A 57,546-nucleotide genomic window follows, 5' to 3' on the forward strand; every position below is an offset into this window, starting at 1 on the left:
GGATTCCAGCGCCCGCACATGCGGCTGACCCTCCGGAACGTGTCCAGCAGCTGCCGGCTCAGATGCGCCTCGTCCAGCACGGCCACGTGGTCGTACCCGAGCAGGCCGGCGGACCTCGGTTGGGCCCGGGAGGTGACGCCGTAGCCGCGGTGGAGCAGACGCGATCCGATCATGTCCGGGGTGCCGCACAGGATCTGCACGGCCGCCGGATGGTGGATCCACTCGTCGCGGCGCCTGCCCAGGGAGCCGTCACCGGTGACGGCGGCTGACCCGCCGCGCAGCAGGTGGACCCGCAGCGCCCTCTTCTCCTCGTTGCGGATGTCGGTGGGGTACCCGCGGCGCACCAGGAGGTCGCGGACCTCGGCGAGGATGCCGCCCTGAGCGCGATCGAGCGCCTCCATGAGGGTGGAGGCTCTGGTCAGGTGGTCATCCACGACGGCCCGCCGGGCCACGATCATGCTCAGCCGCCGCGGAACACGAGGGGCATCTTCCCGACCCTCCTCCGTACGCTGCTGGGCGACGGCGTTGGCGAAGACGTGGATCTCGATGGCGGTGCTCTTGCCGCCGCCGGTCGGGATGTCCAGCTGCTGGGGCCAGCGCCCGGTGGACAGCAGCCGCTCCAGGAGCTCGCGCTGCCAGCGGTAAGGTACGCGGTCCTGCCCGTGCAGGGCCGCGAAGAACTCGTCGAAGCGCTCGATGGTGAGGCTCATCGTCCTCCTCCTTCAGTGGATGGAATATCCTCCGGCAGGAGCAGGCCTCCGCCGAGGTGTCTGCTCTGCCCGAGGGCGACGACGCCGCTCTGCGAGAGCAAGCCGGGAGCGTGCAGCTCGGCGTCATAGGGGCGGATGGGCATCCGACCGTTGGTGCGGTGCACCAGGCGATACGGGGTGGTGGTGATGTGATGCCGGGTGCTCAGGAAGGCGGTGTCCTCGCCGTCGCTCATCACAGCCGCCGTGGCGAGGAGCCGCTCCGCCGGGGTCCGGTCCTCGATCAGGTCCTCGCGGCGCAGATCCCGGAAGACGTTGCCCAGGCTCCACAGCACCGTGACGTCCAGGTCGGACAGCGACCCCAGGCGCTTGGTCCGCCGCTCTGCGACGGCCGGGCTCTGGGTCCTCCACCGTCGGACGGCTCCGTCCGCCGGCTCGGCCCAGAAGGAGGCGCCGTCCAGGATCCGTTCGGACCCTTCCACGATGCTCAGCGCTCCGGCGTCCCGGTCGTAGATCCTGCGCAGCCTGCCCGCGGCGGAGAGCACCTGGTCGATGTCCCCGCCCGCAGCGCCGTGCGGCACCATGATCGCCAAATGGCTGGCACGGACACCGGCCGCGGTGCGGCGGCTCTGCTCCTCGTCGAGCAGATGGATCGCCAGACCGTTCGCCAGCGCCCGCCCGGCCCCGCCCACTCCGGTGAGCAGCGGGCTGATCTCCTCCTGTCCGGCCAGGCGGACGAGGGCGCGGTGAGCCGCCGTCGCCAGTCGGACCCGGTGCGCGGGGGAGAGATCCGGATTCAGCCCCGTCACCTGGAGGAGCAGCACGATCTCCCACGGGGCATCCACGACCTCCCGGTCCACCGGCGAGTACAGCGCTCGGCGGACCCCGTCCCTCGGTGCGGATGGCGGCGGGGGCGGAGCGGTCCAGGCGGACTTCTCCGGTTTGAGGGCCTTCTTTCCCGTGGGATTCAGGGAGTCATGCCAGGCGTCCAGGATGTGCCGCCGCCCCTCGGCAGCCACCGGAAGGACCGTCCCCAGGCGGAGGTCCTGCGGGGTGGGAGCGGGGGTGAGCAGGTGCGTCGGCTCCAGATCGCCCACCACCCCGAGGAAGGCCGGGCTGTCCGTCTCCCCGAGGTGGCCGATATCGGCGCACAGCGCATCCAGGGCCAGGGCCACATCCTCGGGGATGTCCGTGCTCTGCCACCCCCAGGCGATGCGGTCCCCGAGGGTGAAGCCGTCGGAGAGAGGCTTCTTCGACTTCTTGTTGCGGATGCTCTTGGAGGCCGCCTCCTTCTCCAGCCACCCCTCGTCCCGGTAGGCCGCGCGATCCGCCGTGGAGACCGGCAGGACCTCGGGGACCTCCAGACAGTCCGGAGGGTTGGCTTCCACCCAGGCCAGGGCGCGCAGGGCGTCCTCGGACGGGCGCAGCCGGCGGGGGTCCTTCGGATCCGGCACGGCGGTGGCGCCGGTGTAGGCGGCATGGACCAGAGCGGAGTACAGGCGGACCGGGGTGGGCAGGGGCTCGGCGGACCCGCTGGGCCCGTGGCCCCGATAGACCGTATGCGGGAATTCGGCGGCGATGGCGGAGGTCATCGGCTCACGCCTCCGGCTCATCCGTGGATGCCGAAGCGGTGATCGCCGAGTTCCCGGTGATCTCCAGGACCTCCCCGTTCCACTCGACGCCGGCCACCTCCTTCAGGTGAGCCAGGGCCTGCTCCAGCAGGGCGACGCCGTCCTCCACCTCGATGGGCGCCAGCTCGAGCTTCTTCCCCCGACGCTGGTCCAGCACCACGTTCGGCGCGTCGTCCTCCACCAGGTCGCAGTTGGCCCGCAGCACCAGCTCACTCTCGGAGAGCGCGGAGGCGAGCAGACCGTAGGCCGCCAGCACCGCCCGGTGGGCGGCATCAGCCGCCGCGGTGCCGCCGAAACGCAGCTGCCGCAGCGCGGCGAAGGAGAGCACGCGGGTGCGGATGATGCGGGAGCACGCCACACCGCCGAGGTTCTGATCCACGCTCGGCGGAATGCTGCCCAGGCCCAGTGCGGCCAGGGAGATCGGCTTGTCCTTGGCCTTCTTGACCTGGGCCTCGATCTTCCCGAGGTTGGTCGCGGAGAGCTCGTCCTTCTGACCGGCGACGATGCTCTCGAGGGTCTTGGCATCCAGCTTCACGCTGGGGGAGATGACGTCCGTGCGCCCTGCGCCGCGAGTGGGGGAGGCGGTGGCATAGCCCTCTCGCTGCTCAGCGGTGACGCCGATGACCTCACCGGTCAGAGCGGTGCGGAAGCGAGCCTGGTTCGACTTCCGGGTGGCGTCCCAGCCCCCGTAGAGAGCGGTGGTGGGGGAGGTGGTGAACACGGCCGCGGCATTGCTGGGGGAGGCGTTGCGCACCGCCAGGTACTTCTCGTGGTGGGTGGCCGGGGTTCCGTCGATGGTCCCGGCGCGGAAGTGGCCCTCGTAGGCGCGGGCCGGGACCTCGAGGTCCGTGTAGGTCCCCCCTTCGTAGGACACCTGGATGGTCGGCACACGGGAGAGCACCTCGTGGGCGGGGGAGTCCTCATCCTGCCGAGCCTGGAGGACCGCCATCTCGTCTCGGTTGCTGACGGACTGCTTGGCATCCAGGATCACCGTATTCACCGGTGCTCCGTCGATGAAGCGGGTCTCGAAGGCGAAGGTCGGGGTGTTTCCGCCGGAGACGTACCGCGGCGGAGCCACAGTGGCGTGCTCACCGCCGGCGGGGGCCAGGTCCGTCCGGATGGTCAGGGCGGTGGCTCCTCCGGCGGAGCAGGCTGTCAGAAGGTGGTCGAAGGTCAGCTTCTCGGTCATGGGATCTCCTCGGAGTCTCAGCGTGGGTGGTGAGGGCGTCGGGTCGCTGGCCTCGGCGCCTGGTGTGAACGGTAACACCCTTTCCGACTGTGTGCAATAGAATTAGTCCCTAGGAACCAGCAAAACGATACAGTAGATGAAATTAACGGTGGAAGGGTGTGGGAGGCGGGGTCGCCTCCCCCGCGTAGAGTGCCAACCAGGTGGGGCGGCCTTCGTTGGGGGTGGATTGCTTTCCGGGTGCCGATCGGCCCCGCTTCATCGCCGTCCCGCCTCTTTGCTTCCCGCCCACCGTGAGGAGCCTCCGATGCCCTGGTCTCCCGAGCATCCCCACAACGATCTCCCCGGACTGCCGCCCGACGTCGAGCTGGAGACGGCACCGGTGCTGCGCGCCCTCATCGCTGCGCGCGCGGAGCTGGCCGGATTGGAGGAGAGCCTCTCCGCGCTGCCCAACCCCCAGGTCTTCATCCACTCCCTGGCGCTGCTGGAGGCCCAGGCGAGCTCGGAGATCGAAAACATCGTGACCACCACGGACGAGCTCTTCCGGGCCGAGACCCTGGCGGCCGAGGCCAGCCCCGCCACCTGCGAGGCCATGCGCTACCGCCAGGCGCTGTTCGCCGGGTTGGAGCTGATGCGGCGTCGGGAAGGGCTCATCACGGCCTCCACCGCCGCCGCCATCTGCACCCAGATCCGCGGCGTCAGCACCGAGGTGCGCGCGGACCAGGGCACCTTCATCGGCAACCCGAGCACCCAGAAGCGCATCTACACGCCTCCGGAAGGCGAGTCCGTGATCCGGGAGAAGCTCGACGACTGGACGGCCTTCGTCAACGGGGCGGACGGGGTGGACCTCGATCCCCTGGTGCGCATCGCCGTCGCCCACTACCAGTTCGAGGCCATCCATCCGTACCCGGACGGAAACGGTCGCACCGGGCGCATCCTCAACGTCCTCCAGCTGGTGGCCTCCGGGCTGCTGAGCCGGCCGGTCCTGTACGTCTCCCGGGCGATCATCGAACGCAAGGGCAGCTACTACCGGCTGCTCAACCAGGTCACCGAGCAGGGTGCGTGGGAGGAGTGGATCCTGTTCATGATCGAAGCCTTCCGGAGCACGGCGAGCTCCACGCGCGGGAAGATCAAGCGCATCCAGGAGCACCAGCTGCACCTCTCGGACAGCATCCGCGCCCTGTTGGGCGTGCACGTGCCGGCGACCTTCGCGGAGGTGCTCTTCGAGCAGCCCTACTGCCGGATCGCCGATGTCATGACCCGGTGCGAGGTCTCCCGGCCCACAGCCACCAAGTACCTCGCGATACTGCAGGGGGCCGGGCAGCTCGCCGTCGAGCAGGCAGGGCGGGAGAAGCTCTACGTCAACACCGGCTTCCTGGAGATCCTGCGCGGAGTCTGAGGCGGCTCGCACCCGGGGCATATGACAAGCGAGTTGGCACGTTCCCGGGACGTGTAAAAAATCCCCGGAGATCTTTACACGTCCTCGGGTGCCGGGCCGCCCCTGCCCCCTACACCAGCACCCCGTCGAAGTACCGCGCGATCCCGGCGACGTCGTCCAGGGCGAACACCCCGGCCACGTACTGGTCCGGGCGCACCACCACCACGGCACCCTCGCGGGAGATGCCCCGCTCCGAGAACGCATCCTCGCCCGGCAGGCTCGCGTGGACCCGGTCCCAGTACTCCAGGCCCAGCTCACCCACCCGCGGGCGGAAGGCCTCCGGGACGTCGGTGATCTCGAACTCCGTGTGCTCCTGTTGGTACACCACCACCGGCTCGATCTGCGCGGAGAAGTCCTCGCCCTCCCGCCGATGCCGCACGAACGGAGAATCAGGGGACCCCACCAGCCAGTCGGACAGCGCCCGGGCCCCGGAGTCCTCGGCCTCCGGGTGGGCGGCGTCGGCGAACACGTACAGCCGCCAGCGACCGTCGGCCACGGTCTCGTGCCCGATGTGCACAGGGAAGGCATCGCACCGCCGGTTGGCCCGCACGGACTTGAACCGCTTCCCCACGGGGAACCCCTCCGCCAGCTCCTGCCGGGAGCCCGACGCGACCGACGCCGTGACCAGCGAGGGCCGGTACTGGGTCATGAACCCGGCGGGGAACTCGGCGGTCTTCACGTAGAAGTCCTCTAGGTAGGAGGCATCCGGCAGCTGATCCGCCGGGGTGGCCATCAGGGTGGACCACTCGCGGTCGAAGTCGATGAGGTTCTTCGCGATCTCCTGCCGCTCCCCGGAGTAGGTGTCCAGCAGCGCCGCCGGAGACCTCCCGGAGACCACCTGCCCCAGCTTCCAGGCGATGTTGAACCCGTCCTGCATGGACACGTTCATCCCCTGCCCGGCCTTGGCGGAGTGGGTGTGGCAGGCGTCCCCCGTGATGAACACCCGGGGGCAGCGGGTGCCGCGCTCGGCGTCGTCGACGTCGTCGAAGTGGTCCGTGAGCCGGTGGCCCACCTCGTACACCGAATGCCAGGCCACCGAGCGCACGTCCAGGGTGTACGGGGTGAGGATGCGGTTGGCGCGGTCGATGATCTCCTCGATGCTCGTCTGGCGCACCCGGTGCTCGTCATCGGCCGGCACCTCCCCGAGGTCCACGTACATGCGCACCAGGTGCCCGCCCTCCCGCGGGATGTGCAGGATCGAGCCGTGCCGGGAGGAGATCGCGCACTTGGTGCGCAGATCCGGGAAGTCGGTGTTGGCCAGCACGTCTATCACGCCCCACGCGTGGTTGGCCACGTCCCCCTCGAGCTTCCGGCCGATCGCCCGGCGCACCCCGGAGCGGGCGCCGTCGCAGCCGATGACGTACTTCGCACGCACCGTGCGCTCCTCGCCCGCCCGCGGGCCGGCGGTGTGCTTCACCCGCACGACGACGGGCCGCTCGCCCTCCTCCTGCACCTCCAGGCCGAGGAACTGGACCCCGTAGTCCGGGGTGATCCGCCCGGGGGAGCGGCGGGCGAACTCGGCGAAGTAGTCCAGCACCCGCGCCTGGTTGACGATCAGGTGCGGGAACTCGGAGACGCCCGTCGGATCATCCGGGGTGCGGGAGGTGCGGATGATGTGCTCCGGGTTGTCCGGATCCGGCTTCCAGAAGCACATCTCGGTGATGTGGTAGGCCTCGGCGATCACCTCGTCGGCGAAGCCGAAAGCCTGGAAGGTCTCCACGGAGCGGGCCTGGATGCCGTCGGCCTGCCCGATCTCCAGGCGCCCCTCCCGCTGCTCGATGATCCGCACGTCCACCTCCGGGTACTGTGCCAGCTGCGCCGCGGCGATCATCCCGGCCGGCCCGGAGCCGACGATCAGCACGTCCGTCTCCTCCGGCAGCTCGGTCGGGCGGTCCAGCCCGTGCCCGCGCGCCCGCTGGGTGCGGGGGTCCTCGGAGACGTATCCGTGCTGGTGGAAGTGCATGGTGGACCTCTTTCCCTGGACCGACATCATCGTCGCCACGGCGCGCCGACAGTGGCGTGCGTCATAGATGACTCGGATCATATACAATCCACCGGGGAGGGGCAAGGACCCGCCCGCCGGGTCCGTAAGGACCCGCTCGAGGATGAGAACCGAGGAGACCCCGTGCCAGCTTCCGCCGCCCTGCGCCCTTCCGCTCCGGAGGAGCGGCCGGACCAGACCGTCTCCGAGGTCATCGCCCGCGCCCTGATCCCCCACGCGGGGGCCTTCTTCGGGCTGATGGGCAACGGCAACTCCTTCTTCGTCGACGCTCTCGAGCGGCTCGGCCCCGGCGTCATCCCCGTGCGCCACGAGGTCGCGACCGTCGCCTCGGCGGACGCCTACCACCGGGTCACCCGCCGCCTGGCGGTGGCCACCGCGACCTACGGCGCCGGATTCACCAACACCCTCACCGCCCTGGCCGAGGCCGCGCAGTCGCGCACCCCGCTGGTCCTGGTGGCCGGGGACGCCCCCACCTCGGGTCCGCGCCCCTGGGACGTGGACCAGGTGGGAGCGGCCGCCGCCCTCGGCGCCCCCACCCTCATGGTCTCCGCCGACGACGCCGGGGCCACGGCCGTGCGGGCCGTGCACCGGGCGCTGACCGAGCGGACCCCCGTGGTCCTGGCGATCCCCTACGACCTCGTCGCCGCCCCCGTCCAGGGCGACGGCGCCCGGATCCCCGAGCTCGGCCTCCCCGCGCACGCGCTGCCCGCCCCGGAGGAGGCGGCCGTGGAGCGCTTCGCCGACGCTCTGCGCGGGGCCGAGCGACCCCTGATCCTCGCCGGGCGGGGAGCCCGCGGCGCCGAAGCCGACCTGCGGGTCGTGGCCGGCCTCCTGGGCGCCGACGTCGCGACCACCGCCCCCGCCCAGGGCACCTTCACCCCCGCGGCGGGGGAGACCACCGGGTACCGGGACCTGGGGATCTGCGGCGGGTTCGCGGCGGCCGGCTCGGCCGAGCGGATCCGGGCGGCCGACGTCGTGCTGGTGGTGGGCGCGGGGCTGAACCAGTTCACGATGTCCTTCGGCCGCTCCTTCGGCGCCGAGGCGCAGGTGCTGCAGATCGACCTCGCCTCCGCCGCGACCCACCCCCGGGTGGGCGAGCACCTGCGGGCCGAGACCGTCCCGGCCCTGGCCGCCCTGCGCAGCCTGCTGGAGGACGACGACGCCGCCCGCGGTCTGGTCGACTCCAGGTCCGCGCCCGACGCCGATCCCGCCGACCGCGGTGAGGCCGGGCCCGCCGAGGTCGATCAGGCCGTCCGGACCGCGATCGCGGCCGCATCTCCTGCCGATCCCGCCGAATCCGCGGGCCGCCCCGTCGTCGCCGATGCCGACCCGGCCGCCCGCCCGGACGGCGACCCGCTGGCCCCGGACGGCCGCCTGGACCCGCGCAGCCTGATGCGCCGCATCGACGCGGCCCTGCCCGCCGAGCGGATCGTGAGCATCGACGGCGGGCACTTCATCGAATGGGCCGTGACCTACCTGCCGGTCACGGCCCCGGACCGGATGATCATGCTCGGCACCCAGTTCCAGTCCATCGGCCTGGGCTTCCCGGCCGCGGCCGGGGTCAACGCGGGCGCGGGGGAGGCGGTCTCGGTGCTGGTCACCGGCGACGGCGGCGGCCTGATGGGCATCGCGGACGCGGAGACCTTCATCCGCACGGCCCGGCGCGGCGTCATCGTGGTGATGAACGACGGCGCCTACGGGGCCGAGATTCACCAGTACGGCTCCCGGGGCCTGGCGGAGGCGCCGATGCGCATCCCGGAGATCGACTTCGCCGGGATCCTCGGGGCCCTGGGCGCCCGCTCCCGGGTGGTGCGCACCCTCGAGGACCTCGCGGACTTCCAGCGCTGGGCCGAGGCTGGGTGCGACGGCGTCTACGCCCTGGACTGCCGCATCTCCGGGGCGGTCATGGCCCCGCACATGCGGGAGCTCCTGGCCCAGGCGAAGGGCGCCCGCACCCGCCGCCCCTGATCCCGGCCAGGCCAGCGGTAACGGTTTCGGGACGGGTTCGTCGCTTCGGGCCGGGTTATTCCGGTCCCGAAGCGACGAACCCGTCCCGAATCGCTGATGCGGATGGGCGCTGATGCAGTGGGCCTGGGCCGCTAGGAGGCGCGGGTCCGGCGACGCCGCACCAGCGCGGTCAGCAGCGCCCCGGCGAGGATCGTCCCGCCGGCGATCCCGAGGGTCCCGGCCGCATCGACGCCGGTGGAGGCCAGCCCGGTATTACTCGAGCCGTAGGTGCCGGAACCGTAACTCTCAGAGCCGTAGCTCCCGACGCCGCCCGCCGCGGAGCCGCCGGTGCCGCCGCCGTTGCCGGAGGCGCCGGTGAGGGTGAAGCCGGATCCGCTGCCGGTCCCGCCGTCACCGCCGCCCGGCACGGGGGCCGCTGCGGTGCTCGCCGAGGGCTCCGGGCTCGCGGAGGGAGAGGTACTGGGCTCGGTGCTCGGCGAGGCGGTGGGCTCAGCGGTGGGAGCGGCCGTCGGGGTCGCGGTCGGTCCCGCCGTCGGCTGCTGGGTGGGCTCGGCGGTGGGGGAGCCAGTCGGCTCGCTCGTCGGCGTCGCGGTGGGCTCCGCCGTCGGGGACGCGGTGGGCCCGGCGGTGGGTGTGGCCGTCGGCTCGGCGGTCGGCGTCGGGCTCGGGGCGGGGTCGCTGCGGACCACGCTGGCGCGGGCCTGGCCCGGGACCACCGAGGTCACGGTCCCGGCGGCATCGACGGTCACCTCGGAGCTCATCGCGGCGGGCAGGTCGATGCGCTGCCACCCGTCGGAGGAGGAGTCCAGGGCGTAGCCGGAGGGGATCTCCGTGGCGGCCAGGACCTGACGGCGCTGCTCTGCGGTCAGGGTCGGGAAGGCCGTGGCCAGCAGGGACTCCGCGCCGGCGGGCACCCGCGGGGCCTGGCCGGTGGTGCCGACGGCCGGGAAGCCGTAGGTCATCCGGGCCCGGTAGGAGGCGCGATCGGTGACGGGTGCCGTGGAGACGGCGTCGGTGAACACGTTGCGGTACCCGCCGGAGTCGTTCGCGCGGGTCGCGTCGATGCACGCGGTGAGGGTCTGACCCAGTCCGGCCTCCTGGCACCGCTGGGTGAGGTAGTCGGTCAGCTCGGCGCGGGCCGGGGCCAGGGTGGTCTGGGCGTAGTCACCGGAGTACAGGGCCGTGGTGCCCAGGTGGCCCTCGATGCGCCCGCCCATCACATCCAGCGGGTAGTGCACGCCCAGCACGATCCGGTTGTTGCCGGCCTCGGAGGAGCGGGTCAGGATCTCCGGGCCGAGCTCCGGCAGGACCATCGCCAGGCCGATCCCGATGCCGTAGGCGTAGGTGGTGTGCCCGGAGGGGAAGGCCTGGGAGTGCCCGGCGAGCATCGCGTCGTAGCTGGCGGTGTGCAGCTTCCCGGTGGCGGGGTCCAGCCAGTCCGGCACCCGGGTGGTGTGCAGGTCCGGGGCCAGCCCGCGCAGGTCGTTCTTCCCGCCGAGGCTGCGATCGCTCATGTAGGGGCGGGGGTAGTTGTAGTGCTTCTTCGCCGTCCCGGTGCTGATCGCGGAGCCGGAGTCCTTCACGACGGCGGTGGTCAGGGGCAGCTTCCCCTGGGCGACGCCGTCCTCCAGGTACCCGCCGAGCACCGGGCCCAGCGCGTCGGGCAGGGTCTCGGTCCAGTCCATGTCCGCGTCGATCAGCGCCCGGTGGGCCTGGGTGGTGTCGGCCGCGCCGCGGTGGTTGATGGCCGCGTACTGCTCGTCGTTGGTCTTCAGCACGGAGGCCCCGGCCTCGGTGACGCTGCCGCGGAAGGCGGTCCCGGCCGGGTCCGCGGCGTCGTAGGCCACCGGGGTCCACCACTGCTCGAACTCCGCCATGGGGGCGACGCCGTCCGGTCTGGTGGTCGCGGCGGCCGCGAGGGTGGGCGCGGAGGTCGCGGTGACGGCGGTCGGGGTCGCGGTGGTCTGGGTCGTGTCGTCGGCGGGTGCGGCCAGTGCTGGGCCGATCGCGGTGCTCAGGGCGAGGACGGCCAGCGCCCCGGCGGCGCCGAAGCGGCGACCGCGCGGGCAGGAGGCGGCGGTGCGGATGCTGATGGGTTGCATAGCGATGAGATTAAGCGCGGTCGGTGAACCGCATCACCAGCCTCGGTGAAGCCCGGGTGAACACCCCCGCCCGGCGGCCCCCGCCCACCCCCGGGAAGCGTATTCGGGACGGGTTCGTCGCTTCGGGACCGGAATATCCCGTCCCGAAGCGACGAACCCGTCCCGAACCGACGGTGCGAGGAGGAGAGGGTGGGCGCCGGTCAGCGGCCGATCATCAGCGGGCGGGTGGCCTGCTCCTCCTCGTGTCCGGGGCCCAGGGGGATGCCCTGCCGGTCCCGCATCATCAGGGTGGCCAGCGCCCCGGTCGCCGTCATCGCCCCGAGGTAGATCACGATCGCCGTCGTCGTGCCGGTGGCCTGCAGGAGGTACTTGGCGATGGTGGGGGCGAAGGCTCCGCCGAGGATCGCGCCGATCGCGTAGGAGATGGACACCCCGGAGAAGCGCACCGAGGCCGGGAACATCTCTGTGTACGCGGCCGGCTGCTGACCGTAGGTGAACCCCAGGCCCACCGTGAGGATCGCCAGGCCGAGGAACAGCTTCACGGGGTCCCCGGTGTTGACCAGGGGGAACAGCGTGAGCACGCCGATCAGCTGCAGCGCCCACCCCAGCAGGTAGGAGCTGCGCCGCCCCATCCGGTCCGCTGCCCATCCGGCCATCAGGGTGAACGTCAGCCACGTCACGGCCGAGCCGGTCACGGCCAGCAGCACGGGTCCGCGGGCCATCCCCAGCGGGCCGTCGGGGTCCGTGGTGTAGTTCTGGATGAAGCCGCCGGTGGTCATGTAGCCGACGGCGTTGTTGCCGGCGAACATGAGTGCTGCGACCACCACCAGCGCCCCGTGGCGGCGGAACAGCACGCCGATCGGCGCGGAGCGCTTCTGGCGGCGGTCCGCGATCTGCTGGAACACCGGGGATTCGGCGACGCCGTGGCGGATCCAGTATCCGACGCCGATCAGCACCACGGACAGCAGGAACGGCACCCGCCAGCCCCACTGCAGGAAGGCCTCGCCCGGGGCGATCGCGCTCATCAGCGCGAGCATCCCGGAGGCCATGAGCAGACCCAGCGGCACCCCGACCTGGGGGCTGGCGCCGTAGAGCCCGCGCCGGTCCACGGGGGCGTGCTCCACGGACATCAGGGCGGCCCCGCCCCACTCGCCGCCCGCGGAGATGCCCTGCAGGATGCGCAGCGCGAACAGCAGGATCGGAGCGATCACCCCGGCGGTGTGGTAGCTGGGCAGGACGCCGATCAGCGTGGTCGCGGCTCCCATGCCGATCAGGGTGATCATCAGGACCCGCTTGCGCCCGATCCGGTCCCCGAAGTGCCCGGCGAGGAAGGCGCCCAGCGGGCGGAACAGGAAGCTCAGCCCCACGGTGAGGAAAGAGACGAGCACCGCCGCCTGGGGGCCCAGCGGCTGGAAGAACAGCTGCCCGAAGACGAGGCCGGCGGCGGAGGCGTAGAGGAAGAAGTCGTACCACTCGATGCTGGTGCCGATGATGGTCCCGGCGATGACGCGGCGCTGCTCCCGGCGCTGGTCGATGGTGCGCAGGGCGGCGGTCGTGGTGGTGGGGTCGTGGTGGGCGGCCTCGGATGAGACGTCCTCGGGCACGGGTGGGGTGTCGGGGGGTGTGGCGACCATGTCGGTGACTCCTTTGTCAGACGAGCGGCGGAAGCTGCGGATGAGCTGCATCACAGATCGGCAGCTTGCGCCAGATCATATACGGTGTGCGGTTCAAAGGGGACCCTTGTCACACTCCGGCAGGATGATATACGATCCTGACAGATCCATCGGAGCATCCACAGGCAGGACCGCGCATGAGCATCGACCCCCGCAGCGACCGCGACGACGGCGCCCGCGATTCCGCCTCGACCGCCGTCCCCGTCCCCGAAGGCGCCCAGATCATCGCGGTGCACGTGGCCTACGAGTCCCGGGCCGCCCAGCGCGGACGGCGCCCCGAGCAGCCCTCCTACTTCCTCAAGCCCGCCGGCTCCCTGGCCGGTTCCGGCGGCGTCGTCGAGCGGCCCGAGGGCACCGAGCTGCTGGCCTTCGAGGGCGAGATCGCCCTGATCATCGGCGCCACCGCGCACCGCGTCGGCCTTGCGGAGGCCTGGGCGCACGTGGGGGCGGTGACCGCCGCGAACGACCTCGGCCTGTACGACTACCGCGCCGCGGACAAGGGCTCCAACCTGCGCTCCAAGGGCCGAGCCGGGTACACCCCGCTGGGCCCGGAGCTGATCGACGCCCGCGCCGTGGACCCCGCCGCGCTGCGCGTGCGCACCTGGGTCAACGGCGAGCTGCGCCAGGAGGACACCACCGCCGACGAGCACATGATCTTCCCCCTGGCCCGCTTCGTCGCGGACCTCTCCCAGCACCTCGTCCTGCGCCCCGGGGACGTGATCCTCACCGGCACCCCGGCCGGGTCCTCCGTGATCGCCCCGGGCGACGTCGTGGAGGTGGAGGTGGACGCCCCCGACGCCGCGGGGCACCCCACCAGCGGCCGGCTGAGCACCCGCGTGGTCGCCGGGCCCGGCGGCTTCGACGCCGCCCTCGGCTCCCTGCCGACGACGGATGAGAAGCAGCGCGAGGAAGCCTGGGGCTCCCGGGAAGCCGCGGGGCTGGTCCCCGACGACGCCGTCCCCGCCGAGTCCGCGACAGCCGAGTCAGCTCCGGCCGCGACCGCCCCCGCCGCCCCGGCTTCGGCCCGGCACCCCACCACCCCCGCCCCCCTGGACCCCGAGCTGCGCGCCCTGCTGGAGTCCACCCCCACCGCGGGACTCTCCGCCCAGCTGCGCGCCCGCGGCATCCACGGCATCGTCATCGAGGGGGTGCACCCGCTGACCCCGGGCACCCGGATGGTCGGGGTGGCCCGCACCCTGCGCTTCCTGCCCCTGCGGGAGGACCTGTTCGCCGAGCACGGCGGCGGGTACAACGCCCAGAAGCGGGCCTTCGACGCCGTGGGCGAGGGCGAGGTGCTGGTGATCGAGGCCCGCGGGGAGACCGGCTCCGGGACCCTCGGGGACGTGCTGGCCCTGCGCGCCCGCCACCTTGGGGCCGCAGGGGTGGTCACCGACGGCGGCGTCCGGGACTCCGCGGCCGTGGCCGGGATCGGCCTGCCCGTCTTCGCCGGCACCCGCCACCCGGCCGTGCTGGGGGAGCGGCACGTTCCGTGGGAGGCGGACACCGCCGTGGCCTGCGGGAACGCCGCCGTGCTCCCGGGGGACGTGCTCGTGGGTGACGACGACGGCGTCATCGTGATCCCGCGGGCCCTGGCCCGCGAGGTGGCCGAGGCCGCCCGCGAGAAGGAGATCCAGGACGAGTGGGTGGCCGAGCGGGTGGCCCAGGGGCATCCCGTGGACGGGCTGTTCCCGCCCGTCGGGACGTGGAAGGAGGCGTACCGGACATGGCGCAGCGAGCAGGGGTGACCGCCGTCGAGACCCCCGCCCCCACCGAGGCGGAGGCCGGGTTGAGCAAGGCCGAACGGGCCTACCGGTGGATCAAGGACCGCATCCACGGCACCTGCACCGAGCAGGTCTTCCCGCCGGGCCAGCGCCTGGTGCTGAGCACCCTGGCGGATCGGCTGGGCATGTCCGTGGTCCCGGTGCGCGAGGCCATCCGCCAGCTGGAGGCCGAGGGGCTGGTGACCTTCGAGCGCAACGTCGGGGCGCGGGTGGCCATGCGCGACGCCGCCGCGTACAGCGCCTCGATGCAGACCCTGGGCCTGCTGGAGGGCGCGGCCACCGCCGTCGCCGCCGAGCACCTCGCGGCCGAGGACCTGGACCGGGCCCGCGGCATCAACGACCGGATGGCCCGGCTGCTGGAGGACTTCGAGCCCGCCGAGTTCACCCGGCTGAACCACGAGTTCCACCGGGTGCTGTTCGACCGCTGTCCCAATCCGCGGCTGATCGAGCTGGTGGAGGCCGAGTGGGAGCGGCTGGGGCACCTGCGCGAATCCACCTTCTCCTTCGTCCCGGAGCGGGCCCGGGACTCCGTGGCCGAGCACGAGCAGCTGCTGGGCCTGCTGGAGTCCGATGCCGCTCCCGAGCGGATCGAGGCCGCGGCCCGGGCCCACCGAGCCGCGACCCTGGGCAGCTACCTGGCCCGCCAGCACCAACCGTCCAGCACCACCACCTGAGAGCAGGAGCCATGACCGAGAGCATCGAGCAGATCCAGCAGCAGGCCCGACCGGCGGACCTGCCGGAGGTCCTGCGCCACTACATCGGCGGGGAGTTCGTCGACTCCCTCGACGGGGAGACCTTCGACGTCCTCGACCCCGTGACCAACCGGCCCTACATCCGCGCGGCTTCCGGGAAGAAGGCCGACGTCGACGCCGCCGTCGCCGCCGCGAAGGAGGCCTTCGAGCACGGCCCCTGGCCCGGGATGCTGCCGCGGGAGCGCTCCCGGGTGCTGCACCGGATCGCGGACATCGTGGAGTCCCGCGGGGAGGCGCTGGCCGCGATGGAGTCCTACGACTCCGGCCTGCCGATCACCCAGGCCCTGGGCCAGGCGCGCCGGGCCGCGGAGAACTTCCGGTTCTTCGCGGACCTGATCGTCGCCCAGCACGACGACGCCTTCAAGGTCCCCGGCCGCCAGGTCAACTACGTCAACCGCAAGCCCAAGGGCGTGGCCGGGCTGATCACCCCCTGGAACACCCCGTTCATGCTGGAGTCCTGGAAGCTGGCCCCCGCCATCGCCACCGGCAACACCGTGGTGCTCAAGCCCGCCGAGTTCACCCCGCTGTCCGCGTCCCTGTGGCCGGGGATCTTCGAGGAGGCCGGGCTGCCCGTCGGCGTGTTCAACCTGGTCAACGGGTTCGGTGAGGAGGGCTACGCCGGGGACTCGCTCGTGAAGCACCCGGATGTCCCGCTGATCTCCTTCACCGGGGAGTCCCGGACCGGGCAGATCATCTTCGCCAACGCCGCCCCGCATCTGAAGGGCCTGTCCATGGAGCTGGGCGGGAAGTCCCCCGCCGTCGTGTTCGAGGACGCGGACCTGGACACCGCGATCGACGCGACGATCTTCGGGGTGTTCTCCCTCAACGGCGAGCGCTGCACCGCCGGCTCCCGGATCCTCGTGCAGCGCGGGATCTACGACGAGTTCGTCTCCCGCTACGCCGCCCAGGCCGAGCGGGTGAGGGTGGGCCTGCCCTCGGAGAAGACCACCGAGGTCGGGGCGCTGGTGCACCCGGAGCACTTCGAGAAGGTCATGTCCTATGTTCAGATCGGCAGGACCGAGGCCCGGCTGGTGGCCGGCGGCGGACGCCCGGAGCAGTTCCCGGAGGGCAACTTCATCCGGCCCACGGTCTTCGCCGACGTCGCCCCCGAGGCCCGGATCTTCCAGGAGGAGATCTTCGGGCCGGTCGTGGCCATCACCCCCTTCGACACCGAGGAGGAGGCGCTGGCCCTGGCCAATGACACGAAGTACGGGCTGGCCGCCTACATCTGGACCAACGATCTGAAGCGCGCCCACACCTTCGCCCAGGCCACCCAGGCCGGGATGGTGTGGCTGAACTCCAACAACGTCCGGGACCTGCGCACCCCGTTCGGCGGGGTCAAGGCCTCCGGGCTGGGGCACGAGGGCGGCTACCGCTCCATCGACTTCTACACGGACCAGCAGGCCGTGCACATCAACCTGGGCGAGGTGCACAACCCCGTCTTCGGCCGGCAGGCCTGAGCCGCCCGGCATCCCTGCGGTCCGACGCCGCCCCGCCCGGGCGGCGTCGGGCCCGCCATCCTTCCCGACCCACCGACCATCACGAGCAAAGGCGCCGCAGATGAGCACCCAGGACACCGCCCCCATCCCCACTCCCTCCGTGCAGCCGCCGGACATCCTGCGCTGCGCGTACATGGAGCTGATCGTCACCGACCTGGCCAGGTCCCGGGAGTTCTACGTGGACCTGCTCGGCCTGGTGGTCACCGAGGAGGACGACGAGGCGATCTACCTGCGCTCCATGGAGGAGTTCATCCACCACAACCTCGTGCTGCGCCGGGGCCCGGTGGCCGCGGTGCGCGCCTTCTCCTACCGGGTGCGCACCCCGGAGGACGTCGACGCCGCCGAGGCCTACTACCGGGAGCTTGGCTGCCGGGTCGAACGCCGCCGGGAGGGCTTCGTCACGGGCATCGGGGACTCGGTGCGGGTGGAGGACCCGCTGGGCTTCCCCTACGAGTTCTTCCACGAGGTCGCCCACGTGGAGCGCCTGGCCTGGCGCTACGACCTCTACGGCGCGGGCGCGCTGGTGCGCCTGGACCACTTCAACCAGGTGACCCCGGACGTGCCGCGGGCCTGCCGGTACATGGAGGGCCTGGGGTTCCGGATCACCGAGGACATCTCCGATGACCGGGGCACCGAGTACGCCGCGTGGATGCGCCGCAAGCCCACCGTGCACGACACCGCGATGACCGGCGGGAACGGGCCGCGGATGCACCACGTGGCCTTCGCGACCCACGAGAAGCACAACATCCTCTACATCTGCGACAAGATGGGCGCGCTGCGGATCTCGGACCGGATCGAACGCGGCCCGGGCCGCCACGGCGTCTCCAACGCGTTCTACCTGTACATCCTGGATCCGGACGGGCACCGCATCGAGATCTACACCCAGGACTACTACACCGGCGACCCGGACAACCCCGTGGTGCACTGGGATGTGCACGACAACCAGCGGCGGGACTGGTGGGGCAATCCCGTGGTCCCCTCCTGGTACACCGAAGCCTCCCCGGTGCTGGACCTGGACGGGAACCCGCAGCCGGTGGTGGACCGCGAGGCTGCCTCGGAGCTGGAGGTGACCATCGGCGCGGACGGGTTCTCCTACACCCGGGCCGACGACGAGGCCGGCACCTACCGGGGCGAGGCCGCCAAGGGCTTCAAAATCGGGAACCAGCTGTAGGGGGGCGTCATGCTGGATGAGAGGACCCGCGAGCAGATCGCGCAGCAGCTGCACCGGGCCGGCGAGGATCGGCGGCCGGTGCCGCTGCTGACCGCCCGCTACCCGGAGATGACCGTCGAGGACTCCTACGCCGTGCAGCGGATCTGGGCCCGGCGGCAGGAGGAGGCCGGGCGGCGCAGGGCTGGGCACAAGATCGGCCTGACCTCCAAGGCCATGCAGGAGGCCACCGGCATCGACGAACCCGACTACGGGGTGATCTTCGATGACCAGGTCCGCGACTCCGGGCACGTGTTCGCCTGGGAGCGGTACACGCACCCGCGCATCGAGATGGAGCTGGCCTTCGTCCTGAAGGACGACCTCGTCGGTCCCGGGGTGAGCATCTTCGACGTCCTGCGCGCCACCGAGTACGTCGTCCCCGCCCTCGAGGTCTTGGACTCCCGCATCGCGATGGAAGGCCGCACCATCGTGGACACCATCGCGGACAACGCCGCCCTCGGGGCGATGGTCCTCGGCGGGAGCCCCGTCGCCCCCGAAGCCGTCGACCTGCGATGGGTCGCCGGGACCCTCTCCCGCAACCAGGAGATCATCGAGACCGGGGTGGCCGCCGGCGTCCTGAACCACCCCGCCAATGGGGTGCGCTGGCTGGCCGATCGCCTCGCGGGGCACGGGGACCGGCTCGAGGCCGGGCAGATCATCCTCGCCGGCTCCTTCGCCCGACCCCTGTGGGTCCATCAGGGCGACACCGTGTACGCCGACTACCGAGAGCTGGGGACCATCACATGCCGTTTCGAGTAGAGCTCCCGCCGACCCTCGCCGAGCGGCTTGCGGCCCGACCCGGACAGAGTGCGGCGGACGGCGTCGAGCCCGGCCCGGGCGGCGTCGCACCGGAGGCTCCCGCGCCCCTGGCCGGGATGTGGGTGTGCTCCGGGTCCCCGACGGTCGCGGAGATCGCCGGGGCCGCCGGGATGGACTGGGTGCTGATCGACGGCGAGCACTCGCCCATCGGCCTGGAGACCATCACCGGGCTGCTGCGCGCGCTTGCGGCCTATCCCGCGACCCCGGTGGTGCGGGTCCCGGCCCTGGATGCGGTGGTGATCAAGCAGGTGCTGGACGCCGGGGCGCAGAACCTCCTGGTGCCGATGGTGGACACCGCCGAGCAGGCCGCCGACGCCGTGCGGGCGGTGCGCTACCCGCCGGCCGGGGTGCGCGGGGTGGGCTCCGCCCTGGCGCGGGCCTCCCGGTGGAACGCGGTGCCGGAGTACCTGGCCCGCGCCGCGGGGCTGGTGTCCCTGACGGTGCAGATCGAATCCGCCGCGGCGGTGGAGCAGGCGGCGGCGATCGCGGCCGTCGAGGGCGTGGACGCACTGTTCGTGGGTCCGGCGGACCTGGCCGCGTCGATGGGGCTGCTGGGTCAGCAGGGCCACCCGGAGGTGGTGGCCGCGGTGCACCGGGTCTTCGACGCCGCCCATGCCGCGGGCAAGCCCGTGGGGGTGAACTGCTTCGACCCGGAGCGGGCGCGGGAGTACGCGCGGGCCGGAGCGGACTTCCTCTCCGTCACCGCCGACGTCACCCTGATGATGCGCGGCGCCCAGGAGGCCGCGGCCTCGCTGCGCTGACCCGGTGACCCGGCTCTCTCGTTCCCACCCTTCCCGTGGGAGACCCCCGACCCGGCGCTTTCGTTCCCTCTCACCCCCTCCGCCCACGCGATCCGGCGCATCTGTTCCCGAAATCGTCGTTTTCGGGAACGGATGCGCCGTCTCGCGTGGGCGGAGGGGGTGAGAGGGAACGAGAGCGCCGTCTCGCGGGTGCAGCCGGGGCCGGGAGGGCATGAGAGCGCCGGGTCGGTGGGCTCAGGGGAGCGGCTGGGAGCGGGAGCGCCGTCTCGGTCGCGGGGAAGTGGGCTCCGGCAGCTCCCGCGCGTCCACCAGCTCCGCTCCGGCCAGGGCATAGGAGAGGCCCCGGTGGTTCCGGGTGGGGATGACGGCGATCAGGGCGGCCAGGATCCACAGTCCCAGCGCCAGCGTGAGCACCGCGGTGCCGATGCCTTCCGCGGCCGCCGCGGCCTCGGCGCGCACCGCCACGTACACCCCGGCCACGCTCAGCGCCCGCACCAGGGACCGCCACAGCGGCAGTCGGCGCGACCCCGAACCCTCCACCGCCGCGTGCGGGGTCCGGCGCACCGGGGCCAGCCACACGGCCTTCTGCCCCGCCGAGGCTCGCGTGCCGGTCACGGCGGGGACCAGGACCCACAGCAGACCGGGCAGCAGCACCGTCGTCGTCCCCTGGATCCCGGCGGAGGGTCGCTGCCATCCGGTGACGTGGAAGAGCATCGCCGCGGCCGTGGAGGCGGCCAGCGTCACGACGCCGATGCCCAGCCAGTCCAGCAGCATCGCGAACCACCGGCGCCACACGGTCACCGGGCGGGGCACGCGGCGGGTCGCGGCCAGCTCCGCGGAGGACGGCATCCACGCCAGGAACAGCGGGGCCACCACCGCGCCGATGAGGGCGCCGGTGGTATTGGCGATGAGGTCATCGACGTCGGCCAGCCGGTAGGCGCACGGGTAGAGGAACCACAGGCCCGTGTACTGCGAGGACTCGATGAGCAGGGAGCCGAGGAACCCGGTGACGGTGGCGGTGAGCCAGCTGCGCTTGAAGAAGCCGCGCACCAGCATCCCCCACGGCAGGAACAGCACCACGTTGAACACCACCTGCAGGGTCACCCGCGAGGTCAGCATCCCGGTCGTGGACAGCCCCGCCGTCTGGGTGCGGATGTCCTGCAGGAAGTGGAAGGGGACCAACTGGATCGCCGAGCCGCCCTAGCAGTCCAGGCTGCCCGGCTCCGGCAGCGGCAGCATGGTGTACGCGAACAGCCCGGCCGCGTAGAGGCTGACCGCGAGGCTGCCGATGATCCGGCGCAGCGGCGGGTGCCCGTAGCGGCGGTACTGCCACACGAGCAGGGGGATGAGGACCGCGAGGAACAGCAGGGTCCCCGCACCCAGGCCGATCCACAGCGGCCAGATCCATTCCTCCACGCGCGCATCTCCTCGGGGTCTCGACGTCGGCCGGTGCGGACCCCCACGCTACACGCGGGTTCGGCCCCTTCCGACGCCGACCTGCCCCCTTCCCAGCACCTGCCGATGCCGAGACGGCGCTGTCGTCCCCGAATCCCGCCGGAAGGGGAACGGAAGCGCCGGCTCGCGGGGAGGGGCCACGGGTGATCGGGTTCACGGATCGACGCCGCCGGGGGTAGGGTGGCATCCAACAAAACGAAAGGCGTTCGTTATCTGGTGGCCGCTGCCGGATTCCGCACCCTGATCGTCCGCGACCCTGACAAGGAGCGCCCGTGAGTTCACGACCCCGTCGCGAGGTCCCCATCCACACCTCCACCTCCCCGGCGGTCTCCCGGCGCCTCCGCTCGAGGAGGGAGGCCCCCGTCAGCATCCCGGGTGAAGGGACGGGCCGCGCCGGCGATGCCGAATCGCAGGTCTCGGGCAAGGGTCTCAGCGTCGGGAAGGTCGGACTGCTCGGGGCCGCCGTCGTCGGCATCTCCGTGATCGCTCCCGCCTACACCCTGGCCGGGGCGCTGGGGCCCACGGTCTCCGTCGTCGGGGTGCACCTTCCGGCGATCTTCCTGCTCGGCTTCGTGCCCATGCTGCTCGTGGCCGCGGGCTACCGGGAGCTGAACAGCGCGATGCCGGACTCCGGAACCACCTTCACCTGGGTGACCAAGGCCTTCGGGCCCCGGATCGGATGGATCGGCGGGTGGGGGCTGCTGGCCGCGACCGTGCTGGTGCTGTCCAATCTCGCGGGGATCGCCGTGGACTTCTTCTATCTGCTGCTCGGGCAGATCTTCCGCAGCGACGCCATCACCGGCCTCTCCGGCAACGTGGCCGTCAATGTCCTGACCTGCCTGGTGTTCATGGCCGTCACCTGCGCGATCTCCTACCGCGGCGTGGAGGAGACCCAGCGCTTCCAGTACGTGCTGGTCGGCTTCCAGCTGCTGATCCTCGTCGTCTTCGCCACTGCCGCCCTGGTGCACGTGGCCCACGGCACTGCCTTCGACGGGCACACCCCCTCCATCGAATGGTTCAACCCCTTCGGCGTCGGCTCCTTCTCCGCCTTCTCCGCGGGCATCTCCCTGTCGGTGTTCATCTACTGGGGCTGGGACACCGCGCTGACCCTGAACGAGGAGGCCAAGGATCCGCAGAAGACGCCGGGTCGGGCCGCGCTGCTGGGGATCAGCGTCGTCGTCATCCTCTACCTCCTGGTGGCCTGCGCGACCCTGGCCTACTCCGGCACCGGCGACGGCGCCCTCGGCCTGTCCAACCCGGAGATCCAGGAGAACGTGTTCGCGGCGCTGGCGACGCCGGTGCTCGGGCCGCTGGGGGTGCTGATGTCCCTCGGTGTCCTGATGTCCTCGATCGCCTCGCTGCAGTCCACCATGGTCTCCCCGGCACGCACCATGCTCGCGATGGGCTTCTACGGCGCCCTGCCGCGTCGGTTCTCCCGCATCCACCCCCGCTTCCAGACCCCCAGCTACGCGACCGTCACCTCCACGGCCATCGCCGCCGGGTTCTACACCGTGATGCGCGTGGTCTCCGAGAACGTCCTGTGGGACACCATCTCCGCGCTGAGCCTCATGGTCTGCTTCTACTACGGCCTCACCGCTCTGGCCTGCGTCTGGTACTTCCGCCGCCAGGCCTTCCGCTCCGTCGGGGCGTTCCTGCGGATGCTCCTGGGGCCGCTGCTGGGCGGGGTGCTGCTGCTGATCTTCTTCGTGCGCACCACCGCGGACTCCTTCGACCCGGCCAACGGCTCCGGATCCGAGCTGTTCGGGGTGGGCCTGGTGTTCATCCTCGGCGCGGGGATCCTGCTGATCGGGGTGGTGACCATGCTGGTGCTGTCTCGGACGATGCCGGCCTTCTTTCGCGGGGAGATCGAGGTCGCCCCGGGCGCGGTGGACCGCCCCGAGTGACCCGCGCCGCCTCAGCCGAGGATGCGAGTCAGGCGCCGTTCCAGGCCGGTGAGGATGCCGTCCAACCCGATCTCGAAGGCCTCGGTCGCCGCCGCGGGGCCTCCCGTGGTCTCGTACAGGCCGTGCACCCGCGCCATCACGGGAAAGCGAGAGCTCAGGGCGCCGGGGGCGAAGATGTCCTGCGGTGCGGCGGCATCCAGTGCGCTGCCCAGCAGGAACGCCTCCAGGGTCTCCACCACGCGCAGCACCAGCGGCTCCGGCCACCCGGCGGCGAGGAAGCCGCGGATCACGGTCTCGTACATCTGCAGAGTCTGCGGGGCCTGGGCCACGGGGGTCAGGGCCAGGGCCGCCACCATGGAGGGCTGGGCGGAGAACGCCCGGAAGTAGGAGCGGGCCCAGGCTTCCGCGGCATCGCGCCAGGCTGCGGCCCGCGCGGCGGGATCTGCGAGCGGGGAGGCGGCGGTCTCCACCTCCGGTGCCTCGGGGCCCGCCCCCGCGGCCAGGCCCGCCAGGGCGGAGGCGTCGATGCCGCGGGCGACGTCGTCGGAGATGCGCGCGAGCACCTCGTCCTTGGAGCCCACGTGGTTGTACAGGGAGGAGGGGGCCACCCCGAGCCTGCGCGCCAGCATCGTCATGGTGAAGCCCTCGCCCACGGATTCCAACAGGTCCCGGGCGGCGGCGACGATGCGCTGCGGGTCCAGGACGGTGCGGGTGGGGCGGCCACGGCGGCGCGGGGGCTTCTGGGTCACGGCCTCGACCTTACCGCCGTCACTGTGCTGGGCCGGGGTGACGCGGGGCGCGTCCGCAGGTACACTGCAAAACGAACACCATTCGTTTTTCTCTCTCCCGCGAAAGGCCCCCGCCATGACGTCCAGCACCCCCACCGCCCATCCGGACTGGCCCACCCGCGAGGTCGACGTCGTCGTCATCGGCGCCGGTCCCTCCGGCCTGAACGCCGCCCGGGACCTGAAGAGCGCCGGGAAGAGCGTGGCCGTGCTCGAGGCGCGCCAGCGCGTGGGGGGCCGCACCTGGTCCAAGGAGGTGGACGGGCACTTCCTGGAGATCGGCGGCCAGTGGATCTCCCCGGATCAGACCGCCCTCCTGGAGCTCGTGCGGGAGCTGGGCCTGCGGACCTACTCCCGCTACCGCGACGGCGAGTCCGTCTACCGAGCCCCGGACGGCACCGTCACCCGCTACACCGGCGAGATGTTCCCCGCGTCGGAGCAGACCCAGGCGGAGATGGCCCGGCTCATCGGAATCCTGGATGACCTCGCCGCGCAGATCGGGCCGCACGAGCCCTGGGCCCATCCCCTGGCCCGCGAGCTGGACACCATCAGCTTCCACCACTGGCTGCGCGAGCAGTCCGCGGACGAGGAGGCCTGCCAGAACATCGGCCTGTTCATCGCCGGGGGGATGCTCACCAAACCCGCGCATGCCTTCTCCGCGCTGCAGGCCGTGCTCATGGCCGCCTCCGCCGGCTCCTTCTCGAACCTCGTGGATGAGGACTTCATCCTCGATGAGCGCGTGCTGGGCGGCATGCAGTCCGTGTCCACCACCATCGCCGAGCAGCTCGGGGAGGATGTGATCCTGGAGCACCCCGTGCGCGTGCTGCGCTGGCAGGAGGAGGGCACCCACCCCGTCCTGGTGGAGGCGGAGCACTTCACCGAGGACGGCGAGGCCGACGGCGGCGGGGTGCTCGTGCGGGCCCGTCGCGCCGTCGTCGCCGTGCCGCCGAATCTCTACGAGCGCATCTCCTTCGTCCCGGCGCTGCCGCGGCGCCAGCAGCAGATGCACCAGCACCAGTCCCTCGGCCTGGTGATCAAGGTCCACGCCGTGTACGAGACCCCGTTCTGGCGGGACAAGGGCCTGTCCGGCACCGCCTTCGCCGCGGACCACCTGGTGCAGGAGGTCTACGACAACACCCACTGGGATCCCGCCACCGGGCAGGAGCACGCCCGGGGCACCCTGGTCGGCTTCGTCTCCGACGAGAAGGCGGACGCCATGTTCGAGCTCACCGCGGAGCAGCGCCAGGCCGCGATCCTCGATGCCATCGCCGAGCTGCTCGGCGAGGAGGCCAAGTACCCGGTGGTCTACTACGAGTCCGACTGGGGCGCGGAGGAATGGACCCGCGGGGCCTACGCCGCCAGCTACGACCTCGGCGGACTGCACCGCTACGGAGCGGACCAGAACGCCCCCGTGGGCCCGATCCACTGGTCCTGCTCGGACATCGCCGCGGAGGGCTACCAGCACGTGGACGGCGCGGTGCGCATGGGCCGGAAGACCGCCCGAGAGATCCTCGAGCAGCTGTGAGGTACGTCGTCGGGTACACCCCGAATGTGCGGGGACGCGATGCCCTGAACCTCGCCGTGGCGATGGCCCGCTCCCTGGACGTGGGCCTGGACATCGCCTACGTGGTGAAGGTCGAGGAGACCTTCTCCCGCGCGCTGAAGGGCGGCGGGAACTACACCCAGATGGTCGAGGCGCAGGCCAAGCGCTGGCTGACCGAGGCCGCCCAGCTCATCCCGGACGACGTCGACGCCTCCTTCCACCTGCACCGTGCGGCCAGCTCCGCCACCGGTCTGCTGGAGCTGGCCGAGATCCGCGGCGCCGGGGCCGTCCTGGTCGGCGGAGCCAAGGTCAGCACCTGGCGCCGCCACGGCATCGGTTCCGTCTCCAACGCCCTGCTGCACCGGGCCACCCTCCCGGTGATCCTGGCCCCGCGTGAGGCGGATCCGCAGGAGCGCCTGACCCGGATCGACTGCGCGGTCAGTCCGGAGGAGGACGGCATGGGGCTGGTCGCCGAAGCCGTGGCGACCATGAACCGCACGGGTCTGCCGCTGCGGCTGGTCACCCTGGTGGACGAGACCAAGGAGACCAGCCGCGGGGCGCGGGCCACCGTGGAGGACATGCTGCGCCGCAGCCCGGTGCAGCCAGAGGATGCGGATCTGCTGAGCGTGGAGGTGGGGGTGGGCCGGTCCATCCCGGAGGCCGTGGACTCGGTGCACTGGGGGACCGGCTCCCTGCTGCTGGCCGGATCCTCCAAGCTCGCGGAGGCGGGGCGGCTGTTCCTCTCCTCCACCACCTCGAAGATCCTCACGGCCCTGCCCATCCCCCTCGTGGTGGTCCCCCGGGATTATCAGCCCGGCCGCAACGGCTCCACCGCCCTGCCCTGGACGGGCGCCCTGCCCGCCATCCGGCGCGACTAGAATCACACCCGGGGGCGGCGCTGCCGCCACCCGCCCACCGACCCCTCGGACCTCCGAGAGAAAGAAGTGCGTTCCTTGTCTGAGATCACCTACCGCCTGCCGCAGGAGATCCGCCTGACCGGGGAGTTCCCCGGGCCCAAGTCCCGGGAGCTCACCGAGCGCCGCGCCCGGGTGGTGCCCGCCGGTGTGGCCTCCTCCACCCCGGTGTACGCGGCCGACGCCGACGGCGGCGTCGTCGTGGACGTGGACGGCAACTCCCTGGTGGACCTGGGCTCCGGCATCGCCGTGACCTCGGTGGGCGCCTCCGCCCCGGCCGTGGTGGACGGGGTGCGCGAGGCCGCAGCGCACTTCACCCACACCTGCTTCATGGTCACCCCCTACGAGGGGTACGTGGCCGTCGCGGAGCAGCTGAACGAGCTGACCCCCGGGGACCACGAGAAGCGCACCGTGCTGTTCAACTCCGGTGCCGAGGCCGTGGAGAACGCGGTGAAGATCGCCCGGGCCGCGACCTCCCGCAACGCCGTCGTCGTGTTCGACCACGCCTACCACGGGCGCACCAACCTCACGATGGCCCTGACCGCGAAGGCCGCCCCGTACAAGGCCGGCTTCGGGCCCTTCGCCCCGGAGATCTACCGGGTGCCGATGAACTACCCGTACCGGGAGGCCGCCCCGATCGGCGGGAAGGAGGCCGCGGAGCGGGCCATCCAGCAGATCGAGAAGCAGATCGGCGCGGAGAACGTGGCCGCGGTGCTGATCGAGCCGATCCAGGGCGAGGGCGGGTTCATCGTCCCCGCGGATGGCTTCCTGCCGCGCCTGTCCGAGTGGACCCGGGACAACGGCGTCGTGTTCATCGCCGACGAGGTGCAGGCGGGGTTCTGCCGCACGGGGAAGTGGTTCGCCGTGGATCACGAGGGCGTGGTCCCGGACCTGGTGACCACGGCCAAGGGCATCGCCGGCGGGATGCCGCTGTCCGCGGTGACCGGGCGGGCCGAGCTGTTCGACGCCGTGAAGCCCGGCGGGCTCGGCGGCACCTACGGCGGCAACCCCGTCTCCTGCGCCGCGGCCCTGGGCGCGATCCAGACCATGCGGGACTGGGACCTCAGCGCCCGCGCCCAGGCCATCGAGGCGCAGGTGCGCTCCGTCCTTGAGCCGCTGGTGGAGGAGCTGGACATCGTCGGCGAGTTCCGCGGGCGCGGGGCCATGCTCGCGCTGGAGCTGGTCTCCGACTCCGCCTCCAAGACCCCGCACCCCACGGCCGCCAAGGAGATCGCGTCCTACTGCATGGACCGCGGGGTGATCGTGCTGACCGCCGGCACCTACGGCAACGTGATCCGGCTGCTGCCGCCGCTGGTGATCGGGGAGGAGCTGCTGGGCCGGGCCCTGGAGATCCTGGCCGACGCCATCCGCGCGGCGGCCTGATCGGCGTTCCCGTTCCGTAACAGGACAGGAGGAAGCTGGGAGGATCACCTCCCGCCGACCTGAGGAGCACCGCTATGGCCGATTCGCCGCGCACCAATCCCTACGACGATCCGGTCTCCCCGCAGACCTCGATGGGCTCCACGGTCCACCGCCCGCGCGGCTCCCGGCGCGCCCCCGGCGGGCAGGCCCCCGGCGACGGCGCCCCCGAGAGCGGCGCCCCTTCGGCCCCGCGCAAGCTGCGCTCGCGCCACGTCACCATGATCACCCTGGGCGGGATCATCGGGGCGAGCCTGTTCGTGGGCTCCGGCAACGTCATCCGCTCCGTGGGTCCCGCCGCCGTGCTGTCCTACCTGCTCGGCGGGCTGCTGGTGTTCCTGGCGATGCGGATGCTGGGGGAGATGGCCGCGGCCCGGCCCGCCATCGGCTCCTTCATGGAGTACGCCCGGGTGGGGTTGGGCGACTGGGCCGCGTACCTGGTGGGCTGGCTGTACTGGTACTTCTGGGTCGGGGTGCTGGCCTACGAGTCCGTGCTCGGCGGGGAGACGCTGCACGGCTGGTTCCCCGTGCTGCCCGCCTGGGCGGGGTCCTTCCTGCTGCTGGCGCTGTTCGTCGGCACCAACATGATCTCGGTGCGCACCTTCGGGGAGGTGGAGTTCTGGCTGGCCAGCATCAAGGTCATCGCGATCGTCGTGTTCCTGGTGGCCGGGCTGCTCTTCGCCCTCGGGCTGTGGCCGGACACCTCGATGAGCGTGTCCAACCTGTGGGCCCACGGCGGCTTCGCCCCGCACGGGTACAGCGTGGCCCTGACCGGGGTGGCGCTGGTGATCTTCTCCTACTTCGGCACGGAGATCGCCGTGATGGCCGCCGCGGAGTCCGAGGACCCGGCCAAGGGGGTCCGGCAGGCCACCTCCACGGTGATCTGGCGGATCCTGCTGTTCTTCGTCGGCGCCGTCCTGGTGATCACCATGGTCATCCCGTGGGACGAGCTGCCCGCGCCCACCGACGTCGCCCACGCGCCGTTCACCCTGGTCTTCGCCCGGCTGGGCCTGCCCGGGGCCGACGTCGTGATGCAGCTGATCATCTTCACCGCGGTGCTCTCGGTGCTCAACTCGGGGCTGTACTCCGCCTCCCGGATGTTCGCGGCCCTGGCCCAGCAGGGCTTCGCCCCGCGGATCGTCGCCCGCCGCTCCCGCACCGGGGTGCCCGTGTTCGCGCTGCTGGCCTCGACCATCGGCGGGGTCATCGCCACGATCGTGAACTTCGCGGCCCCGGACTCCGGTGTCTTCGACTTCATCATGAACTCCGCGGGTCTGGTGGCGCTGTTCGTGTACGTGTTCATCGCGCTGACCCAGATGAACCTGCGCCGCCGGATGACGCCGCAGGAGCGGGACGGGCTGCAGCTGAAGGTGTGGTTCCATCCGTGGCTGAACATCCTGCTGATCGGCGGCGTCGCCTTCGTCCTGATCGTGATGCTGTTCAGTCCGGACGGACGCACCCAGGTGTGGACCAGCCTGATCGCTACGGGTGTGCTGGTGGCCTGCTGGCCGCTGGTGCGCCGTTCGCTCACCCGCCGTCGGGCCTGATGAGGCGGGCGAGGCGGGTGCTCAGGCGGCGATGCCCTCCTCGTCCTCATCCACCGGGATCTCCTCGTCCACCACGCGGGTGCGGTGGATGGAGAACCAGTGGGTCAGGCCCATCAGCCCTCCGACCACCACGAGCCACAGCCCCAGGCGCAGGATGTCCCACCAGAAGGGCTGGCCGGGGAAGTACACGAGGGTCTGCACCGCGCGCAGCCAGGCCGCGCCGTTCCAGAAGGTGCTCAGCCCCTGGAAGAAGGCCGGGGCGGTGTGGGCGCTGAAGATCCCCGTGGAGCTGGTGAAGTTCAGCATCACGAAGCACATCACCAGGAACGGCGTGGTCCAGCGGTGCAGGATCGGGTGCAGGGCCACCCCGAGCAGGGAGATGGTGCTCACGTACAGCCAGGACAGCATCAGCACACCCCAGCGGTGCCCGGGGATGGCCTGCATGATGTCCGCGACGACGATGGTCACCAGCGCCGCGATCACGAAGGACACGGCCACGCTGATCAGCAGGCGCCCGAGGTAGCTGACCTTGGCGGTGGCCGCCGCGATCGCGACGGCGGAGGAGTACCCGCCCACGCTCAGGGCCACGAGCATGAAGAAGATGCTCTGCCCGCTGGTGTCCTGCCCGCTGGTGGGCACCACGTCCACGGTCTGCAGGGGCAGGTGCTGCCGGAAGGCGATCGGCCCGAGGACCTGCTGGGCCACCTCCTTGTCCGAGGCGGAGGCGGCGGTGGCCACGTAGAGGGCGGCCTGGTCCTCCCCGGGGGCGTAGGCGGCGACGACGTCGCGATCCCGGACCAGCTGCTGGGCCTGATCGGCGGTGCCCACGGTGCGTACCTGCAGGTCCCCGTCCGCGGCGTCGTTCAGGGACTGGGCGAAGGCCGCGGTCTGCTCGCCCTGCCCGACCACCGCGACGGGCAGGTGGTGGGGGCTGGGGGCGTGGAAGGCGCCGAGGTAGGCCAGGGCCATGCCGGTGCCCAGGAACAGCGGGGTGATCAGGTGCGTCAGGAGGGTCCTCCAGAACTCCCCGGAGCGGAAGGGCCCGCGGATCCGCCGGCGGGAGCGGCCATGGGCGGCCGCGGAGCCGGTGCGTCGGGCGGAGGCGGGGGAGGAGCCGGGGGTCTGGGGGGAGCGCTCCGGCAGGGGCCGGGGTGCCGGGCTCTGGGGTGCGGCGGGGGCGTGCAGGTCGGTGGCTGCGGACATGCGGGTGCTTTCGACGGTGCGAGCGGGACGAAAATACATCGTGCCACTATATAAATGGTCGAGCAACCCCCTCGCCCCCTCCTCCGCACAACTGGAGATGCCTCTCATCTCGGGACGCCACGCGTCCCGTGATGAGAGGCATCTCCAGTTCTGCGGTGAGGAGGGAGGGTAGGGGGTCAGTGGGACCCGCAGCCGCAGGAGCCGCCGCAGCAGCCTCCGCCCTGCTGGGCGTCCGCCTCCGCATCCGCCTCCGGGAGACCATCCCCGACGTCCCCGCCCATGAGGTTGCGTCGGTTCCCGATGTCGGGTCCGCCCCGCGGGGTCTCCCGCACCCCGGCCAGGGTCGCGGCGAATCCCGCGGGTCCCTGGGTGCCGGCGGCACCCGCACCACCCGCGGCGATCCCGGCGCCGGCGATCCGCGCCCCGGCCGCGGGGCCGCCCGCCCCGGGCATCCCGACGGCGCCCCCGCCGGGTCCGCAGGCGGCGCCCGTGGAGGAGAAGCGGGGGTCCTTGCGCTTCGGGACCCGGGCGCGGGCGAAGCGGCGCATCTGCTCGGCGGTCGGATACGTCCAGGAGGCCACGATCTGCGGGCCCAGCAGCGTGATCGGCAGGACCTGCTCGCCGGAGGCCGCGACCATGTCCGCCACGTGCTCGCATTCCTCGAAGGCCCAGTCGTGCGTGCCGCGGCTGTACACCGTGATCGGCAGCCCCTCCTCCAGCAGCTCCTCCGCGGCGTCCAGGAACGCCTCCCGCTCGGCGTCCTCGGGCCCGCCGTCCGGGATGAACACCTCCACCTCGGTCAGATCCATGCTCGTCTCCACATCTCAGTCCCGCGCGGCGGCCTCGTCGAGGAGCACATCCGCGGCCAGCTTGCCCAGGGCGTGGGAGGCCAGCGGCGAGTCCCCGGTCAGCAGGTTGCGGTCCCGGTGCACGGCGCCGGTCATGTCCTCGTTGAGCACCTTCAGCCCCTGCTTGCCCAGCTCCTCGGCCACCAGCCAGCGCAGGTGTCCCGGCAGGTAGCCGATCTCCACGTTGGGGCCCTCATCCAGGGCATCCGGGAACACGGTGATCTCGTACCCGGCGAAGCGGGACTCCTCCCGCCCCAGCCCCGAGGCCAGCAGCGCGGCGGGCCCGTGGCACAGGGTGATCAGGGTGCGCTGGCGGTCCTGCACGAAGTCCAGGACCTGCTGCACCAGCTCGGACTCGGGCAGGTCGTTGACCGCGCCGTGCCCGCCGGGGATGAACACACCCAGGTAGTCCGAGTTCTCGCCGAGCTCGCTCTCCACGAGGTCGGAGAGCTTGCGCGGGTTCTTCAGCTGCTGCTTGAACCGCTCGAAGGTGTCCTTCACGGCCTCGTCCTCGGCGGGCATGGCCCACAGCTCCAGCTTCACCGGGGCGCCGGTGATGGTCGCGATCTCCACCTCGAAGCCGGCGTCGGCGAGGTGCTTGAGCGGCAGCAGCATCTCCACGGGGTGGTTGCCGGTGGAGAAGAACCTCCCCTCCTCGGTCATCAGGTACCGCTCCTCGGTGCCGATCATCAGCACCTTCCAGCGGCCCCCGGTGTACTCGCCCTCGTGCTCGACGCCGTCGAAGTCGGTCCTCGGCGGGACGTACTGGGACAGGGAGTAGGGGGAGGGGAAGAAGGCGTCGTCCTCGGCCGGGTCGGCCTGCGGGGTGCGGTCCTGATCCTGCTCGCTCACGGGAGCCTCCTGTCGGTCATCGTGTGCTTCGCACCCTGGTCAACCCGCGATCCCGCGCCGGTATTCCCCCGGAGACGACGCCGCCCGGCCTCCCCGGGGAGGCGGGGAGCCGGGCGGCGTCGATGAAGGGGAGAGGGCCTCACCCGCGGCGGGCGCGGGCCCGCTTCGCGGCGTCCTGGTCGATCCAGAACTGGCGGGTGGTCACCTCGTCCTCCCCGTCCCAGACCTCCAGGTTCTTCAGCCACGGCTCATCCGATGCCCGGAAGATCGGCTCCTGGCCGCTGCGCCGCTGCCGCTCGTAGTTGCGCAGCACCCGCGCGGCCACCCCGGACAGCGCGCAGATCGCGATGAGGTTCAGCAGCGCCATGACGGCCATGAACACATCCGCCAGGGACCACACCAGGTCCAGGGCCACCACGGTCCCGGTGAACACGCACACCAGCACCAGGAGGCGGAAGACCTGCAGGACCCACCGCTTCTCGGTGAGGAACTCGATGTTGGACTCGCCGTAGTAGTAGTTGCCGATCACCGAGGAGTACGCGAACAGGAAGATCGCCACGGTCAGGAAGTGCACGGCCCATCCGCCCAGCTGCGCGGCCAGGGCGTTCTGGGTCAGGGAGGCGCCCTCCGCGGAGTCCCCGAAGGCGGGTTCGGACAGCAGAACGATGAACGCGGTGATGGAGCAGACCACCAGGGTGTCGAAGTACACGCCGAGGGACTGCACCAAGCCCTGCTTGGCCGGGTGGGACACGGCCGCCGTCGCCCCGGCGTTCGGCGCCGAGCCCATGCCGGCCTCGTTGGAGAACAGCCCGCGGCGCACCCCCTGCATGATCACGCCGATCACGCCGCCGGTCACGAACTCCCGGATCCCGAAGGCCCCCGCGAAGATCTGCGCGATCACGTGCGGGACCTCCCCGAGGTTCATGACCACCACGATCAGCCCCAGCAGGATGTACAGGATCGCCATGACGGGCACGAGGATCTGGGTGACCGCGGAGATGGAGCGGACCCCGCCGAAGATGATCAGCGCGGTGATCGCGGTCAGGATGATCCCGAGGATGACCTTCAGGGCGGTGGAGGAGGCGAACTCCGGGGCCACCCCGTTCAGGGATTCGGACACGGCGTCGGCGATGGAGTTGGACTGGACCATGTTGAACACGAAGCCGTAGGTCACGCAGATGATCACCGCGAACAGCACGCCCATCCACCGGGCGTTCAGCCCGCGCGTCATGTAGTACGCCGGCCCGCCGATGTAGGAGTCCTTCCCGTGGTGCTTGTACAGCTGCGCGAGCAGCGACTCCACGAAGGCGCTCGCGGCGCCGATCGTGGCGATCAGCCACATCCAGAACACCGCGCCGGGCCCGCCCACGGTGATGGCGATGGCCACGCCGGCGATGTTGGCGGTGCCCACCCGGGAGGCGGCGGAGATGGTGAAGGCGCGGAAGGAGGAGATCTGCTTGCGTCCGTCCGCGCGGGTGCCGCTGGGCTCCCCGATGACGCGGAACATCTCGCCGATGCTGCGCACCTGCACCGCGCGGGTGCGGGCGGTGAGGAACAGTCCGGCGGCGATGAGCACGGCGAACATCACGTACCAGATGTACTCGCCGACGGTCGCGACGACGCTCTGCAGGGAGTCCATGGCGGGCCCCTTTCGAAAGGTGCGGTGGGTGTGCGGCGCCGACCGCGGAGCCGCAGGGGGCTCCACCGGGTGCGATGCCGCGGGGGTGGCCCCGGACCGGCGCGCGCATGAGGTATGGGCAACAGGGTACCGGCTCCCGGTCCGTTGGGTGACCCTCGGGGGTCGGCCTCCGGCGCCTCAGGTCTCCTCGTCGGGAGCCCGACGGGCCGCGGCGATCAGCCGGGTCATGCTGCGGTGCAGCTGCCGGACGTCTGCCAGGGACAGGTCCAGCCGGCGCATCATCCGCTCCGGGATCTCCTCGGCCTGCTCGCGCAGCTTCCGTCCCGCGTCGGTGAGGCCCAGCAGCACGGAGCGCTCGTCCTCCGGGTCCCGCTGCCGGTGCACGTAGCCGATCTGCTCCAGGCGGCGCACCAGCGGGGAGAGGGTGCCCGGATCCATCCCCAACATCCCCGCCAGCGTCTTCTGGTTCATCCGCTCGTGCTCCCACAGGGCCAGCATCACCAGGTACTGCGGGTGGGTGAGGTTCAGCGGCGCCAGCACGGGGCGGTAGGCGGCGATGACGCTGCGGGAGGCCAGGGCCAGGGCGAAGCAGACCTGGCTCTCCAGGGCGAGCGGATCCCCCGGCGTCATCTCCTGCTCGCTGTCCACGGCGCTCCTCCCGCTCTTCCGGTCGCGGCACCCATGCTAGACCAGCGCACCCCGCACCAATGATTGGGGCACCAATGATTGGTGTACCCTGGGTGGGAATCGATGCGCGAGGGCATCGAGACGCGAGACGAGGAGGACCTCATGGACAAGCCCACCGGCAACGACTCCTTCGGCTGGGGATTCCGGCTGGGCAACCGCATCCTCTGGCTGCTGCTGCACGTGGTGGGCCCGGCCCAGGGCAGCTCCAGCAGCGACCCCCAGCTGCGCACCCAGCGCGAGTATGAGCGCCGCCGGGAGCTGCACCGGCGGTGGAAGGAGACCCGCGAGGCCGGCGGGAGCTGAAGCGGACCGAGCGAGCCCTGAGGGGAAGGCCGGAGCGGAAGGCCGCGTCCGAGCCCCGAGGCTGCTCCCACCCGCACGGGCGATCCTTCCTCTAGAGTCATAGCGTCCCGCGCGCCAGGCGCGGGCTCGCACACCGATCGTGGGGAGGCCGCCGTGCTGGGAGTGGAGATCGTCATCGCCTTGGGAGTGGCGATCCTGCTGGGGCAGATGACGGCCACGCGCGTGCGCCTGGCCCCACCCATCGTGCTCATGGTGTTCGGGGTGGCCATGAACCTCATCCCATCGCTGCGCCAGGTGGGGCTGCCCGCGGAGATCGTGCTGGTGGTGTTCCTGCCGATCCTGCTGTACTGGGACTCCCTGAACACCTCGGTGCGCGAGATCCGACGGGTCCTGCGGGGGGTGATCCTCAACGGGACCCTGCTCGTGGTGTTCACCGCCGCCGCGGTCGCGCTCGTCGCTCGCGCCTGCGGACTCAGCTGGGGCACCGCCTGGCTGATCGGCGCCGCGGTGGCCCCGACGGACGCCACCGCCGTGTCCGTGCTGGGTCGCGGCCTGTCCCGCCGGGCCACCACCGTGCTCAAGGCCGAATCGCTGATCAACGACGGCACCGCCCTGGTGGTCTTCGCCCTGGCCGTGGAGGTGGCCAGCGGGGAGGGTCACATCACCTGGGGTCACGCCAGCGGGATGTTCGCCGTCTCCTTCCTCGGCGGAACCGCGATCGGACTGGCCGTGGGCTGGCTGATCGGGCAGGTGGCCCGGCGCATGACGGTGCCCGTGTACATCAACGTGCTCATGCTGCTGACCCCGTTCCTCGCCTACCTCGCGGCCGAAGCTGTGGAGGCCTCCGGGGTGCTCGCCGTCGTGGTGTGCGGGCTCTACTTCTCCCAGATCGCCCCGCGACACTTCTCCGCCCGGTCCCGCCAGATCGCCAATCCGTTCTGGTCGATGATCACCTTCCTCATCAACGGCGCCCTGTTCGTGCTCGTCGGCGCGCAGCTGCCCTCCGCGGTGGGCGGCCTGCGCTCGGATGGGCTGTGGCATGCGCTGGGGGTGATCTTCGCCGTGTACGCGACCACCGTGGCGGCTCGCTTCGTCTTCCTGCACGTGTCCATCGGGCTGATCCGGCTGCTGGACCGCCGCCCCATCCAGCGGACCATGCGCACCACCTTCCCGGAGCGGGTGGTCAACGTGCTGGCGGGGTTCCGCGGGGCCGTGTCTCTGGCGGTGGGTCTGTCCGTGCCCCTGACCCTCGCCGACGGCTCCGCCTTCCCCTCTCGGGATCTGATCGTGCTGGTGGTGGCCGGCGTCGTCGTGCTGTCCCTGGTGGTGCAGGGGGTGGTGTTCCCGGTGGCGGTGCGCTGGGCCGTGCGGGACCAGCCGGAGGACGACGACGCCGGGGGCGCGACCGAGCGGGCCTGGATCCGCACGCACCGGGAGCTGCTCGCGGTGCTGCCGGAGCTGGCCCGTCAGAATGGGATCTCCGATGAGGTGCTCGGGGAGTTCCAGCGTCGTTACGAGCAGATCCGCCGCCCATGGGAGGAATCCGCGGGGGACCCGGAGGCGCGGGAGGTGCTGGAGGAACGGCGCCGGCAGCAGCGGCGCATGCAGCTGGGCGTGCTGCGGCACAAACGGGCCGCGATGGTGCGCCAGCGCGACGAGGGCCTGCTGGATGACGAGGCCCTGTCCGAGATCATGCAGCGCCTGGACATGGAGGAGCTGCGCCTGACCGGCCCCGCCGAGATCGAGTAGGGGCCGACGGGGCCGGCGGGAGCGGGCCGCCCGGACGGGAGTGGGCCGGGCCGGCGTCGTCGGCTACAGCACCCCGCGGGGGTCGATGAGGAAGCGACCCAGGGCGAAGTACTCCGCGGCGTCGGAGATCAGCACCAGACCCAGCAGCCCGACCCCCAGGGGCAGGAGCACGTTGAGCACCGGGCGGAAGCGCTCCCACCAGCCGCCCACCGTGCGGGCGACGGCGCGGTGCCGGTTGGCCAGCACCGCCAGGCACAGCACGAACAGCGGCGCCTGGGAGACCACCGCCCAGATGATCTGCCCCGCGATCACGGCCCACAGCGGCTGATCCCCGGACAGCCCCACGGCCACGATGAACGGGGGGTCCGTGGTCACGATCGCCACGAAGCCCACGGCCACCGCCAGCAGCCCCCAGGAGCTGCGGTTGCGCTCCGGGCGCGGTGGGCGGTTCCGGCGCCGCCACGCCCAGCCAGCCCAGCCCAGGGCCACCAGGCCCAGGAGCAGCTCGACGCCGGCGGCCCCCGCCCCGGCGCGCAGCCAGTGCCCCCACGGGATGTCCGCCAGGGACTTCCCGAACACCAGGGACAGCGCGATCCCCCAGGCGATGGTCCCGCCGATGAGCACCGCGCCGAAGCCGAACACGGACCGGCGCACGGCCCGGGCGGCGTCGGGGGCCGTGCGGGCGGCCATGAACACCGCGGCGATCAGCAGGGGCCCCGGATCGAAGCCGCCCAGGGCCAGGCCCGCGCAGGCGGCGAGGTACGCCGGGATGCTCATGCCGAGCTGACGGACTCGGCGCCGGCGGTGCGCCCGGCGGGGCGGGCCCCGGGGGCCGGGCGCACGAACGGGAAGGCCAGCACCCCGCGGATCGGGGCGTCGGTGAGCATCATGATCAGCCGGTCGATGCCGATGCCCAGCCCGCCCGTGGGCGGCAGGCCCGTCTCCAGGGCGGCCAGGAAGTCCTCGTCGATCTGCATCGCCTCCGGATCCCCGGCGGCGGCCTTCAGGGACTGCTCGGTCAGGCGGCGCCGCTGCTCCAGGGCGTCGGCCATCTCCGAGTAGGCCGTGCCCATCTCGGTGCCGTTGATCACCAGGTCCCACCGCTCGGCCAGCCCGGGGATGCTGCGGTGCGGGCCGGCCAGCGGGGAGGTCTCCACGGGGAAGTCCCGGTAGAAGGTCGGGCGCACGGTCCTGGCCTCCACCAGCTCCCCGTACAGCTCCTCGATCACCGCGCCCGGGCCCATGTCGTCCCGGACGTGGATCTCGTGCTCGGCGGCCAGGCGCATCAGCACCTCGAAGTCCGTGTCCAGGTCGATGCGCCGGCCCACAGCCGCGGAGACCGCATCCAGCACGCTGACCACGGGCCACTGGCCGGAGACGTCGGTGAGCACGGCCGGGGTGCTCGGATCCTTGGGGTGCTCCCCGTGGCGCAGCGGCAGCTGCTCGGCGTCGAACACCGCGCGCGCGGCGCTCTTGATGATCCGCTCGGTCAGCAGGCGCATCGCGTCGTAGTCGGCGTAGGGCTGGTAGGCCTCCAGCACCGTGAACTCGGGGTTGTGGGTGGCATCCGCCCCCTCGTTGCGGAAGTCCCGGCCCAGCTCGTACACCGGGCCCATGTCCCCGACCACCAGACGCTTCAGGTACAGCTCCGGGGCGATGCGCAGGGTCAGATCCACCCCGTAGGCGTTGATGAAGGTCGTGAAGGGCCGGGCGGAGGCGCCGCCGTGCACGGTGTTGAGCATCGGCGTCTCCACCTCCAGGAAGCCGTCCGCATCCAGGGTGCGTCGGATCGCCCGGATGGTCTGCGCTCGCACGCGCAGGCGCCGGGACTCCTCCGGGTTGACGATCAGGTCCACCGAGCGGCGGCGCAGCCGGGCCTCCGGGTCCGTGAAGGAGTCGAAGGGGATGGGGTGCAGGCACTTGGACAGGATCCGCCAGGACTCGGCCAGCAGGGACGGGGTGCCGGTGCGGGAGGCGCCCAGCCTGCCGCGGATCAGCACGTGGTCCCCGGTGTCCGCCCAGCGCACCCGGCGCAGGGACTCGGCGCCGAGCACGTCGCGCTCCAGCACCACCTGCAACGTCGTCCCGTGTTCCACCAGCTCCAGGAAGGCCACCCCGCCGTGGCGCCGGATGGACCGGATCCGCCCGACGACCGCCGCCGGCGTCCCGGCGGGCTCGTGCGCGAGCATCCGGGCCAGCGCGGACACGCTCACGCCCTGACCGTCGCCCTTCGGGTAGGGCTCCAACCCGGCCGCGCGCATCTGCTCCAGGTGCGCGATGCGGTGGCGAGTCTGGTCGCTCCACTCCGGGGTGAGGTCATCGGCGCCCACGCGCTGACGCTCCAGCTCCCGCAGGGCGGCGAGGTTCTCCGGGGACAGCCCGGGGTGCGCGGGGGTCTTGGGCAGCAGCCACTGCGGCAGGAAGCCCTCCGCCAGCCCGGAGGCCAGGGCCACGTTGACGGCGGACAGCTTGGAGTCCAGGCACAGGTAGCGCGGCACCCACTCGGGGTGGAAGCGCTGGTTGAACTGGTACAGCCGCTCCAGCTGCAGGAACCGGTCCAGCACCCCCAGCACGGAGGAGTTGAAGCGGGTCCAGGCGCTGGCGCCGAACTCGTGGGAGCGGGCGAAGGTCTCCCGGAACATCGCGAAGTTCAGGGACACGCGGGTGATGCCCAGCTCAGGGCACTGCCCGAGCAGGGTCGCGATCATGAACTCGGTGGTGCCGTTGGGGGAGTCCGGGGAGCGGCGCATCACGTCCAGGGAGATCCCGGAGGCCCCCCAGGGGACGAAGGAGAGCAGGCCGACGGCGGCGCCGTCGGCGGTGTGCGCGGTGACCAGCAGGCAGCGGGCATCGGCGGGGTCCCCGAGGCGGCTCAGCGCCATGGAGAAGCCCCGCTCGGTGTCCCCGTGGCGCCAGGAGTCCGTGTGCTCGATGACGGCCTGCAGCTCCTCGGGGCTGAGCTCCCCGTGGCGGCGGATGCGCAGGGTCATCCCGGCCTTCTGCAGGCGGGCGACGGTGTGGCGCATCTCCGTCATGGAGGTGTTGTTCAGGGAGAACCGCTCCGGGTGGATGATCGCCTCGTCGCCCAGCGGGATCACGGACATCCCCGTGTGTACGTAGGCCGGGGCGCCGACCTTGGAGGCGCTGATCACGGCGGGGATCCAGCCGTAGGTGCGCGCCTCCTTCTTCCACTCGCGGATCGCCGCGTCCCAGGAGGCCGGATCCCCGATGGGGTCTCCGGCGGCCAGGGACACCGACCGGATCACCCGGTAGGCCACGGCGGCCCGCCCGTCCGGGGAGAAGATCACGGACTTCTCCCGCCGAGTGGCGAAGTAGGACAGGGAGTCCTGCCCGCCGTATTCGTGCAGCAGCCGGCGCAGGTGCATCTCCCGCTCCTCGGTCCAGGAGTGCACGGGCTTGCCGGAGCGCAGGAACACCCAGATCGCCGCGATCGCGACGACGCCGTAGATGGTGGTGATGGTCTGGACCTGCCAGCGCTGCACGTGCGGCAGGCTGTGGATGGCCCACCCGGTGTTCACCCCGAGGGCCCGCAGCATCAGGGTGCCGAAGTGCGTCCAGGAGCTCACCGGCAGCACCAGCCAGGAGGCCACCAGGGCGAGGAGGAAGCCGCCGCCGAGCACGGCCAGGGCCATCCCGTAGGAGGAGCGCAGGGTGCGGGCGGGGAAGGCCCGCCGGGCCCGCACCAGGAGCACGGTGAGCACCACGCCGATGATCACGCTGATCGCGTTCGCCCCGATGGCCACCCACAGCCCGGAGGGCGGCTCCTCCTCGAGGGTCCAGGGCAGGGGCAGGGAGATCGTGGAGACCAGGGCCAGCGCGGAGCCGGCGACCTGGAAGAACAGGGCCGCCCACAGCCCGGCCCGCTTGCGCCGCATCAGCGCCCAGAAGATGACGATCGAGGCGACCGTGGCGATCAGGCTGCGCTCCACGGGCAGGTTCAGCACGTAGGCCGCGAACTCGATGAAGCTGAAGCCGCCGCGCAGCGGGGTGCCGATCAGCAGGGCGATGTTGACGATGACGGCCCCCGCATACATCCACGTCAGGCAGCGGGCCGTGCGCTCCCCGGGTGCTGTCTTCACGGTGCGGGTCTTCATGGCGGTGCGGCTCCTCGGTGGCGGGTGCGGATCGGCCGCGGTGAGCGGTGCGGCGGTGCGGTGGGTGAGCGGGGGCGTTCGGCTCAGGTGGCAGTGGGGGCGAAGTACGGGCTGGTCCGGCCCAGCCACTGCAGCCCCTGCTCCATCCCGGGCAGCCACACATCCAGCCGGTGCCCGCCCACGGGCACGGTGTTCACGGACAGGGAGGTGGGTGCGCGCACGGAGCGGCGGAAGGCCTCGGCGGCCGGCCAGGAGAGGGCGTCGTCGGTGGAGGAGTAGTAGTACAGCGCGACGTCGGGGGCCTCGTCGCGGGCGATGCGGGCCAGGTCGTACTTGGGGTCCCGGGCCTCGGTCCACTGCTGCGCGCCGGTGTAGATGGGGCTGAAGTACCCGGACTGGATCATGGCGGTGCCGAACAGGTCCGGGTGGTGCAGGGTGAGCATGGCCGAGCACCAGCCGCCCGCGCTGTAGCCCTCCGTGGACCAGGCGCGGGGGTCGTCGATGGTGCGCAGGTTCTGGCGCAGCCACGGCACCACGTCCCGGGTCACGTAGCTCTCCGCCTTGGGGGTGCTCATCCCGTGCACGGAGCGGTCCCCGTCCACGCATTCGCTGTCGTAGCTGCCGGGGGAGACGTTGGGGACCACGAAGATCGCCTCGCGCATGCTGCGCTGCTGCGCGGCGTCGGCGATCATCTGCCCGTAGTCCACGGACTGGGAGTAGGTGGCGGGGGAGCCGGGGAAGCCGGTGAAGCCCAGGATCACGGGGTAGAAGCGGTCCGGGTGGCTGAGGTAGGAGGCGGGCAGCCAGATCATGAGGTCGTTGGACTGGCCGGTGACGGGGCCCTTGAAGCGGAAGGTGAGGTACTGCCCGCCCTCGGCGTCCCGGTCCAGCAGGTGCCCGAGCTGCGGGTTGTCCTCCGGGTGGGCCTGCAGCGCGGTGGGGGTCTGGCGGGTGGCCGCGGGGGTGGTCACGGCGGCCGGCTCCGCCCCGTAGTGGGTGGTGGTGGGCGCCGGGGCCGGTCCGGCGGTGAGCTCGTCCCAGCTGGTGTACCAGTTGTTGTCCCGGTTCAGCAGCGCGGCCACGGAGGCCAGGGCCAGCACGGCCACCAGCATCAGGCTCACGGCCTGCACGAGGTAGCGCAGCCAGCCGGTCCGGCGCATCCGCGGCGGCAGGAACACGGCCAGGAGGAAGACGATGCCGGTCACGGCCAGCAGCGTGCCGATGAAGCCCATCCCGGTGATCTCGAAGGCCTTCACCCGTGTCCTCTCCTCGTGGTGCGCGAGCCGGCTGGAGGGGCGGCCCGAGGGGCAGGATACGAGAGATTCATGGGAGTTTCCCGCACGAGACGCCCCCGCGACCCCCTCTCTCCGCTCGCCCCTTCCGCGCCGAGTCATCGATTCCGACGGATTTTCGGCCGAAAACCCGTCGGAATCGATGACTCGGCGCGGGTGGTGAGGGTGGTGGGGGCGGGGAAGCATGCTGTTAGAATTCTCGGCATGTCTGCCTCCCTGCCCGATCCCGTGCTGCCCGCGCGGCGTCAGCGGTGCGCCTTCGCGCACCCGGGCACCAACGGATACCTCTCCACGTGGGGGGCAGCCGCAGGCCGGAGTCGAGCCGCCGCGCTGAGCAGCGACGGCGGACGTCCGCCGTCTGCGTCGGCTGGCGGCCCTTCGCGGCCGCTGCGCCCACCCTACGGACCCTGATCTGCTACAGACCGAGGATGGACCTTGCTGCTCTGCTCCCTGGCCCTGGTGGGCCTCGCCTGTCTGCTCGCCTCACCGCTGTCCCGCCCCCTCGGCGGGAACGCCGGGTGGGTGCTGAGCCTGCCGCTGCTGGGTGCCGCGGCCCTGCTGATCCTGGCCTTCACCGGCTCCGACGGCGTCCCCGTCCAGCACCTGGACTGGATCCCCAGCCTCGGCGTCGGCCTGGACCTGCGCCTGGACGGGCTGGCGATGCTCTTCTCGATGCTCGTGCTGCTCATCGGCGCCGGGGTGATGTGCTACTCCCCGGGGTATCTGGGCCGGGCCCGGCAGGACTCCTTCTACGTGTGGATGACGCTGTTCGCGGCGTCCATGCTGCTGCTGGTGCTCGCCGATGACCTCGTCGTCATGTTCGTGGCGTGGGAGGGCACCACTCTGTGCTCCTTCTTCCTGATCTCCCGCTCCGGGCCGGCCGCCCGGCAGCCGGCGGTGCGCACCCTGCTGGTCACCGTGCTGGGCGGGCTGGCGCTGCTGAGCGCGGTGTGCGTGATGATCGCCGGCACCGGGACCTCGAGCCTGTCCCGGGTGCTGGACTCCCCGGTGTGGCGGGAGGACCCCGCCTTCACCGTCACCGTGGCCGTCCTGCTGGCCGTCGCCGCCTTCACCAAGTCCGCGCAGTTCCCCTTCCAGTCCTGGCTTCCGGACTCGATGGTGGCGATCACCCCCGTGTCCACGTACCTGCACGCGGCCACCATGGTCAAGGCCGGCATCTACGTGCTGCTGCGCTTCTCCCCGGTGCTGGCCGGGGTCCCGGTGTGGAGCGTCCTGCTGATCACCGCGGGGCTGATCACCGCGCTGCTCGGGGCCTTCTCCGCCGTGCGCCGCTACGACCTCAAGGAGCTGCTGGCGTACTCCACGATGTCCCAGCTCGGTCTGCTGGTGGCGATGGTCGGCGTCGGCACCCCGGAGGCGCTGACCGCCGCGACCGTGCACACCGCGGCCCACGCGCTGTTCAAGTCCTCCCTGTTCATGGTGGTCGGCGTGGTGGACCACCAGGCCGGCACCCGGGACATGCGGCGCCTGGCGGTCATGGACGTGCGGATGCCGGTGCTGCGGGTCATCGCGGTGCTCGCCGCGGCGTCGATGGCCGGCATCCCCCTGCTGTTCGGGTTCATCTCCAAGGAGGAGATGTTCACCGCGTACATCGAGTACCCGCATCTGGCGGCCGTGGTGGTGCTGGGCACCGCGGGCCTGGCCCTGACCTCGGTGTTCACCTTCGCCTACTCGGCGCGCCTGGTGCTCGGGGCGTTCACCCGGGACGGGGCGGCCTTCGCCGAGCACAGCCGCGGCGGCGCCTTCCGCCCGGAGGACGACGACGCCGCCCGTCCGGTGCGCGAGGCCTCGCCCCTGTTCTGGGCGGTTCCGGGCCTCGCAGCGGCGGCCGGGCTGGTGCTGGGCATCCGCCCGGGCCTGCTGGACGGGCTGTTCACCGAGGCCTCGGCGTCGGTGGTCGGCCACGCGGAGGAGGTCCACCTGCACCTGTGGCACGGGATCAACGCCCCGCTGCTGGTCTCCTCCCTGGTCATCGCGACCGGCCTGGTGCTGGTGTGGAAGCGCCGCGCCCTGGAGCCGATCCTCCAGCCCCTGGCCAGCCCCGTCTCCGGTCTGGCCGCGGTGGAGGGCCTGCGCACCGGGATCATCCGGTGCGGCGAGTGGGTCTCCCAGGCCACGGCCACCAACGCCCCGCGCCGGCACCTGCTGCCCCCGGTGCTGTTCCTCGTGGTGATCGCGGTGGCCGGGCTGTTCGGCCTGGCCGGGCTGGATCAGCTGCCGGCGACGGTCGGGGACCGCTCCCGGCCCTGGGACTGGGCCCTGCTGGTCCTGCTGGGCGCCGGGGTGGCGGCCACGGTGGTCGCCCGCACCCGCATCGCGGCGGTGGTGGTCACCGGCGTCGTCGGCTTCTCGATGATGCTGTGGTTCTTCGTCCTCGGGGCGGCCGACGTGGCGATCACCCAGCTGCTGGTGGAGATCCTGACGGTGGTCGTCATGGTGCTGCTGCTGCACCGCCTGCCCAAGCGCTTCGCGCGGGAGCGGGGCCGGGATGCGCTGGCGCCGGTGGTGGCCGTGCTGGCCGGGCTGGCCGCGTTCTTCGGCGTGTGGGCCCTGACCGGGCGCCGCGAGCACTCCGCGGCGGCCGAGTACTTCCTGACCCGGGGCGAGGAGCAGACCGGGGCGCTGAACCTGGTGGCCGCGATCCTCGTGGACTTCCGTGCCCTGGACACCCTCGGGGAGCTGACCGTGCTGGGGGTGGCCGGCCTGGCGATGATGGCCCTGCTGAAGGCCCGCCCGCCGGTGCGCGTGCGCCGGGCCAGCTACCGGGAGCGGACCCCGCTGGTCGACGCCGAGGCGAACGGGGTGCTCCTGCGGGTGGCCGCGCACCTGCTGCTGCCGGTGATCGTGCTGCTGTCCGTGTACCTGCTGCTGCGCGGGCACTACGAGCCCGGCGGCGGGTTCATCGCGGCCCTGGTCGGCGGGGCGGGCTTCGCCCTGCTGTACCTGGCCGCCCCGTCGGATGCGGCCGCGAAGATCCGCTGGCCCTATCAGCTGCTGATCGGCTCGGGCATCCTGCTGGGCACCGTGACCGGTCTGGTCGGCTTCCTCAAGGGCTCCTTCCTGACGCCGATCAAATTCGAGGTCTTCGGGCTGAAGCTGTCCACCCCGCTGATCTTCGACCTCGGCGTGTACTTCGGGGTGCTCGGGGTGATCCTGGTGGCCCTGAACAAGCTGGGCCGGGCCGATGAGCACGGGCAGGCCAGCCCGGACGAGATCCAGGACTCCGATCCGCCCGCCGACGCCGCCGAGGACGGCTTCGACGACGCCCACCCGGCCGAGACCCGCGGCGAGCCCGTGGGGGCCGCGCGCGGGGCAGCCGGACCCGGCGGGTCGACCTCCGAAGGGATCGGGGGCGCGGGCGGCGTCGAGAACCAGGAGAGCACCGAGGAAGGAGGATCCCGATGACCGTGGCGATCGCCGTGGGCCTGCTGACCGCGGGTGCCGTGTACCTGCTCATGAAGCGGGAGATGCTGCGCGTGGTGCTGGGTTTCATCCTGCTGGGCCACGCCGGGAACCTCGTGCTGATCAGCGCGGGCGGGACCCACCAGCGCACCGAGCCCTTCGGCACCGCCGCGGACGCCTCCGCGGTCGCCGACCCGCTGCCGCAGGCCTTCGTGCTGACGGCCATCGTGATCGCCTTCGCGATCACCATCTTCATGCTCGTGCTCGCCGTGACCGGCGGGGAGAACGACGACACCCGGGGCGAGGGCGAGGTTCCGCCGGATCCGCTGCCCGAGGAGCCGAACGACGCGGAGCCGAAGGACGAGAAGCCGATCGACGAGGAGCCGATCGAGGAGGTGCGCCGATGAGCCCGTCCCTGCTGAGCCCGGCGATGCTGCCGCTCATGGTCGCGGTGCCGCTGGTGGCCGCGGGCCTGCTGGTGGTCCTCGGACGCAGGATCGTCCTGCACGCCGTCGTGGTGAACCTGGTGACGGCCGCCTCCGTGGCCGTCGGCGGGTGGATGGTGTGGCTGTTCTCCGCGGCCGGGGACCTGCCCGGCGGGGCCGTGGCCCACGGGGTGGGCAGCTGGCCGGTGGGCATCGCCATCCCCTTCGTCGCGGATATGCTCTCCGCGCTGATGATCGTGGTCACCGGGATCCTGACCCTCGCCTGCACGGCCTTCGCCTACGCCTCCGGGCGGGCGGACTCGCCGTACTTCGCGCCGCTGCTGCTGGTGCTGCTGGCCGGGGTCAACGGGGCCCTGCTGACCGGGGACCTGTTCAACCTGTTCGTGTTCATCGAGGTCATGCTGCTGCCCTCCTACGGCCTGTACGTGCTGGCCGGGCCGGGCCGCGGGGCCTTCCGGCAGGTCTCCGGGGCCCGGCTGTACGTGACCGTGAACCTGCTGACCTCCACGATCTTCCTGGCCGGCGTCGGGTTCATCTACGCCAGCGCCGGCACCGTGAACATCGCGGAGCTGGCCGGTGCCGCCCGCCGCGACGGGATGGTCGCGGTCTCCGCGTCGATCTGCCTGCTGGCCCTGGGCATCAAGGCCGCGGTGGTCCCGGTGCACGGGTGGCTGGCCCGGGCCTACCCGTCCACCTCCCCGGCGATCACGGCGCTGTTCTCCGGGCTGCACACCAAGGTCGCGATCTACGGGATCTACCGGATCTACGCCCTGCTGTTCGGCGGGGACGCCCGGTACCTGTGGGTCGGCGTCCTGCTGTTCTGCCTGACGATGGCGCTGGGCGTGCTCGGGGCCGTGGGGCAGCAGGGCTCCCGCTCCATCCTGGCCTTCCACATGATCAGCCAGATCGGGTACATCCTGCTGGGCGTGGCCCTGTTCACCGAGCTGGGCCTGGCCGCGGGGATCTTCTACCTGCTGCATCACATGATCGTGAAGGCTTCCCTGTTCCTGTCCACCGGGGCCATCGAGGTCACCTACGGTACGGATCGGCTGGACCGCTTCGCCCTGGTGGCCAAGCGGGAGCCGCTGATCGCCGCCGCCTTCTTCGCCGCGGCCCTGTCCCTGGCCGGCATCCCCCCGTTCTCCGGGTTCGTCGCCAAGTTCAGCCTGATCCTGGCCGCGGTGCAGGACCACCAGATCGCCGCGGTGGTGGTGATGGTGGTGGTCTCCCTGGTCACGCTGCTGTCCATGCTGAAGATCTGGTCCGGGATGTTCTGGGGGCGGGACCCGCAGAGCCTGCCCGAGGTCCCGGATCGGGATCCCGACTCCGGTGCGTCCGGAGGCCTGCTGATCACCGAGCAGGGGTCCGGCACCCGGGTGCGCGCTATGCCGCGGGTTCCGCTGAAGCTGGCGCTGCCCGGCGTCGTGCTGGCGGTGGTGACCCTGGGCCTGGGCGTGGGCGGGCAGCTGCTCATGGGGCTGTCCGAGACCGCCGCCCAGGGATTGATGCACGTGTCCGCATATGTTGAGGCGGTGAGCACTTCGTGAGCTGGCTGAGCTGGCCCTTCCGCATGCTGTTCTTCCTGCTGTGGTTCGCCAAGGAGATCGTGGTCTCCTCCGCGGCGGTGATGCGGGACAACCTCACCCCGGGGCAGTCCAGCACCCCCGGCATCGTGCGCCTGCGCACCCGCTGCCGCACCGACGTCGAGGTGACCCTGCTGGCCGCGACGATCACGCTGACCCCCGGGACCCTGACCCTCGGCATCCAGCGGGATCCCGACGACGGCGCCCGCCTGCTGTACGTGCACGGGCTGTACGCGACGGATGCGCGGGAGCAGCGGGAGGCGCTGCGGCAGATGGAGGACCGGCTGCTCGCGGGGCTGCGCAGGAAGCCGGCGGACGCATCCCGGGGGGCCGCCCGGGGAGAGGAGGAGCGGTGATGCTCGCGGTGGATATCGCCATCGGCATCCTGGTGCTGGCCTGCCTGGCCTCCACCGTGCGGATGCTCAAGGGACCGGACGACGCCAACCGGGCCAATGCCGCGGACCTGCTGACCTTCGGGATCATCGGGCTGCTGGCCCTGCTGGGGGTGCGCACCGCGAACCCCTACACCTTCGACATCGTGCTGATCGCGGCCCTGCTGGGCTTCCTCAGCGCGATCTCGCTGGCCCGGGCGCTGACGAGGGGGAAGCGATGAGTGAGATCTGGATGTGGCTCGGCGGGATCCTGACCGTGGTGGGAGCGCTGGTCTTCGCCACGGCGGCCCTGGGGCTGCTGAAGTTCCCGGATGCGTACAGCAGGGTCTCCGCGGTGGGGACCGCCGGGGGCCTGGGGATCGTGCTGGTGGTCCTCGGGGCCCTGGTGCTGCAGCCGGGGATCGGCGATGCGGTGAAGGCCGTCATCATCATCGTGCTGCAGCTGATGACCTCGGCCGTGGGCACGATGGCGATCGCCCGCTCCGCGGTGCTGGTCCGCACGCCCTTCGCCCGTTTGCGCTACGACGAGCTCCACGAGGAACATGAGCACCATGACGAGTGATCGAGCAGGCGCAACGGCGGACGGGGCGGAGGAGCCCCGGTGGCTCAGCCCCGAGGAGCGCGACGCCTGGCTGTGCCTGTCCGCGATCATGTTCCAGCTGCCCGGGCAGCTGGAGAACCAGCTGCAGCGGGACTCCGGGCTGGGCTTCGTGGAGTACATGGTCCTGGCGATGCTCTCCGAGGCCCCGGATCAGCGGCTGTCCATGTCCGACCTGTCCGCGCAGACCTCCACCCGCCTGGCTCGGCTCTCCCGGGTGGTCAAGCGCCTGGAGGAGCAGGGCTTCGTGCGCCGCTCCACCTCCACCGTGGACCGTCGGGTGACCCTGTGCCACCTGCTGCCGGTCGGGCACGAGGTCCTGGAGGCCGCGGCCCCCGGCCACGTCGAGCAGGTGCGCCGCTCGGTGTTCAACCACCTGACCCGCCGCCAGGTGACCCAGCTGGCCGGCATCGGCGAGGCACTGCTGGGCGGGAAGCCCTCCGCGGTGATCAACGCGCAGCTGGAGCGCGGGCAGCATCCGCGCCTGGGGGAGGCCTGCCCGGGGGGCGACGCCGAGAGGTGACGCCCCGACGTCGCCTTCTGTGACGAACCCCTAGCGGAAATTTCATTGATCGGTAAAGTAGCCGACTATGAGCTACCGCAACGAGACCTCGACTTTCCGCGCCTCCTTCGGGCTGCTCCTGCTGCGTGTGGTGCTCGGCATCGTCTTCCTGATGCACGGCTGGCAGAAGATCCACACGTGGACGGTGGACGGCACCGCCGCGAACTTCGCGCAGATGGGCGTGCCTGCCGCCGAGCTGTCCGCGGCCTTCGCCGCCTACCTGGAGTTCATCGGCGGCATCGCCCTGATCGTGGGGCTGCTCAGCCGCCTGGCCGGGCTGCTGCTGGGCCTGGAGATGCTCGGCGCGATCTACTTCGCCCACGCCTCCGCCGGGTTCTTCGCCAGCGACGGCGGCTACGAGTTCGTGCTGGTCCTGGCCCTGAGTGCGCTGGCGCTGGCCTTCACCGGGCCGGGCCGCCTGGCGATCTCCGGGGCCTTCGAAGGCCGTCCTGGGGCGAGCCTGCTGGCCTGAACGGACCCTCCCCGGCGGGGCAGCGAATCCGCCGCATCCGACCGCCGCTTCCGACCGACGCTTCCGTCCGCCGCGCAGGGCGGCACCCTGATCCTCGCATCGGGGTGCCGCCCTGCGGTGCGTCTGGGGTCAGAACGGTCCGCCGTCATCGGCGTCATCGACGCTGCGCTCCCGACATCGGATATCGAGCATCGGGCGGCGGCGCGGTGCACACCGGTGGAGAAGGTTATCCACAGGTGTGTACAACATTGTGAACAACTCGAAGACGTCTGCGAGTGCCGATGCGCGCATGTCTTCCGCGCCCGCCGCGCCCCGCCCGCTGCGGGCCCTCGGCCCCGGCGAGGGTGTTCGAACGGTGACCCACCTCGCACGAAACACACCGCTGTCATTTCACAGCGCCTGTGGATGGGACGGTGGAGAATCGGATACCCGCACCCCCGCGTCCGCGGTGCGCGCCCGGTGCGGGCCCGGTGCTCGGCCGGCGGGGTTCTCCGGGTCTCTCTGGGGGATCTCGGTGCTCCGAGGGCGTCTGGCTACCGGGGGCATCCCCCGGAATTCCGCGGAAGATCGGGGATCCGGGGGCACGTCTGGGGGCGAGGAGGGTTCCGTGGCTCGGGGGCCGCGCCCTCGGTGACGCCCCGATCCCCGGCCGCGCGCCTCCCGCTGATCGGATGCCGCGCTGCGTCGCCGTTATCCACAGCCGTCCACACCCCCGACGTCGGAGGCGGCCCGCGGTCGACCCGTTGTGCACGGAGTTTTCCACAGGTGGGGATATGTCGGGGGATGAGGGGACCGGATCGGTGTGGAACGGGCCCGCAGGGGCGCGTCGTCGGGAACCACATCGGTGTGAGTTCTCCACGGGTGTGGACAGCCACTGTGGACAACCCGGTGGACACCCCATCCCCACCCATCCCACTCATCCCGCCCGCCCCCGCTCATCCCAGCGTTTCGTCCCGGCCGGAGGCGGGCCCATCCCCCTCACCCCCGATGTCGCACGGCGGCGCTTCCGCGGTGATGCGTACTACAGTGAGGCCTGAGTCGGTCGCGAGGATGCGGCCTGACCTCCCCTGCGGCCGTCGCACCGGCGCCGCGCGGGGAGCCCGTGACGAGGGGTGCCGCCCGTGGGCGGCTGAGAGCAGACCCTTGGAACCTGATCTAGCCAGCACTAGCGAAGGGACGTCACCATGACGCACTTCACCACGTCCGGAGACCCCCGGGAATCCCGGAACCTCCCGAACTCCCAAGCCCCCGACGCCGCATCGCACCGCGGCCCCGATACCCCCGGCTCCGCCCCCGCCGGGGAGGCGTCGGCCTCCGACCTTCCCGCGCGCGTGGCCGCGGCCGTGGATGCCGTGCGCGCTCGCGGCCCCCTGGTCCACGCCATGACCAACTCCGTCGTCCGGGAGATCAGCGCGGACGTGCTCCTGGCCGTCGGCGCGTCCCCGGCGATGGTGGACCACCCGGAGGAGGCCGGCGTCTTCGCGGGCCTGGCCGACGGCGTCCTGGTCAACGTGGGCAACCCCTCCGACGAGAACCTGCTGGCCTACCGCCGCGGCATCGCCGGCGCCCGGGATCACGGGGTGCCGTGGGTGCTGGATCCGGTGGCGGTCGGCGTGCTCGAACCGCGCACCGGCTTCGCCCGGGAGGTCCTCGAGCTGTCTCCGGCGGCGATCCGCGGCAACGCCAGCGAGGTTTCCGCTCTCGCCGGGAGGGGCGCGGGCGGCCGCGGGGTGGACGCCACGGACACCGTGGAGTCCGCCCTGGAGGCGGCCCGCGCCCTGGCCGAGCGCACCGGCGCGGTGGTGGCCGTGTCCGGGGAGCGAGACCTGATCGTCTCCGCGCACCGGGTCACCCGCCTGGTCAGCGGGCACCCGCTGATGCCCCTGGTGATCGGCACCGGCTGCGCGCTGGGCGCGGTGGTCGCCGCGTACCTGGGAGCCGTTCGGGAGGTGACCGGCACGGGCGGCGGGCAGGCGAAGTCCGCCTCCGACGGCCAGGACGCCGGATCCTCGCCAGAGGTCGGGCCGGAGATGGGCGCTGGACCTCGGTCGGAGGCAGGATCCTCGGCGGGGACCGGCTCTTCTCAGGGCTCACAGTCCCCGGATGCCGCCGCGCCGGGCCGGGAGACGCCCGTTCGCCTCGATGCCCACGACGCCGTGCTGGCCGCCCATGCCCACCTGGGGGCGGCCGGGATCCTGGCCGGTCGCGAGGCCAGGGGGCCGGGCTCCTTCCGCGTCGCGTGGCTGGACGCGCTGCACGCACTGGACGGCGCCGGCGTCGTCGAGCTGGTGGGGATGGAGGAGCTGGCATGATCCCGGAGGGCGTGGACCCCGCGCTGTACTTCATCACGGACACGGCCCTGTGCGGCGGGCCGGAGCGGGTGCCGCACGTGGTGTACGAGGCCGTGGCCGGGGGTGCGGGGATCGTGCAGGTGCGGGATAAGCACGCCGACGACGCCGCATTCCTCGCCCTGGCCCGCGCCTGCCGGGACGCGGTGCGCCGGGCGGAGGACGCGCTGGGGCGCACCGCCGCGCTGGTGGTCAACGACCGCGTCGGGGTGGCCGAGCGCTTGGGGTTGCACGTGCACGTGGGGCAGTCCGACGCCTCCCTGGCGGTGGCCCGCCGGGCCGTGGGCCCGGAGCGGATGGTGGGCGTGTCCGCCTCCACCGCGGAGGAGGTGCGCGCCGCGGCGGAGTCCGGGGTGGCGGACCTGGTGGGGATCGGCCCCGTGTGGGCGACCCCCACCAAGACCGACGCCGCAGCGCCCCTGGGTCCGGAGGGCCTGGCCGCGCTGGCCGGTCCGGCGCGGGCCGCGGGGCTGGTCGCGGTGGGCATCGGGGGGATCCGGGCGGATCGCCTGCCGTTGCTGCGAGGGGCCGGGGTGGACGGGATCTGCGTGGTCTCGGCGATCGCGGCGTCGGAGAACCCCCGGGCTGCGGCTCGAGAGCTGCGGGCCGCCGCGGTGGACGAGGGCGTGCTGGCCGCGGCGGGCAGCGCCGCCCCGGCCGCGCGGAGCGAGGGGGCGGCGTCGTGAGGCGCCCGGCGGTGGCCCTGAGCGTGGCCGGCTCCGATCCCTCCGGCGGGGCCGGGATCCAGGCGGATCTGAAGACCTTCCACGCGCTCGGGGTGTACGGCACGGCGGCGATGACGGCCCTGACCAGCCAGAACACGACGGGGGTGCGCGGGGTCCACCCGGTGCCGGCGGACTTCGCGGTCAGCCAGGTCGAGGCCGTGCTGGATGACCTCCCGGTGGATGCCGTGAAGACCGGGATGCTGGGGCAGGCCGAGGTGGTGGAGGCGCTGGCGCAGCTGTTCCGGCGGCGTCGGACGCAGCTGGGGACGCTGGTGGTGGATCCGGTGATGGTCGCCACCAGCGGCGATCCCCTGCTGGCCGAGGAGGCCGAGGCGGCGCTGCGGGAGCTGCTGGTGCCGCTGGCGGACGTGATCACCCCCAACCTCCCGGAGGCCGCGCGCCTGCTGGGCGGCGGGGCGGGGGAGGCCCCCGCGGCCGATGATCTCGCGGGGATGCGGGAGCAGGCGCTGGCCCTGCTGGAGCTGGGGCCGCGGATGGTGCTGCTCAAGGGCGGGCATCTGGACGACGACGCGGCGTCGGAGGGTCGGGCCGTGGACGTGCTGGCGGTGCGCGGCGAGTCCGGGGCCCCGGCGTGGGCCGTGGAGCTGTCGGCCCCGCGCGTGCCGACGCGCAACACCCACGGGACGGGCTGCACGCTGTCCTCCGCGATCGCGGCCCACGCGGCCCGGGCGGCAGCGGGTCGGCCGGCCCTGGGGGACGCCCAGCTGGTGGAGGCCGTGCGGGAGGGGAAGCGGTTCCTCTCCCGGGCCCTGCACGACGGCGCCGCCTGGCGGCTCTCCCGCACACCCCAGGCGGGGCACGGGCCGGTGGACCACCTCTCGCAGGTGCTGCGCTGAGCGCGGCGCGGCTCACCGGGGGGCGTCGCTGGTGGACCGCTTCGTGCGTTCGGAGCTGGATCATCCGGTCCCGGATGCACGAAACGGTCCCGGAGCTGGGGTCGGAGGAGCGGAGATGACGAGGAGACGAGGAGAAGATGGGGACGCGATGGAGCTGAGCGTGCTGGACGAAGACCGCTGGGGCGCGGGGGAGCACACCGGGCACTGGTGGGCGCAGGCCCGGACCATCCGGGAGCGGGTGCTGCGCCTGCCGTTCCTGCGGCAGCTGGCCGACGGGAGCCTGGATCCCGGGGCGTTCGCGGAGTACCTGCAGCAGGACGCCTTCTACCTCGCCGAGTACTCCCGGGCCCTGGCCCTGCTGGCCGCGAAGGCGCCGTCGGCCGGGGCGGGAGCGTTCTGGGCGGGCAGCGCGCACACGGCCGTCGAGGCCGAGCAGGCGCTGCACGGGCAGCTGCTGTCCGACCCGCTGCTGGCGGATCTGCCGCGCCCGCAGGCCCCGAGCCCGACGACGCGCGGGTATATGCACTCCCTGGTGGCGGCCTGCGCGGTGCGCCCCTACGCGGTGGGGGCCGCGGCGGTGCTGCCCTGCTTCTGGATCTACGCGGAGGTGGGCCTGGCCTTATCCGGCGGGGCGCAGGAGGTGGCGGAGCATCCGTTCCGCCGGTGGGTGGCCGAGTACGGCGACCCGGAGTTCGCGGCGTCGGCCCGGGGCGCGGTGGCCCTGGTGGAGGAGGCGGCCCGCGAGGCCTCAGCCCCGATGCGCGAGCAGATGCGGGAGGCCTTCCTGGATGCCTGCCGGTGGGAGGAGCTGTTCTGGGACGCCGCCCACCGCCGGGAGGTCTGGACCCGCTGACCGGTCCTGTCGCTCATCCGGTTTCGGGACGGGTTCGTCGTTTCGGGACCGGAATATCCCGTCCCGAAACGACGAACCCGGCCCGAAATCCCAGACGCGGGCGGCGGGCGGGGCGCTCAGGGGTGGGTGAGGGCGGCCCGGATTCGCCGGATGTCCGAAGGGGTGGTCCGGCAGCAGCCGCCGATCAGTCGGGCGCCCGACGCCGCCCACCCGGCCGCGGCATCGGCCGGGGAGGCCGGACCGGGGGCGGGCTCCCAGGATTTGGTGACCGGGTCGTAGCGCTCCCCCGAATTGGGGTAGGCCACCAGGGGCTTGGCCGTGCCCCGACGCAGCGCCCGCAGGGCCGGGGCCACGCGGGGGATCGGCAGGCAGTTGACCCCCACGGCCACCACCTGCGGGGACTCCTCGAGCAGGGCGGCGACCTCCGGCAGGGCGGTGCCGTCGCACAGCACGGGCGCGGCGTCGTCATCAGCCCCGGTCCCGCCGTCGCCCGGCACGGACGCGGGCCCGCCGTCGGAACCGGTCTCGTCGGCCCCGCACCCGTCGTCGGCCTCAGCCTCGACGCCGGACGCCTGCCGCACGGACAGGCTCACCCACGCCCGGGCGTCCGGGAACTCCTGCGCCAGCTGCCGCACCAGGGCGCGCACCTCGCCGACGTGCGGCATGGTCTCCAGGGCCAGCGCCTCCGCACCCGCCCCCAGCAGGGCCCGCAGCCGCGGTCGGTGGAAGTCCCGGAACTCCTCCTCGCTCAGCTGGTACCGCCCCGTGTACTCGGAGCCGTCCGCCAGGTACGCCCCGTACGGTCCCACGGACCCGGCCACCCACCCGTCCGACGCCGCCGCATCCCGTGCTTCGCGTGTGAGTGTGACGGCGCGTTGCAGCAGCGCGTCAGCTTCCGACGCAGACCATCCCGCCGCGGTGAAGGCCGGTATGTTCGCCTGGTACGTGTTCGTTGTCGCCACCTGGGCACCGGCCCGGTAGTACGCCTCGTGCACGGCTCGCACCGCTTCCGGATGCTCAGCCAGCGCCGTCGCGGACCACAGGGGCGTGGAGGTGTCCACCCCCAGGCCCTCCAGCTCCGTGGCCATCGCGCCGTCCAGGATCAGGGGCGCGGAGGCCTGGGCCAGGGCGGTGGGGAAGGGCTGGCGGGGCATCGCGGCTTCCTTTCGGGGACGGTGCGCAGGTGCTCCCGACGCGGCGCGGGAGGGTTCTGCACGCACCCTACGCCGATGCCGCTCGGATCGTCCCGCCGCGAGTCCGCGGTGCGTTCGCCGTGAGTCCGCCGTGAGTCCGCAGCGCGTCGGCGGCAGGCAGCCGAGCCGGAGATCGGCGCGGCGGAGGGACAGGCAGGTTCGGAGAACGGAGAGCAGGATGAGCTCAGAGCGGGCCCCCGAGGGGGCCGGGTCGTCGGGAGTCAGCGCCCCAGAGATCGCGGGCGCGACGCCGATGTCCGATCCGGTCGGGCCGGGGGAGGCGGCCCCTGAGGCGGCGGCCCCGGGGGAGGGGACGGCCCTGCACCGCGGGATGACCCAGCGGCACCTGCTGATGACCTCCCTGGGCGGGGTGGTCGGCACGGGCCTGTTCCTCAGCTCCGGGTACACCATCTCCCAGGCCGGCCCGGCCGGCACCATCCTGGCCTACGGGGTGGGTGCGGTGCTGGTCTACCTCGTGATGATGTGCCTCGGGGAGCTGTCCACCGCGATGCCGTGGACCGGCTCCTTCCACGTCTACGCCACCCGATTCCTCGGCCCGGGCACGGGATTCACCGTCGCCGTGCTGTACTGGCTGACCTGGACGGTGGCCCTGGGCAGCGAGTTCACGGCCTCCGGGCTGATCATGCAGCGGTGGCTGCCGCAGGTTCCGGTGTGGGTGTTCTCCGCGGCGTCGATCCTGCTGATCGTCGGGATCAACCTGTGCTCGGTGCGCATCTTCGGGCGCACGGAATCCTGGCTGGCCGGGGTCAAGGTGGTGGCGATCGTCGCATTCATCCTGCTCGGGGCGGCGGCGATGGTCGGCCTGCTGCCGCTGCACGACGGCTCTGCGGCGCCGTTCTTTTCCGAGCTCACCGCCGACGGCTGGTTCCCCCACGGCCTGCCCATCGTGTTCACGACGATGCTCGCCGTGAACTTCGCGTACTCCGGGACCGAGCTGATCGGCGTCACCGCGGGGGAGGCGCAGAATCCACGGCAGGCGGTGCCGCGGGCGATCCGCGCGGCCCTCTGGCGGCTCGTGGTCTTCTTCCTCGGGGCGATCACTGTGATCGCCGCGCTGATCCCGTACCGGGAGGCCGGGGTCGTGGAGAGCCCGTTCGTCACCGTGCTGCAGCGGATCGGCGTCCCGTATGCGGCGGACGTCATGAACCTGGTGATCCTCACCGCCATCCTCTCCGCCGCCAACTCCGGGCTGTATGCCTCAACCCGCATGCTCTGGTCGCTGGCCCAGCAGGGCATGGTGCCGCGCTTCCTCGGCGTCACCACCGGCCGCGGGGTGCCGGTGCGGGCGACCCTCGTGAGCCTGGTGGGAGGACTGCTGGCCCTGCTCTCCTCCGTGCTCGCTCCCGGCAGCGTGTACCTGGTGCTGGTCTCCATCTCCGGGTTGGCGGTCATGCTGGTGTGGGTGGCGATCTGCGCCTGCCAGCTGGTCTTCCGACGCCGCTACCTCGCCGCGGGCGGGCGCCTGGAGGACCTGCCCTACCGCACCCCGGGCTACCCGGTGGTCCCGGTGCTGGCGCTGGTCCTGACCGCCGCCTCCTGCGTGCTGATCGTGTTGGACCCGGAGCAGCGGCCCGCCCTGTTCTGGACGGTCCCCTTCGTCGCGATCTGCTACCTCACCTGGTTCCTGGTGGGCAGGGCCCGACGCCGCGCGGAGACGGGGAGCGGAGAAGCGGGGGAGGCGGCGGTCGGCTGACCCGCGCCGTCGGCTCCCGGGCTCACGCCACTCCCAGCGCTCGCAGGCCCGCGCAGACGGCCATCGCCAGGACCACGCAGGCCAGCATCGGGGCCTTGAGCAGGGCCGCCAGGATCCCCGTGCCCGCCCCGATGATCCGCGCCGAACCCACGACCTCCTGGCCCTCGAAGAGCATGGTCGTGGCCGCCACCGCCACGATCAGCACCACCGTCGCCCGGTCCATCCACAGCCGCGCCGGTGACTGGCTCAGCTCGTGCGGGGACACCGCGGTCGCGGTCTCCCGGGCGGGTTCGGCCTCGTCCTCCTGCGCCGTCGTGCGGGCGGACAGCGCGCCGATCTTCACCCCCAGGATCCGCATCAGGTAGGTGCCGCCGGCCAGGCCCGCCAGGGCCGCCAGGAACGCCGCCGGGCTCATGCCGCACCTCCCGCCGTCGCGCGGCCGTCCCCGGCGTCGGGCCGCCGACGACGCCGGGCGCGCACCTTCAGGAAGGCGGCCGCCGGGATCAGCGCGAGCAGGGAGGCCACGGCCCCCAGCCCCAGCGGCAGCACGGGGGTGGCCGCGACCGCCAGCAGCGCGCCGCCGGCCGCCGTCACCCCCA

The 57,546-nt window shown here is 72.1% G+C and carries 48 protein-coding genes and 1 riboswitch (2 of these 49 cut by a window edge); of the genes, 28 read left to right on the top strand and 20 right to left on the bottom strand.

Annotated elements, in window-relative coordinates:
• The 3 genes in view from cas3g to cas7g are tightly spaced (at most 4 nt apart) and all read right to left on the bottom strand, a layout consistent with a single transcriptional unit that may run on beyond the window.
• A protein-coding gene (cas3g, locus tag I6G21_RS04620; protein ID WP_129358097.1) for a type I-G CRISPR-associated helicase/endonuclease Cas3g crosses the window boundary here: on the bottom strand, positions 1–710 show its beginning. 2,227 nt of this gene lie to the left of the window's left edge; only the first 710 of its 2,937 coding nucleotides appear in the window; its start codon is at positions 708–710; its stop codon lies beyond the left edge, outside the window.
• A complete protein-coding gene (gene csb2 / locus I6G21_RS04625; RefSeq protein ID WP_165870012.1) occupies positions 707–2,299 on the bottom strand; it encodes a type I-G CRISPR-associated protein Csb2 in 1,593 nt (530 codons plus the stop codon). The genes cas3g and csb2 overlap by 4 nt, the downstream gene beginning before the upstream one ends.
• Positions 2,300–2,303: 4 nt before the next feature.
• Positions 2,304–3,527, bottom strand: a complete 1,224-nt coding sequence (gene cas7g, locus I6G21_RS04630; protein ID WP_064725550.1) for a type I-G CRISPR-associated RAMP protein Csb1/Cas7g — start codon at positions 3,525–3,527, stop codon at positions 2,304–2,306.
• A 304-nt stretch (positions 3,528–3,831) separates the two neighbouring features.
• Between cas7g and I6G21_RS04635 the strand changes: the two genes are divergently transcribed.
• Complete coding sequence (locus tag I6G21_RS04635; protein ID WP_129358095.1) at positions 3,832–4,923, top strand: Fic family protein; 1,092 nt, start codon at positions 3,832–3,834, stop codon at positions 4,921–4,923.
• Positions 4,924–5,032: 109 nt separating this feature from the next.
• Here the strand turns inward: I6G21_RS04635 and I6G21_RS04640 are convergent, their stop codons facing one another.
• Positions 5,033–6,925 carry an FAD-binding monooxygenase gene (locus tag I6G21_RS04640; RefSeq protein ID WP_129358094.1) on the bottom strand — a complete coding sequence of 631 codons (1,893 nt, stop codon included), beginning with the start codon at positions 6,923–6,925 and terminating at the stop codon, positions 5,033–5,035.
• A gap of 162 nt (positions 6,926–7,087) precedes the next feature.
• On the opposite strand from I6G21_RS04640, the gene I6G21_RS04645 reads away from it, so the two are divergent.
• Entirely contained in the window at positions 7,088–8,932 is a 1,845-nt protein-coding gene (locus I6G21_RS04645) for a thiamine pyrophosphate-binding protein (RefSeq protein WP_232238552.1), read from the top strand.
• Between the two features lie 131 nt (positions 8,933–9,063).
• Here I6G21_RS04645 and I6G21_RS04650 read toward each other — a convergent pair whose 3' ends face one another.
• Both I6G21_RS04650 and I6G21_RS04655 read right to left on the bottom strand, forming a co-directional pair.
• Positions 9,064–11,034, bottom strand: coding sequence for a phosphatase PAP2 family protein (locus I6G21_RS04650; protein WP_129358093.1), 1,971 nt, complete (start codon positions 11,032–11,034; stop codon positions 9,064–9,066).
• A gap of 200 nt (positions 11,035–11,234) precedes the next feature.
• Positions 11,235–12,668 (bottom strand): MFS transporter, encoded by a 1,434-nt coding sequence (locus tag I6G21_RS04655; RefSeq protein WP_129358092.1) that lies wholly within the window; start codon positions 12,666–12,668, stop codon positions 11,235–11,237.
• Positions 12,669–12,844: 176 nt separating this feature from the next.
• On the opposite strand from I6G21_RS04655, the gene I6G21_RS04660 reads away from it, so the two are divergent.
• The 6 genes from I6G21_RS04660 to I6G21_RS04685 all read left to right on the top strand — a co-directional run bounded on the left by I6G21_RS04660 (position 12,845) and on the right by I6G21_RS04685 (position 19,526).
• On the top strand, positions 12,845–14,452 hold the full coding sequence (locus I6G21_RS04660; RefSeq protein ID WP_061225847.1) for a fumarylacetoacetate hydrolase family protein: 1,608 nt from the start codon (positions 12,845–12,847) through the stop codon (positions 14,450–14,452).
• Positions 14,431–15,162: a GntR family transcriptional regulator gene (locus I6G21_RS04665; protein WP_081101679.1), complete on the top strand. Its 732-nt coding sequence runs from the start codon at positions 14,431–14,433 to the stop codon at positions 15,160–15,162. Before I6G21_RS04660 ends, I6G21_RS04665 begins: the two co-directional genes overlap by 22 nt.
• An 11-nt stretch (positions 15,163–15,173) precedes the next feature.
• Positions 15,174–16,700, top strand: a complete 1,527-nt coding sequence (locus I6G21_RS04670; RefSeq protein ID WP_129358091.1) for an aldehyde dehydrogenase — start codon at positions 15,174–15,176, stop codon at positions 16,698–16,700.
• 100 nt (positions 16,701–16,800) lie between these two features.
• Positions 16,801–17,910, top strand: coding sequence for a 3,4-dihydroxyphenylacetate 2,3-dioxygenase (gene hpaD / locus I6G21_RS04675; RefSeq protein ID WP_061225845.1), 1,110 nt, complete (start codon positions 16,801–16,803; stop codon positions 17,908–17,910).
• Between the two features lie 9 nt (positions 17,911–17,919).
• Positions 17,920–18,705, top strand: coding sequence for a 2-keto-4-pentenoate hydratase (locus I6G21_RS04680; RefSeq protein ID WP_061225844.1), 786 nt, complete (start codon positions 17,920–17,922; stop codon positions 18,703–18,705).
• A complete protein-coding gene (locus I6G21_RS04685) occupies positions 18,690–19,526 on the top strand; it encodes an HpcH/HpaI aldolase family protein (RefSeq protein WP_081101678.1) in 837 nt (278 codons plus the stop codon). The genes I6G21_RS04680 and I6G21_RS04685 overlap by 16 nt, the downstream gene beginning before the upstream one ends.
• A 234-nt stretch (positions 19,527–19,760) precedes the next feature.
• On the opposite strand, the gene I6G21_RS04690 is transcribed toward I6G21_RS04685, so the two are convergent.
• Both I6G21_RS04690 and I6G21_RS04695 read right to left on the bottom strand, forming a co-directional pair.
• Positions 19,761–20,708, bottom strand: a complete 948-nt coding sequence (locus I6G21_RS04690) for a VanZ family protein (RefSeq protein ID WP_129358090.1) — start codon at positions 20,706–20,708, stop codon at positions 19,761–19,763.
• Between the two features lie 18 nt (positions 20,709–20,726).
• A complete protein-coding gene (locus I6G21_RS04695; RefSeq protein WP_061225842.1) occupies positions 20,727–20,942 on the bottom strand; it encodes a hypothetical protein in 216 nt (71 codons plus the stop codon).
• Between the two features lie 407 nt (positions 20,943–21,349).
• Between I6G21_RS04695 and I6G21_RS04700 the strand changes: the two genes are divergently transcribed.
• Complete coding sequence (locus tag I6G21_RS04700; RefSeq protein ID WP_058731178.1) at positions 21,350–22,885, top strand: APC family permease; 1,536 nt, start codon at positions 21,350–21,352, stop codon at positions 22,883–22,885.
• 11 nt (positions 22,886–22,896) lie between these two features.
• Here I6G21_RS04700 and I6G21_RS04705 read toward each other — a convergent pair whose 3' ends face one another.
• Entirely contained in the window at positions 22,897–23,634 is a 738-nt protein-coding gene (locus I6G21_RS04705) for a TetR/AcrR family transcriptional regulator (protein WP_061225841.1), read from the bottom strand.
• 115 nt (positions 23,635–23,749) lie between these two features.
• Here I6G21_RS04705 and I6G21_RS04710 point away from each other — a divergent pair, with 115 nt between their 5' ends.
• The 4 genes from I6G21_RS04710 to I6G21_RS04725 all read left to right on the top strand — a co-directional run bounded on the left by I6G21_RS04710 (position 23,750) and on the right by I6G21_RS04725 (position 29,093).
• Entirely contained in the window at positions 23,750–25,195 is a 1,446-nt protein-coding gene (locus I6G21_RS04710) for a flavin monoamine oxidase family protein (protein ID WP_129358089.1), read from the top strand.
• Positions 25,192–26,091 (top strand): universal stress protein, encoded by a 900-nt coding sequence (locus I6G21_RS04715; RefSeq protein ID WP_129358088.1) that lies wholly within the window; start codon positions 25,192–25,194, stop codon positions 26,089–26,091. The genes I6G21_RS04710 and I6G21_RS04715 overlap by 4 nt, the downstream gene beginning before the upstream one ends.
• Positions 26,092–26,166: 75 nt before the next feature.
• Entirely contained in the window at positions 26,167–27,510 is a 1,344-nt protein-coding gene (gene gabT, locus I6G21_RS04720) for a 4-aminobutyrate--2-oxoglutarate transaminase (RefSeq protein WP_061225839.1), read from the top strand.
• Positions 27,511–27,584: 74 nt separating this feature from the next.
• A complete protein-coding gene (locus tag I6G21_RS04725) occupies positions 27,585–29,093 on the top strand; it encodes an amino acid permease (RefSeq protein WP_232238553.1) in 1,509 nt (502 codons plus the stop codon).
• 21 nt (positions 29,094–29,114) lie between these two features.
• Here the strand turns inward: I6G21_RS04725 and I6G21_RS04730 are convergent, their stop codons facing one another.
• The 5 genes from I6G21_RS04730 to I6G21_RS04750 all read right to left on the bottom strand — a co-directional run bounded on the left by I6G21_RS04730 (position 29,115) and on the right by I6G21_RS04750 (position 34,283).
• Complete coding sequence (locus tag I6G21_RS04730) at positions 29,115–30,296, bottom strand: ABC transporter permease (protein ID WP_064725539.1); 1,182 nt, start codon at positions 30,294–30,296, stop codon at positions 29,115–29,117.
• 176 nt (positions 30,297–30,472) lie between these two features.
• On the bottom strand, positions 30,473–31,105 hold the full coding sequence (locus I6G21_RS04735) for an arsenic metallochaperone ArsD family protein (protein WP_061225837.1): 633 nt from the start codon (positions 31,103–31,105) through the stop codon (positions 30,473–30,475).
• Positions 31,106–31,120: 15 nt separating this feature from the next.
• The gene (gene hchA / locus I6G21_RS04740; protein ID WP_129358087.1) at positions 31,121–31,996 is read right to left on the bottom strand and encodes a glyoxalase III HchA; all 876 of its coding nucleotides are present in this window, start codon (positions 31,994–31,996) and stop codon (positions 31,121–31,123) included.
• A gap of 139 nt (positions 31,997–32,135) precedes the next feature.
• Positions 32,136–33,635: an alanine/glycine:cation symporter family protein gene (locus tag I6G21_RS04745; protein WP_129358086.1), complete on the bottom strand. Its 1,500-nt coding sequence runs from the start codon at positions 33,633–33,635 to the stop codon at positions 32,136–32,138.
• A gap of 177 nt (positions 33,636–33,812) precedes the next feature.
• Positions 33,813–34,283 carry a MarR family winged helix-turn-helix transcriptional regulator gene (locus I6G21_RS04750; RefSeq protein WP_311197652.1) on the bottom strand — a complete coding sequence of 157 codons (471 nt, stop codon included), beginning with the start codon at positions 34,281–34,283 and terminating at the stop codon, positions 33,813–33,815.
• 102 nt (positions 34,284–34,385) lie between these two features.
• Here I6G21_RS04750 and I6G21_RS04755 point away from each other — a divergent pair, with 102 nt between their 5' ends.
• Positions 34,386–34,625: a hypothetical protein gene (locus tag I6G21_RS04755; protein ID WP_196826361.1), complete on the top strand. Its 240-nt coding sequence runs from the start codon at positions 34,386–34,388 to the stop codon at positions 34,623–34,625.
• 153 nt (positions 34,626–34,778) lie between these two features.
• Positions 34,779–36,374, top strand: coding sequence for a Na+/H+ antiporter (locus I6G21_RS04760; protein WP_129358085.1), 1,596 nt, complete (start codon positions 34,779–34,781; stop codon positions 36,372–36,374).
• 63 nt (positions 36,375–36,437) lie between these two features.
• On the opposite strand, the gene I6G21_RS04765 is transcribed toward I6G21_RS04760, so the two are convergent.
• From I6G21_RS04765 to I6G21_RS04775, 3 genes are all read right to left on the bottom strand, one after another.
• Entirely contained in the window at positions 36,438–37,151 is a 714-nt protein-coding gene (locus tag I6G21_RS04765; protein ID WP_064725537.1) for a hypothetical protein, read from the bottom strand.
• On the bottom strand, positions 37,148–40,489 hold the full coding sequence (gene lysX / locus I6G21_RS04770) for a bifunctional lysylphosphatidylglycerol synthetase/lysine--tRNA ligase LysX (protein WP_129358084.1): 3,342 nt from the start codon (positions 40,487–40,489) through the stop codon (positions 37,148–37,150). Before lysX ends, I6G21_RS04765 begins: the two co-directional genes overlap by 4 nt.
• 83 nt (positions 40,490–40,572) lie before the next feature.
• Positions 40,573–41,745, bottom strand: a complete 1,173-nt coding sequence (locus tag I6G21_RS04775) for an alpha/beta hydrolase (RefSeq protein ID WP_165870011.1) — start codon at positions 41,743–41,745, stop codon at positions 40,573–40,575.
• Between the two features lie 471 nt (positions 41,746–42,216).
• On the opposite strand from I6G21_RS04775, the gene I6G21_RS04780 reads away from it, so the two are divergent.
• The 12 genes from I6G21_RS04780 (at position 42,217) to I6G21_RS04835 (ending at position 54,040) form a co-directional block, all read left to right on the top strand.
• Complete coding sequence (locus tag I6G21_RS04780; RefSeq protein ID WP_129358082.1) at positions 42,217–45,207, top strand: DUF4040 family protein; 2,991 nt, start codon at positions 42,217–42,219, stop codon at positions 45,205–45,207.
• Complete coding sequence (locus I6G21_RS04785) at positions 45,204–45,611, top strand: sodium:proton antiporter (protein WP_129358081.1); 408 nt, start codon at positions 45,204–45,206, stop codon at positions 45,609–45,611. Before I6G21_RS04780 ends, I6G21_RS04785 begins: the two co-directional genes overlap by 4 nt.
• On the top strand, positions 45,608–47,197 hold the full coding sequence (locus tag I6G21_RS04790) for a monovalent cation/H+ antiporter subunit D family protein (RefSeq protein WP_232238555.1): 1,590 nt from the start codon (positions 45,608–45,610) through the stop codon (positions 47,195–47,197). Before I6G21_RS04785 ends, I6G21_RS04790 begins: the two co-directional genes overlap by 4 nt.
• Positions 47,194–47,589, top strand: a complete 396-nt coding sequence (locus tag I6G21_RS04795) for a Na+/H+ antiporter subunit E (RefSeq protein WP_165870010.1) — start codon at positions 47,194–47,196, stop codon at positions 47,587–47,589. The genes I6G21_RS04790 and I6G21_RS04795 overlap by 4 nt, the downstream gene beginning before the upstream one ends.
• Positions 47,589–47,846: a monovalent cation/H+ antiporter complex subunit F gene (locus I6G21_RS04800; protein WP_064725533.1), complete on the top strand. Its 258-nt coding sequence runs from the start codon at positions 47,589–47,591 to the stop codon at positions 47,844–47,846. Before I6G21_RS04795 ends, I6G21_RS04800 begins: the two co-directional genes overlap by 1 nt.
• Positions 47,843–48,187 (top strand): cation:proton antiporter, encoded by a 345-nt coding sequence (locus I6G21_RS04805; RefSeq protein WP_129358080.1) that lies wholly within the window; start codon positions 47,843–47,845, stop codon positions 48,185–48,187. Before I6G21_RS04800 ends, I6G21_RS04805 begins: the two co-directional genes overlap by 4 nt.
• Entirely contained in the window at positions 48,168–48,746 is a 579-nt protein-coding gene (locus I6G21_RS04810) for a MarR family winged helix-turn-helix transcriptional regulator (RefSeq protein WP_129358079.1), read from the top strand. The genes I6G21_RS04805 and I6G21_RS04810 overlap by 20 nt, the downstream gene beginning before the upstream one ends.
• A 67-nt stretch (positions 48,747–48,813) precedes the next feature.
• Entirely contained in the window at positions 48,814–49,257 is a 444-nt protein-coding gene (locus tag I6G21_RS04815) for a DoxX family protein (RefSeq protein WP_058731610.1), read from the top strand.
• Between the two features lie 1,098 nt (positions 49,258–50,355).
• A riboswitch (TPP riboswitch) is annotated at positions 50,356–50,451 on the top strand.
• Positions 50,442–51,569, top strand: a complete 1,128-nt coding sequence (gene thiM / locus I6G21_RS04820; protein ID WP_232238562.1) for a hydroxyethylthiazole kinase — start codon at positions 50,442–50,444, stop codon at positions 51,567–51,569. (Overlaps the previous riboswitch by 10 nt.)
• The gene (gene thiE, locus I6G21_RS04825) at positions 51,566–52,291 is read left to right on the top strand and encodes a thiamine phosphate synthase (RefSeq protein ID WP_061225833.1); all 726 of its coding nucleotides are present in this window, start codon (positions 51,566–51,568) and stop codon (positions 52,289–52,291) included. The genes thiM and thiE overlap by 4 nt, the downstream gene beginning before the upstream one ends.
• Positions 52,288–53,187 carry a bifunctional hydroxymethylpyrimidine kinase/phosphomethylpyrimidine kinase gene (gene thiD / locus I6G21_RS04830; RefSeq protein WP_129358078.1) on the top strand — a complete coding sequence of 300 codons (900 nt, stop codon included), beginning with the start codon at positions 52,288–52,290 and terminating at the stop codon, positions 53,185–53,187. Before thiE ends, thiD begins: the two co-directional genes overlap by 4 nt.
• A 160-nt stretch (positions 53,188–53,347) precedes the next feature.
• On the top strand, positions 53,348–54,040 hold the full coding sequence (locus I6G21_RS04835; RefSeq protein ID WP_232238563.1) for a TenA family protein: 693 nt from the start codon (positions 53,348–53,350) through the stop codon (positions 54,038–54,040).
• Between the two features lie 116 nt (positions 54,041–54,156).
• On the opposite strand, the gene mmuM is transcribed toward I6G21_RS04835, so the two are convergent.
• Complete coding sequence (gene mmuM, locus I6G21_RS04840) at positions 54,157–55,194, bottom strand: homocysteine S-methyltransferase (protein WP_129358076.1); 1,038 nt, start codon at positions 55,192–55,194, stop codon at positions 54,157–54,159.
• A gap of 217 nt (positions 55,195–55,411) precedes the next feature.
• Here mmuM and I6G21_RS04845 point away from each other — a divergent pair, with 217 nt between their 5' ends.
• Positions 55,412–56,947, top strand: coding sequence for an amino acid permease (locus I6G21_RS04845; RefSeq protein ID WP_232238565.1), 1,536 nt, complete (start codon positions 55,412–55,414; stop codon positions 56,945–56,947).
• 22 nt (positions 56,948–56,969) lie between these two features.
• On the opposite strand, the gene I6G21_RS04850 is transcribed toward I6G21_RS04845, so the two are convergent.
• Positions 56,970–57,362: an AzlD domain-containing protein gene (locus tag I6G21_RS04850; RefSeq protein ID WP_129358075.1), complete on the bottom strand. Its 393-nt coding sequence runs from the start codon at positions 57,360–57,362 to the stop codon at positions 56,970–56,972.
• Positions 57,359–57,546 carry the 3' portion of an AzlC family ABC transporter permease gene (locus I6G21_RS10795; protein ID WP_197939464.1) on the bottom strand. Its footprint extends 493 nt past the window's final position, so 188 of the gene's 681 nt are visible here — the last part of the coding sequence; the start codon falls outside the window, past its right edge; its stop codon occupies positions 57,359–57,361. Before I6G21_RS10795 ends, I6G21_RS04850 begins: the two co-directional genes overlap by 4 nt.

It is taken from the genome of Rothia kristinae (assembly GCF_016028855.1).
GTDB classification, from domain to species: Bacteria; Actinomycetota; Actinomycetes; order Actinomycetales; family Micrococcaceae; genus Rothia; species Rothia kristinae.

Bases quoted from the DNA above. Each gene is read 5' to 3' on its own strand.
- thiM (WP_232238562.1), top strand. From the start codon at position 50,442: ATGACGCACTTCACCACGTCCGGAGACCCCCGGGAATCCCGGAACCTC.
- I6G21_RS04735 (WP_061225837.1), bottom strand. From the start codon at position 31,105: ATGGATCTGACCGAGGTGGAGGTGTTCATCCCGGACGGCGGGCCCGAG.
- I6G21_RS04755 (WP_196826361.1), top strand. From the start codon at position 34,386: ATGCGCGAGGGCATCGAGACGCGAGACGAGGAGGACCTCATGGACAAG.
- I6G21_RS04805 (WP_129358080.1), top strand. From the start codon at position 47,843: ATGAGTGAGATCTGGATGTGGCTCGGCGGGATCCTGACCGTGGTGGGA.
- I6G21_RS04765 (WP_064725537.1), bottom strand. From the start codon at position 37,151: ATGAGCATCCCGGCGTACCTCGCCGCCTGCGCGGGCCTGGCCCTGGGC.
- I6G21_RS04785 (WP_129358081.1), top strand. From the start codon at position 45,204: ATGACCGTGGCGATCGCCGTGGGCCTGCTGACCGCGGGTGCCGTGTAC.
- I6G21_RS04670 (WP_129358091.1), top strand. From the start codon at position 15,174: ATGACCGAGAGCATCGAGCAGATCCAGCAGCAGGCCCGACCGGCGGAC.
- I6G21_RS04635 (WP_129358095.1), top strand. From the start codon at position 3,832: ATGCCCTGGTCTCCCGAGCATCCCCACAACGATCTCCCCGGACTGCCG.
- I6G21_RS04660 (WP_061225847.1), top strand. From the start codon at position 12,845: ATGAGCATCGACCCCCGCAGCGACCGCGACGACGGCGCCCGCGATTCC.
- csb2 (WP_165870012.1), bottom strand. From the start codon at position 2,299: ATGACCTCCGCCATCGCCGCCGAATTCCCGCATACGGTCTATCGGGGC.
- I6G21_RS04725 (WP_232238553.1), top strand. From the start codon at position 27,585: ATGGCCGATTCGCCGCGCACCAATCCCTACGACGATCCGGTCTCCCCG.
- I6G21_RS04790 (WP_232238555.1), top strand. From the start codon at position 45,608: ATGAGCCCGTCCCTGCTGAGCCCGGCGATGCTGCCGCTCATGGTCGCG.
- I6G21_RS04640 (WP_129358094.1), bottom strand. From the start codon at position 6,925: ATGCACTTCCACCAGCACGGATACGTCTCCGAGGACCCCCGCACCCAG.
- mmuM (WP_129358076.1), bottom strand. From the start codon at position 55,194: ATGCCCCGCCAGCCCTTCCCCACCGCCCTGGCCCAGGCCTCCGCGCCC.
- I6G21_RS04665 (WP_081101679.1), top strand. From the start codon at position 14,431: ATGGCGCAGCGAGCAGGGGTGACCGCCGTCGAGACCCCCGCCCCCACC.
- I6G21_RS04745 (WP_129358086.1), bottom strand. From the start codon at position 33,635: ATGGACTCCCTGCAGAGCGTCGTCGCGACCGTCGGCGAGTACATCTGG.
- I6G21_RS04685 (WP_081101678.1), top strand. From the start codon at position 18,690: ATGCCGTTTCGAGTAGAGCTCCCGCCGACCCTCGCCGAGCGGCTTGCG.
- hpaD (WP_061225845.1), top strand. From the start codon at position 16,801: ATGAGCACCCAGGACACCGCCCCCATCCCCACTCCCTCCGTGCAGCCG.
- I6G21_RS04800 (WP_064725533.1), top strand. From the start codon at position 47,589: ATGCTCGCGGTGGATATCGCCATCGGCATCCTGGTGCTGGCCTGCCTG.
- I6G21_RS04815 (WP_058731610.1), top strand. From the start codon at position 48,814: ATGAGCTACCGCAACGAGACCTCGACTTTCCGCGCCTCCTTCGGGCTG.
- I6G21_RS04845 (WP_232238565.1), top strand. From the start codon at position 55,412: ATGAGCTCAGAGCGGGCCCCCGAGGGGGCCGGGTCGTCGGGAGTCAGC.
- I6G21_RS04810 (WP_129358079.1), top strand. From the start codon at position 48,168: ATGAGCACCATGACGAGTGATCGAGCAGGCGCAACGGCGGACGGGGCG.
- cas7g (WP_064725550.1), bottom strand. From the start codon at position 3,527: ATGACCGAGAAGCTGACCTTCGACCACCTTCTGACAGCCTGCTCCGCC.
- I6G21_RS04655 (WP_129358092.1), bottom strand. From the start codon at position 12,668: ATGGTCGCCACACCCCCCGACACCCCACCCGTGCCCGAGGACGTCTCA.
- I6G21_RS04730 (WP_064725539.1), bottom strand. From the start codon at position 30,296: ATGTCCGCAGCCACCGACCTGCACGCCCCCGCCGCACCCCAGAGCCCG.
- lysX (WP_129358084.1), bottom strand. From the start codon at position 40,489: ATGAAGACCCGCACCGTGAAGACAGCACCCGGGGAGCGCACGGCCCGC.
- I6G21_RS04650 (WP_129358093.1), bottom strand. From the start codon at position 11,034: ATGCAACCCATCAGCATCCGCACCGCCGCCTCCTGCCCGCGCGGTCGC.
- I6G21_RS04710 (WP_129358089.1), top strand. From the start codon at position 23,750: ATGACGTCCAGCACCCCCACCGCCCATCCGGACTGGCCCACCCGCGAG.
- thiE (WP_061225833.1), top strand. From the start codon at position 51,566: ATGATCCCGGAGGGCGTGGACCCCGCGCTGTACTTCATCACGGACACG.
- I6G21_RS04680 (WP_061225844.1), top strand. From the start codon at position 17,920: ATGCTGGATGAGAGGACCCGCGAGCAGATCGCGCAGCAGCTGCACCGG.
- I6G21_RS04850 (WP_129358075.1), bottom strand. From the start codon at position 57,362: ATGAGCCCGGCGGCGTTCCTGGCGGCCCTGGCGGGCCTGGCCGGCGGC.